This is a genomic window from Halomonas sp. SIMBA_159, assembly GCF_046536035.1.
Taxonomy (GTDB): domain Bacteria; phylum Pseudomonadota; class Gammaproteobacteria; order Pseudomonadales; family Halomonadaceae; genus Vreelandella; species Vreelandella venusta_A.
Genome location: NZ_JAWJBT010000010.1, coordinates 56,991 through 113,034 on the forward strand (window position 1 = coordinate 56,991; position 56,044 = coordinate 113,034).

The 56,044-nt window shown below is 56.4% G+C and carries 53 protein-coding genes and 1 pseudogene (2 of these 54 only partly in view); 38 read left to right on the forward strand and 16 right to left on the reverse strand.

Annotation, left to right across the window (positions count from 1 at the left end; genetic code table 11):
* The 9 genes from R0J87_RS08055 to R0J87_RS08095 all read left to right on the forward strand — a co-directional run.
* On the forward strand, window positions 1-82 hold the end of the coding sequence (locus R0J87_RS08055; protein WP_404341936.1) for an ABC transporter ATP-binding protein. It extends 704 nt beyond the left edge of the window; the window shows 82 of its 786 coding nt (coding positions 705-786); its start codon lies off the left edge, out of view; the stop codon is at window positions 80-82.
* On the forward strand, window positions 79-828 hold the full coding sequence (locus R0J87_RS08060; RefSeq protein WP_404341934.1) for an ABC transporter ATP-binding protein: 750 nt from the start codon (window positions 79-81) through the stop codon (window positions 826-828). The genes R0J87_RS08055 and R0J87_RS08060 overlap by 4 nt, the downstream gene beginning before the upstream one ends.
* 119 nt (window positions 829-947) lie before the next feature.
* Window positions 948-2,171 carry an ABC transporter substrate-binding protein gene (locus R0J87_RS08065; RefSeq protein ID WP_404341932.1) on the forward strand — a complete coding sequence of 408 codons (1,224 nt, stop codon included), beginning with the start codon at window positions 948-950 and terminating at the stop codon, window positions 2,169-2,171.
* Window positions 2,172-2,321: 150 nt separating this feature from the next.
* Entirely contained in the window at window positions 2,322-3,209 is an 888-nt protein-coding gene (locus R0J87_RS08070; protein ID WP_404341930.1) for a branched-chain amino acid ABC transporter permease, read from the forward strand.
* 2 nt (window positions 3,210-3,211) lie between these two features.
* Window positions 3,212-4,213, forward strand: a complete 1,002-nt coding sequence (locus R0J87_RS08075) for a branched-chain amino acid ABC transporter permease (RefSeq protein ID WP_498885461.1) — start codon at window positions 3,212-3,214, stop codon at window positions 4,211-4,213.
* Window positions 4,214-4,453: 240 nt separating this feature from the next.
* Window positions 4,454-5,608 (forward strand): acyl-CoA dehydrogenase family protein, encoded by a 1,155-nt coding sequence (locus R0J87_RS08080; protein ID WP_404341926.1) that lies wholly within the window; start codon window positions 4,454-4,456, stop codon window positions 5,606-5,608.
* Between the two features lie 45 nt (window positions 5,609-5,653).
* Window positions 5,654-6,769: an enoyl-CoA hydratase/isomerase family protein gene (locus R0J87_RS08085; RefSeq protein WP_498885464.1), complete on the forward strand. Its 1,116-nt coding sequence runs from the start codon at window positions 5,654-5,656 to the stop codon at window positions 6,767-6,769.
* Window positions 6,770-6,811: 42 nt separating this feature from the next.
* The gene (mmsB, locus tag R0J87_RS08090; protein WP_498885465.1) at window positions 6,812-7,708 is read left to right on the forward strand and encodes a 3-hydroxyisobutyrate dehydrogenase; all 897 of its coding nucleotides are present in this window, start codon (window positions 6,812-6,814) and stop codon (window positions 7,706-7,708) included.
* 181 nt (window positions 7,709-7,889) lie between these two features.
* Complete coding sequence (locus tag R0J87_RS08095; protein WP_498885466.1) at window positions 7,890-8,516, forward strand: glutathione S-transferase family protein; 627 nt, start codon at window positions 7,890-7,892, stop codon at window positions 8,514-8,516.
* 259 nt (window positions 8,517-8,775) lie between these two features.
* On the opposite strand, the gene R0J87_RS08100 is transcribed toward R0J87_RS08095, so the two are convergent.
* Complete coding sequence (locus R0J87_RS08100; protein WP_498885468.1) at window positions 8,776-9,696, reverse strand: ketopantoate reductase family protein; 921 nt, start codon at window positions 9,694-9,696, stop codon at window positions 8,776-8,778.
* A gap of 174 nt (window positions 9,697-9,870) precedes the next feature.
* Between R0J87_RS08100 and R0J87_RS08105 the strand changes: the two genes are divergently transcribed.
* The 4 genes from R0J87_RS08105 (at window position 9,871) to R0J87_RS08120 (ending at window position 12,906) form a co-directional block, all read left to right on the forward strand.
* Window positions 9,871-10,086 (forward strand): hypothetical protein, encoded by a 216-nt coding sequence (locus R0J87_RS08105; protein WP_498885470.1) that lies wholly within the window; start codon window positions 9,871-9,873, stop codon window positions 10,084-10,086.
* 836 nt (window positions 10,087-10,922) lie between these two features.
* Window positions 10,923-11,573, forward strand: a complete 651-nt coding sequence (locus R0J87_RS08110) for a hypothetical protein (protein ID WP_498885472.1) — start codon at window positions 10,923-10,925, stop codon at window positions 11,571-11,573.
* A 59-nt stretch (window positions 11,574-11,632) separates the two neighbouring features.
* Window positions 11,633-12,133, forward strand: coding sequence for a hypothetical protein (locus tag R0J87_RS08115; protein ID WP_498885474.1), 501 nt, complete (start codon window positions 11,633-11,635; stop codon window positions 12,131-12,133).
* An 89-nt stretch (window positions 12,134-12,222) separates the two neighbouring features.
* Window positions 12,223-12,906, forward strand: coding sequence for a DUF8453 domain-containing protein (locus R0J87_RS08120; RefSeq protein ID WP_498885476.1), 684 nt, complete (start codon window positions 12,223-12,225; stop codon window positions 12,904-12,906).
* 231 nt (window positions 12,907-13,137) lie between these two features.
* Here the strand turns inward: R0J87_RS08120 and R0J87_RS08125 are convergent, their stop codons facing one another.
* Window positions 13,138-15,006: a putative bifunctional diguanylate cyclase/phosphodiesterase gene (locus R0J87_RS08125; protein WP_498885550.1), complete on the reverse strand. Its 1,869-nt coding sequence runs from the start codon at window positions 15,004-15,006 to the stop codon at window positions 13,138-13,140.
* Between the two features lie 265 nt (window positions 15,007-15,271).
* Between R0J87_RS08125 and R0J87_RS08130 the strand changes: the two genes are divergently transcribed.
* The gene (locus tag R0J87_RS08130) at window positions 15,272-16,078 is read left to right on the forward strand and encodes a 2OG-Fe dioxygenase family protein (RefSeq protein WP_498885478.1); all 807 of its coding nucleotides are present in this window, start codon (window positions 15,272-15,274) and stop codon (window positions 16,076-16,078) included.
* Window positions 16,079-16,154: 76 nt separating this feature from the next.
* On the opposite strand, the gene R0J87_RS08135 is transcribed toward R0J87_RS08130, so the two are convergent.
* Window positions 16,155-16,682 carry an invasion associated locus B family protein gene (locus tag R0J87_RS08135; protein WP_498885479.1) on the reverse strand — a complete coding sequence of 176 codons (528 nt, stop codon included), beginning with the start codon at window positions 16,680-16,682 and terminating at the stop codon, window positions 16,155-16,157.
* A 169-nt stretch (window positions 16,683-16,851) separates the two neighbouring features.
* On the opposite strand from R0J87_RS08135, the gene R0J87_RS08140 reads away from it, so the two are divergent.
* The 9 genes and pseudogenes from R0J87_RS08140 (at window position 16,852) to R0J87_RS08180 (ending at window position 25,619) form a co-directional block, all read left to right on the forward strand.
* The gene (locus R0J87_RS08140; protein WP_498885480.1) at window positions 16,852-17,649 is read left to right on the forward strand and encodes a M48 family metallopeptidase; all 798 of its coding nucleotides are present in this window, start codon (window positions 16,852-16,854) and stop codon (window positions 17,647-17,649) included.
* A gap of 66 nt (window positions 17,650-17,715) precedes the next feature.
* The gene (locus R0J87_RS08145) at window positions 17,716-18,909 is read left to right on the forward strand and encodes a GGDEF domain-containing protein (RefSeq protein ID WP_498885481.1); all 1,194 of its coding nucleotides are present in this window, start codon (window positions 17,716-17,718) and stop codon (window positions 18,907-18,909) included.
* A 91-nt stretch (window positions 18,910-19,000) separates the two neighbouring features.
* Window positions 19,001-19,402 carry a DUF2784 domain-containing protein gene (locus R0J87_RS08150; RefSeq protein ID WP_498885551.1) on the forward strand — a complete coding sequence of 134 codons (402 nt, stop codon included), beginning with the start codon at window positions 19,001-19,003 and terminating at the stop codon, window positions 19,400-19,402.
* A gap of 73 nt (window positions 19,403-19,475) precedes the next feature.
* Window positions 19,476-20,072 (forward strand): LemA family protein, encoded by a 597-nt coding sequence (locus tag R0J87_RS08155; RefSeq protein WP_404463156.1) that lies wholly within the window; start codon window positions 19,476-19,478, stop codon window positions 20,070-20,072.
* A gap of 24 nt (window positions 20,073-20,096) precedes the next feature.
* Window positions 20,097-22,121, forward strand: a complete 2,025-nt coding sequence (locus R0J87_RS08160) for a M48 family metallopeptidase (RefSeq protein ID WP_498885483.1) — start codon at window positions 20,097-20,099, stop codon at window positions 22,119-22,121.
* 90 nt (window positions 22,122-22,211) lie between these two features.
* The gene (locus R0J87_RS08165; RefSeq protein WP_498885485.1) at window positions 22,212-23,576 is read left to right on the forward strand and encodes a CHAD domain-containing protein; all 1,365 of its coding nucleotides are present in this window, start codon (window positions 22,212-22,214) and stop codon (window positions 23,574-23,576) included.
* A gap of 1 nt (window position 23,577) precedes the next feature.
* Window positions 23,578-23,943: pseudogene (locus R0J87_RS08170) on the forward strand (M24 family metallopeptidase); the annotation flags it as partial.
* Window positions 23,944-24,007: 64 nt separating this feature from the next.
* Window positions 24,008-25,315, forward strand: a complete 1,308-nt coding sequence (locus R0J87_RS08175) for a S8 family serine peptidase (protein WP_498885486.1) — start codon at window positions 24,008-24,010, stop codon at window positions 25,313-25,315.
* A gap of 64 nt (window positions 25,316-25,379) precedes the next feature.
* Window positions 25,380-25,619, forward strand: a complete 240-nt coding sequence (locus tag R0J87_RS08180; protein ID WP_498885488.1) for a hypothetical protein — start codon at window positions 25,380-25,382, stop codon at window positions 25,617-25,619.
* 77 nt (window positions 25,620-25,696) lie between these two features.
* Here the strand turns inward: R0J87_RS08180 and R0J87_RS08185 are convergent, their stop codons facing one another.
* Window positions 25,697-26,257, reverse strand: coding sequence for a nucleotidyltransferase family protein (locus tag R0J87_RS08185; protein ID WP_498885490.1), 561 nt, complete (start codon window positions 26,255-26,257; stop codon window positions 25,697-25,699).
* Between the two features lie 186 nt (window positions 26,258-26,443).
* The gene (locus R0J87_RS08190; protein WP_498885492.1) at window positions 26,444-28,393 is read right to left on the reverse strand and encodes a DNA topoisomerase III; all 1,950 of its coding nucleotides are present in this window, start codon (window positions 28,391-28,393) and stop codon (window positions 26,444-26,446) included.
* Window positions 28,394-28,579: 186 nt separating this feature from the next.
* Between R0J87_RS08190 and R0J87_RS08195 the strand changes: the two genes are divergently transcribed.
* Window positions 28,580-29,827, forward strand: coding sequence for an ABC1 kinase family protein (locus tag R0J87_RS08195; RefSeq protein WP_498885494.1), 1,248 nt, complete (start codon window positions 28,580-28,582; stop codon window positions 29,825-29,827).
* A 113-nt stretch (window positions 29,828-29,940) separates the two neighbouring features.
* Window positions 29,941-31,761 carry an SEC-C metal-binding domain-containing protein gene (locus R0J87_RS08200; RefSeq protein WP_498885496.1) on the forward strand — a complete coding sequence of 607 codons (1,821 nt, stop codon included), beginning with the start codon at window positions 29,941-29,943 and terminating at the stop codon, window positions 31,759-31,761.
* 18 nt (window positions 31,762-31,779) lie between these two features.
* Here the strand turns inward: R0J87_RS08200 and R0J87_RS08205 are convergent, their stop codons facing one another.
* Window positions 31,780-33,150 (reverse strand): AmpG family muropeptide MFS transporter, encoded by a 1,371-nt coding sequence (locus R0J87_RS08205; RefSeq protein WP_498885498.1) that lies wholly within the window; start codon window positions 33,148-33,150, stop codon window positions 31,780-31,782.
* Window positions 33,151-33,282: 132 nt separating this feature from the next.
* Between R0J87_RS08205 and R0J87_RS08210 the strand changes: the two genes are divergently transcribed.
* The 4 genes from R0J87_RS08210 (at window position 33,283) to R0J87_RS08225 (ending at window position 35,949) form a co-directional block, all read left to right on the forward strand.
* A complete protein-coding gene (locus R0J87_RS08210; protein ID WP_498885500.1) occupies window positions 33,283-33,801 on the forward strand; it encodes an FKBP-type peptidyl-prolyl cis-trans isomerase in 519 nt (172 codons plus the stop codon).
* A gap of 145 nt (window positions 33,802-33,946) precedes the next feature.
* Window positions 33,947-34,072, forward strand: a complete 126-nt coding sequence (gene ccoM / locus R0J87_RS08215; RefSeq protein WP_311063895.1) for a cytochrome c oxidase subunit CcoM — start codon at window positions 33,947-33,949, stop codon at window positions 34,070-34,072.
* A 219-nt stretch (window positions 34,073-34,291) separates the two neighbouring features.
* Window positions 34,292-34,813, forward strand: coding sequence for a hypothetical protein (locus R0J87_RS08220; RefSeq protein ID WP_498885502.1), 522 nt, complete (start codon window positions 34,292-34,294; stop codon window positions 34,811-34,813).
* A 17-nt stretch (window positions 34,814-34,830) separates the two neighbouring features.
* Window positions 34,831-35,949, forward strand: a complete 1,119-nt coding sequence (locus R0J87_RS08225) for a GGDEF domain-containing protein (protein ID WP_498885503.1) — start codon at window positions 34,831-34,833, stop codon at window positions 35,947-35,949.
* Here R0J87_RS08225 and R0J87_RS08230 read toward each other — a convergent pair.
* The 4 genes from R0J87_RS08230 to R0J87_RS08245 are packed head-to-tail and all read right to left on the reverse strand — an operon-like array spanning window position 35,933 to window position 40,344.
* Entirely contained in the window at window positions 35,933-36,394 is a 462-nt protein-coding gene (locus R0J87_RS08230; RefSeq protein WP_498885504.1) for a group I truncated hemoglobin, read from the reverse strand. The two genes, R0J87_RS08225 and R0J87_RS08230, sit on opposite strands and share 17 nt — an antisense overlap.
* 43 nt (window positions 36,395-36,437) lie before the next feature.
* Complete coding sequence (locus tag R0J87_RS08235) at window positions 36,438-37,295, reverse strand: DUF3034 family protein (RefSeq protein WP_498885505.1); 858 nt, start codon at window positions 37,293-37,295, stop codon at window positions 36,438-36,440.
* A 17-nt stretch (window positions 37,296-37,312) separates the two neighbouring features.
* Complete coding sequence (locus R0J87_RS08240) at window positions 37,313-39,655, reverse strand: bifunctional diguanylate cyclase/phosphodiesterase (protein ID WP_498885506.1); 2,343 nt, start codon at window positions 39,653-39,655, stop codon at window positions 37,313-37,315.
* 11 nt (window positions 39,656-39,666) lie between these two features.
* Window positions 39,667-40,344 (reverse strand): cupredoxin domain-containing protein, encoded by a 678-nt coding sequence (locus R0J87_RS08245; protein WP_498885507.1) that lies wholly within the window; start codon window positions 40,342-40,344, stop codon window positions 39,667-39,669.
* Window positions 40,345-40,559: 215 nt separating this feature from the next.
* Here R0J87_RS08245 and R0J87_RS08250 point away from each other — a divergent pair, with 215 nt between their 5' ends.
* Both R0J87_RS08250 and R0J87_RS08255 read left to right on the forward strand, forming a co-directional pair.
* The gene (locus tag R0J87_RS08250; RefSeq protein ID WP_498885509.1) at window positions 40,560-40,910 is read left to right on the forward strand and encodes a hypothetical protein; all 351 of its coding nucleotides are present in this window, start codon (window positions 40,560-40,562) and stop codon (window positions 40,908-40,910) included.
* A 121-nt stretch (window positions 40,911-41,031) separates the two neighbouring features.
* A complete protein-coding gene (locus tag R0J87_RS08255; RefSeq protein ID WP_498885511.1) occupies window positions 41,032-42,123 on the forward strand; it encodes a PqqD family protein in 1,092 nt (363 codons plus the stop codon).
* On the opposite strand, the gene R0J87_RS08260 is transcribed toward R0J87_RS08255, so the two are convergent.
* A complete protein-coding gene (locus R0J87_RS08260) occupies window positions 42,120-42,632 on the reverse strand; it encodes a lytic transglycosylase domain-containing protein (protein WP_498885513.1) in 513 nt (170 codons plus the stop codon). The genes R0J87_RS08255 and R0J87_RS08260 overlap by 4 nt on opposite strands.
* Window positions 42,633-42,738: 106 nt before the next feature.
* Window positions 42,739-44,463, reverse strand: a complete 1,725-nt coding sequence (locus R0J87_RS08265) for a proline--tRNA ligase (protein WP_498885515.1) — start codon at window positions 44,461-44,463, stop codon at window positions 42,739-42,741.
* 252 nt (window positions 44,464-44,715) lie between these two features.
* Here R0J87_RS08265 and R0J87_RS08270 point away from each other — a divergent pair, with 252 nt between their 5' ends.
* Entirely contained in the window at window positions 44,716-45,150 is a 435-nt protein-coding gene (locus R0J87_RS08270; protein ID WP_498885516.1) for a hypothetical protein, read from the forward strand.
* 88 nt (window positions 45,151-45,238) lie between these two features.
* On the opposite strand, the gene R0J87_RS08275 is transcribed toward R0J87_RS08270, so the two are convergent.
* The gene (locus R0J87_RS08275; RefSeq protein ID WP_498885518.1) at window positions 45,239-46,444 is read right to left on the reverse strand and encodes a benzoate/H(+) symporter BenE family transporter; all 1,206 of its coding nucleotides are present in this window, start codon (window positions 46,442-46,444) and stop codon (window positions 45,239-45,241) included.
* A gap of 166 nt (window positions 46,445-46,610) precedes the next feature.
* On the opposite strand from R0J87_RS08275, the gene R0J87_RS08280 reads away from it, so the two are divergent.
* Window positions 46,611-47,198 carry a helix-turn-helix domain-containing protein gene (locus R0J87_RS08280; RefSeq protein ID WP_253016168.1) on the forward strand — a complete coding sequence of 196 codons (588 nt, stop codon included), beginning with the start codon at window positions 46,611-46,613 and terminating at the stop codon, window positions 47,196-47,198.
* On the opposite strand, the gene nfo is transcribed toward R0J87_RS08280, so the two are convergent.
* Both nfo and R0J87_RS08290 read right to left on the reverse strand, forming a co-directional pair.
* Window positions 47,168-48,028 carry a deoxyribonuclease IV gene (gene nfo, locus R0J87_RS08285; protein WP_498885520.1) on the reverse strand — a complete coding sequence of 287 codons (861 nt, stop codon included), beginning with the start codon at window positions 48,026-48,028 and terminating at the stop codon, window positions 47,168-47,170. The genes R0J87_RS08280 and nfo overlap by 31 nt on opposite strands.
* 76 nt (window positions 48,029-48,104) lie before the next feature.
* On the reverse strand, window positions 48,105-48,881 hold the full coding sequence (locus R0J87_RS08290) for a glycerophosphodiester phosphodiesterase family protein (protein WP_498885521.1): 777 nt from the start codon (window positions 48,879-48,881) through the stop codon (window positions 48,105-48,107).
* A gap of 177 nt (window positions 48,882-49,058) precedes the next feature.
* Here R0J87_RS08290 and R0J87_RS08295 point away from each other — a divergent pair, with 177 nt between their 5' ends.
* Entirely contained in the window at window positions 49,059-50,036 is a 978-nt protein-coding gene (locus R0J87_RS08295; protein ID WP_404341849.1) for an NADPH:quinone reductase, read from the forward strand.
* A 136-nt stretch (window positions 50,037-50,172) separates the two neighbouring features.
* On the opposite strand, the gene R0J87_RS08300 is transcribed toward R0J87_RS08295, so the two are convergent.
* Complete coding sequence (locus R0J87_RS08300; RefSeq protein WP_498885522.1) at window positions 50,173-51,066, reverse strand: MurR/RpiR family transcriptional regulator; 894 nt, start codon at window positions 51,064-51,066, stop codon at window positions 50,173-50,175.
* A 187-nt stretch (window positions 51,067-51,253) separates the two neighbouring features.
* On the opposite strand from R0J87_RS08300, the gene R0J87_RS08305 reads away from it, so the two are divergent.
* From R0J87_RS08305 to R0J87_RS08320, 4 genes are all read left to right on the forward strand, one after another.
* Window positions 51,254-52,063, forward strand: coding sequence for an enoyl-CoA hydratase/isomerase family protein (locus R0J87_RS08305; protein WP_498885524.1), 810 nt, complete (start codon window positions 51,254-51,256; stop codon window positions 52,061-52,063).
* A gap of 72 nt (window positions 52,064-52,135) precedes the next feature.
* Window positions 52,136-54,316, forward strand: coding sequence for an acetate--CoA ligase family protein (locus R0J87_RS08310; RefSeq protein WP_498885526.1), 2,181 nt, complete (start codon window positions 52,136-52,138; stop codon window positions 54,314-54,316).
* Window positions 54,313-55,116: an enoyl-CoA hydratase-related protein gene (locus tag R0J87_RS08315; RefSeq protein ID WP_498885528.1), complete on the forward strand. Its 804-nt coding sequence runs from the start codon at window positions 54,313-54,315 to the stop codon at window positions 55,114-55,116. The genes R0J87_RS08310 and R0J87_RS08315 overlap by 4 nt, the downstream gene beginning before the upstream one ends.
* A 129-nt stretch (window positions 55,117-55,245) precedes the next feature.
* Window positions 55,246-56,044 carry the 5' portion of an SLC13 family permease gene (locus R0J87_RS08320; protein ID WP_498885529.1) on the forward strand. The gene runs 1,040 nt beyond the window's last position, so 799 of the gene's 1,839 nt are visible here — the first part of the coding sequence; the start codon lies at window positions 55,246-55,248; its stop codon lies beyond the right edge, outside the window.

The window sequence follows — 56,044 nt, forward strand, 5'->3', positions numbered from 1 at the left end:
CGACTATGAGAGCGTTTCTCGCAACCCCTTAGTGCGTGAAGCCTACATGGGCAGCGAAGCAGCAGAGGAGGCTAGCGCATGAATACCGCCGAAGCCTTCGATAACCAAGATGCCCCGGAAAACCAAACCCTTGAAATGCTACGCGTGCAGGACCTACACGCCTTCTATGGCGAGTCGCACATTCTGCATGGGGTGAACTTTGACGTGAAACGCGGCGAGCTGGTGACCCTGTTGGGTCGCAACGGCGCCGGCCGCAGCACCACGCTCAAAGCGATTATGAATATGGTAGGGCGGCGCACCGGTTCGATTGTCATTAATGGCAACGAAACCCTGCGCATGAAACCCCACCACATTCCCCGGTTAGGGATTGGCTACTGCCCGGAAGAGCGCGGCATTTTCGCAAGCTTAGATGTGCATGAAAACCTGCTGCTACCGCCTACCGTGCGCTCGGGCGGTATGAGCCTGGATGAAATCTACGGCATGTTCCCCAACCTGTATGAGCGCCGTAACAGCCCAGGCACGCGGCTTTCTGGCGGCGAGCAGCAGATGCTGGCCATGGCGCGCATTCTGCGTACCGGGGCAAGGCTGCTGTTGCTGGATGAAATTACCGAAGGGCTAGCGCCGGTCATCGTGCAGAAGCTCGGTGAAGTGCTGGTACAGCTAAAAGAGCGCGGCATGACCATCGTACTGGTCGAGCAGAACTTCCGTTTTGCGGCCCCGCTGGCAGACCGCCACTTTGTGATGGATCACGGCCAGATTGTCGAAGAAATTACCGCCGCCCAGCTGCCGTCGCGGCGGGAGCATTTAAACAGCATGCTGGGGGTATAAATCACACACCATCTAAACTGTAAGCACGGCCTTAAAGAACAACAAACGCTCCACACACAAACGCTATAACCGAACGTCCGTATCATAAAAACAAAGGCCCTCAGGGCCAGGAGACGAACATGACCTTCATGAAAAAAACGCTGGCTGCCAGCATTGCTGTTGCCGCTGCTTCCAGCATGGCGATCTCAACTGCCCACGCCGAAATCAGCGATGGCGAAGTGCGTATTGGCTATTTGGCCGATATGTCTGGTACCTACCGTGACCTGGCTGGCCCCGGCGGCCAAACTGCGATGGAAATGGCGGTGGCCGATTTTGGTGGCAGCGTGAACGGCTCGCCCATCGTAGTGTTCAGCGCGGATGACCGTAACAGCGCCGACGTGGGTGCCAACACCGTGCGTGAGTGGATCGACCAGCGTAACGTCGATATGGTTGGCGGCTTAGTGGCGTCGTCTGTGTCTATCGCCGTGACCAAAGTGCTGCAAGAGAACAACGGCTTGGGCATTGTCTCCGGCTCGGCAGCCTCCAGCATTACCAACGAGCACTGCACCCCGAACCATATTCACTGGGTATACGACACTTACCCGCTGGCCAATGGTACCGCGAAAGCGGTGGTTGAGCAGGGCGGTGATAGCTGGTTTATGCTCACCGCTGACTACGCCTTCGGCCATGCGTTAGAGGCAGACGTGACCAGCGTAGTAGAAGCCAACGGTGGTGAAATTGTGGGCGGCGTGCGCCATCCGTTCCCCACCAGCGACTTCTCTTCCTACATTCTCCAGGCCCAAGGTTCTGGTGCGAAAATTGTCGGCCTCGCTAACGCCGGTGCCGATACGGTCAACGCGATTACCACCGCCAGCCAGTTTGGTCTGACCCAAAGCGGCCAGCAGTTAGCAGGCCTGCTGATCTTCCTCAATGACGTACACGCGCTGGGTTTAGAAGCCACCCAAGGGCTGCTGCTGACCACCGGCTGGTACTGGGATATGGATGAAGAGGCCCGCGCTTGGTCGGAGCGTTACTTCGAAGAAGTGGGTCGTATGCCCACCATGGTGCAAGCGGGTATCTACTCCAGCACCATGCACTACCTGAAAGCCGTTGAAGCCGCTGGCACCGACGACCCAGAAACCGTGCGTGCGAAAATGGCCGAAGAGCCGATTAACGACTTCTTCGCCCGTAACGGCAGCATTCGTGAAGATGGCCGTATGATTCACGACATGTACCTGGCCCAGGTAAAAACCCCGGAAGAGTCTACCGGTGAGTGGGATCTCTACAACATCCTCAGCACCATTCCCGCCGCAGAAGCCTACCGTCCGCTGTCTGACAGCCAGTGCTCGCTGGTGCAGAACTAATCGGCTGACATCGTTGGGCCAGGGCTGACTGGCCTGGCCCGACGCTCAAGCAAGCCGTAAGGCGTGATGAAAAGCGTTTCTACAAAATAAGCAACGCGCTGGGGCAGCCGCATTAGGGGCTGCCCGCTTAGCGGCGAGGAGAGTCATACCATGACGATGATATTCGGCGTGCCAATGGCCGTGTTCATGGGCCAGCTAACGCTTGGGCTTGTGAACGGTGCCTTTTACGCACTGCTTAGTTTGGGCCTGGCGGTCATCTTCGGCCTACTGAAGATCGTCAACTTTGCCCACGGGGCGCAGTACATGCTGGGAGCCTTCGCCGCGCTGCTAGGCTTTCGCTACCTGGGTATTAACTATTGGCTAGCACTGATTTTAGTCCCGCTGGTAGTGGGTGGTTTTGGCATGCTGATGGAGCGCTTTTTGCTGCGTCGCATTGCCCACCTCGACCACCTCTACGGGCTGCTGCTGACGTTCGGGTTGGCACTGATTTTTGAAGGCACGCTGATTAACTTCTTCGGCGTTTCCGGGGCGCGTTACGAAACCCCTGCCATTCTGCAAGGCGGCCTGAACCTGGGCTTTATGTTCCTGCCTACCTACCGCGCTTGGGTGCTGGTGGCGGCGCTGGCCATGTGCCTATTCACCTGGTTCATGATTGAGCGCACCCGCTTGGGCGCTTACCTGCGCGCCGGTACGGAAAACTCTCAATTGATGCAGGCGTTCGGTGTGAACGTACCGCTGCTGATTACCTTAACCTACGGGTTCGGGGTCGGGCTTGCTGCCTTTGCAGGCGTGCTGGCAGCGCCGCTGTACCCGGTGTCGCCCACCATGGGCTCCAGCTTGCTGATCGTGGTGTTTGCAGTGGTGGTGATTGGCGGTATGGGCTCCATTTTAGGTGCCATTTTAACCGGCCTCGGCATGGGTATTATTGAAGGGTTAACCAAGGTGTACTACCCGGAAGCCTCTAATACCGTGATCTTTTTAGTCATGATCTTGGTGCTCATGTTACGCCCCGCTGGGCTGTTCGGTAAGGAGGCATAACCATGGCAACCTCTCACACATCTGAAGCAGTGAATCTGCCGTCGGCGGTTCAAGAGCGTCAACGTCGCGCCAAATTTCGCCGCAATATGTTTTATCTCGCGCTGTTAGCTGTCGGGCTGGTCGCTCCGTTTGTGGCGTACCCGGTCTTCTTAATGAAGATTCTCTGCTTTGCACTGTTTGCCTGTGCCTTCAACCTGCTGTTGGGCTACGCTGGGCTGCTCTCGTTTGGTCATGCGGCCTTTCTGGCCACCGGTGGTTACGTGACCGGTTACCTGCTGGCAAGCTACCCAGGCTTGACGCCCGAGTTGGGTATTCTGGCCGGCACGGCGATGGCCACGCTGCTAGGCGCGCTGTTTGGGGTGCTCTCCATTCGCCGCCAGGGCATCTACTTCGCCATGGTGACGCTGGCGCTGGCACAGCTGATGTTCTTCGTGTTTGTGCAGTCTTCATTCACCGGTGGGGAAGATGGCCTGCACGGCGTGCCGCGGGGCAGCCTGTTTGGCGTGATTGATCTCAGCAGTAACTTGGCCATGTACTACTTCGTGTTTGCCGTCTTTGTATTTGGCTTTGCGGTGATTCAGCGCACGGTTCATTCACCCTTTGGACAAGTGCTGAAAGCCATTCGCGAAAACGAACCCCGCGCTATCTCGCTGGGTTACAACGTGGATGCCTACAAGCTGTTGGCCTTTGTGCTGTCAGCGGCGTTAGCAGGCTTGGCGGGCTCTACTAAAACCGTCGTGTTCCAGCTGGCTTCGCTCACCGATGCCCATTGGCACATGTCGGGTGAGGTCATCCTGATGACGCTGCTGGGTGGAGTCGGCACACTGCTGGGCCCGCTGATGGGAGCAGGGCTAGTGGTGAGCCTGCAACACCTGCTGGCGCAGTCGCCGCTGGGCAACTGGGTGAGCGTGATTCTGGGTATCATCTTTGTGGTGTGCGTACTCAGCTTCCGCAGCGGCATCATTGGCGAGCTTTCCAAAATGTACCGCAAGAACTTTAAGTGATGGATTCCCGTTAACCGCGTCTGTCCGTGGATTGGGTGCCTTCGGGCACCCTTTTTTCTGCCTGGAAAGGGGTGTTGGCCGCTTTCTACGCCAAAGGTCGTGGGGGATTTGGTTGCGCCTACCAGGCTAAAAATATAAGTTAACGTAAACGTCAACATTGCAAATAATGACAACAACTGCGTGCGACTGTGCCGCCGCCTCAAAAGGGCTCAGGCCACCCACGCGCTGTGGAGATACGCCATGAATTTCGAGCTAAGTGAAGACCAAGTCGCTTTTTCCGATATGGCCCGTGCGTTCGCCCAAAACGAGCTAGAACCTCACGCTGCCGAGTGGGACGCAGAATCTTTTTTCCCCGTCGATGTGATTCGTAAAGCAGGGGAGTTGGGCTTTTGCTCGCTCTATGCCCCGGAAAGCGTTGGCGGTTTAGGGCTTTCTCGGTTGGACGCCAGCATCATTTTTGAACAGCTCTCGATGGGCTGCACCTCGACCACCGCGTACCTCACCATTCATAACATGGTGACCTGGATGCTGGCAGATTTCGGCACACCGGAAGCCGTTGAGCAGTGGGGTGAAAAACTGGCGACCGGCGAGCTGTTGGGCTCTTACTGCCTAACCGAACCCAACTCCGGCTCCGACGCGGCCTCGCTGAAAACCTCCGCCAAACGCGATGGCGAGCACTACGTGCTGAACGGCAGCAAGATGTTTATTTCTGGCGCGGGCAGTACCGACTTCCTGGTGGTGATGGCGCGCACCGGCGGCGAAGGCCCCGGCGGCGTTTCCGCTTTTGCGGTGGATGCCAAGAGCGAGGGCATCAGCTACGGCCGCAAAGAGGACAAAATGGGCTGGAACAGCCAGCCCACCCGCATGATCACCTTTGAAGACGTGCGCGTACCCGCCAACCACCTGCTAGGCAATGAAGGCGACGGCTTTAAAATCGCCATGAAAGGGCTGGACGGCGGGCGCATCAATATTGCCACCTGCTCCATCGGCACCGCCCAGCAGGCGCTCAATAAAGCCCGCGACTATATGCTAGAGCGCAAGCAGTTCGGCAAGCGCCTGGCCGAGTTCCAAGCGCTGCAGTTCCGCCTGGCCGATATGGTGACCGAGCTGGTGGCCGCCCGCCAGCTGGTACGCATGGCCGCCACCAAGCTGGATGCGGGCCATCCGGATGCCACCACTTACTGCGCCATGGCCAAGCGGTTCGCCACTGATGTGGGCTTCAAAGTGTGCGACGAAGCGCTGCAGCTCTACGGCGGCAATGGCTACATTAAGGAGTACCCGATGGAACGCTACGTGCGCGACACCCGCGTACACCGTATTCTGGAAGGCACCAACGAGATTATGCGGCTGATTATTTCCCGCCGCGTACTGGCCGACGGTGCCGCTGAGCTATAGCCGCCAGGGCACTTATCACCGAGCCCAAGCATATAAGGACAAACCATGAGTTGTGTACTGTTTGAAGAGCACACCACCCAAGATGGCCATGTAATTGGCGAGATCACCCTGAACGCCGAGCGCTCTTTAAATGCGCTCACGCTGGAAATGATCGAAGAAATCCTGCCGCGCCTAAACCAGTGGCAAACCGACGAGCGAGTCGTGGCCGTGCTGCTGGATAGCGCAGGCGAAAAAGCCTTCTGCGCCGGTGGCGATGTGGTCAACCTCTATAAGGCCATTCAAGGTGAAGGTGCCGCCGATTTCCCCGAGCGCTTCTTCGAGAACGAGTACCGCCTGGATTACCAACTGCATACTTTCCCCAAACCGGTGATTTGCTGGGGCAGCGGCATTGTGATGGGCGGCGGCATGGGCCTGTTAAGCGGTAGCAGCCACCGCATCGTCACCGAGACCTCCCGGCTGGCTATGCCGGAAGTGACTATTGGACTGTACCCAGATGTGGGCGCGAGCTGGTTCCTTAACCGCCTGCCCGGTGGCGCAGGGCGGTTTCTCGCCATGACCGGCGGGCAAATTAACGCGCCAGATGCGGTTCATCTAGGCCTTGCCGACCGTGCCATTGCCAGCCATCACCGCGGCGCACTGGCTGAAAAGCTATTGGAGGCCAGCTGGGGCGAAGGCGAACACACCGACGCCCACGGCGTAGTGAACCGCGTGCTGCGTGAGCTAGAGCAGGATTCGCACAGCGTTTTCGCAGAGATGGAAGCGCCGGTTTATAAGTCGTCCTCACTGATTCGTGAGCTGATGGATCACGACACCGTCGAGCAGATGGTGGAAGCCGTGCTAGCGGTGAAGACCGATGACCAATGGTTCAGCAAGGCGCAAAAGACCTTGGCTCACGGCAGTCCCGTTTCTATCAAACTAATCGACGAACAGCTTAGCCGTGCCAAACACATGTCGCTGGCGGAAGTGTTCCAGTTTGAGCTTTCGCTCTCTGTGCAGTGCTGTCGCCACCGGGAGTTTCCCGAAGGGGTGCGCGCGCTGCTGGTCGATAAAGACGGCCAGCCAAGCTGGACCTACCCAGACGTGGCCTCGGTCGAGCCCTCCTTTATAGACGAGCTGCTGGCCTCCGCATGGGACACCAACCCGCTGGCAGACGTTAAATAACGCACACTGCACTCTCTACAACACGCTAATAAGGATAAAAAGATGACTACCGTTGCGTTTATTGGTTTAGGCAATATGGGCGGCCCCATGGCCGCCAACCTGGCGAAAGCTAGCTTTAACGTACGTGCCTTCGACCTTTCCGCCCAAGCGCTGGAAACCGCCAAATCCCAAGGCTGCGATATAGCTGCCACTGCCACAGAGGCCGCCACCGACGCCGACTTCATCATTTCCATGCTGCCCGCAGGTAAGCACGTGCGCGGACTGTACGTGGATGGCGATGCGCCGCTGTTTGAAGTGATTAAGCCAAGCGCTCTGGTAATCGATTGTTCCACCATTGACGCCGACACCGCCCGCCACGTGGCCGCGGCTGGCGCTGAAAAGGGCATCGGCTTTGTAGATGCGCCGGTTTCCGGTGGGGTAGGCGGTGCCCAAGCGGGCACGCTGACCTTTATCGTGGGCGGCTCGGAAGAACAGTTCGCTCAGGCGCAGCCAGTGCTGCAAGCCATGGGTAAAAACATCTTCCACGCAGGCGACCACGGCGCAGGGCAGGTAGCCAAAGTGTGCAACAACATGCTGCTCTCGATTCTGATGGCAGGCACCTGCGAAGCGATCAATATGGGCGTTAAAAACGGCCTCGATCCCGCCGTGCTGTCAGAAATCATGAAGCAAAGCTCGGGCGGTAACTGGGCGCTGAACGTCTACAACCCCTACCCAGGGGTGATGGAAAACGCCCCCGCCTCGAAAGGCTATCAGGGCGGCTTCCAGGTGGATCTGATGATCAAAGACCTAGGCCTCGCCATGGACGTGAGCCAGCAAAGTGCCGCCCCCATCCCCATGGGCTCCGCGGCTCGCTCACTGTTCGCCCTGCACAAAGCAGGCGGCAACGGCAAACTCGACTTCTCCAGCCTGCTACAGCTGTATCAGGATAAGGGTGAGTAGTGCGTGGTAAATCGTGAGGAGTAAGTCGTGAGTGGTCGGGCATAAGAGGAGAGTGTGGGGTGGGAGGCAGCTTTAGCTCGCGACCTGTTGGCTAAGCCCCTTAAACTGTAAGCGTGCCATTTACCACTGACCCCCACCCAAGGCACACTCAAAACCTATTGAACCAACAACAAGGACTGCCATGATTAAGCTTTGGGGCCGCAACAACTCCACCAACGTCAAAAAAGTGCTCTGGGCACTGGAAGAGCTGGAACTACCTTTCGAGCAGATCATGGCGGGCCTGCAGCACGGTGTAAACGACACGCCGGAATACCTCGCCATGAACCCCAACGGCCTGGTGCCGCTGCTGAAAGACGACGCTACCCAAAGCGTACTGTGGGAGTCCAATACCATTCTCCGCTACCTGGCGGCGCAGTACTGCCCCAACCACTTATGGATCGAAGAGCCCGCTAAGCGAGCGCAGATGGAAAAGTGGATGGATTGGTCCAGCAGCCTGCTAACCCCCGCCCACCGTACCATTTTGATGGGCTACGTTCGCACCCCGCCAGAACAGCGCGATAGCACACTGCTAGACCCCGCCATCGCCACCTGCGAAAAACTATTCGCCCAGCTAGACGCCGCGTTAAGCCAGCAGCCCTGGTTCTCTGGCGATGAATTCGGCCTTGCCGATATCGCCATCGCCCCGTTCACCTACAACCTGCTCAACAGCGGCCTTACTTGGCAGCCCCGCCCGCATCTACAGCGCTGGGTAGAGCAGCTTGCCGAACGCCCCGCCTACCGCAAGGTCGTGATGATTCTCGTCACCTAACAAGCCATTGAGAACTCGCCGTGTATCTTCGCCGCTGAATAGAGGCAATCATCCCGTAGCGCGGAGTAACGAGCAACACAAGACACCCGCGAAGGGCGGCAACGCCGCCCCTGGGCTGTTGTCTCCAAGCCCAATCAATGCAAAGCACCAATGGCGGCAAACGCCACCCAAACATTTACGCCCACCTCCCCGTAGCGCGGCGTAACGAGCACCGCGAGGCACCCGCGAAGGGCAGCAACGCTGCCCCTGGGCTGTTGTCTTAAAACCCGATTTCCACCTGCGCCAACTCCTGATCCAACCCCCTCAATACCTCACACCCCAACCCATTCCGCTCAGCGCTCTCAATCAGCGGCCCCAAAATTGCCCCGCGCTCGGTAAGCCGTTTCGCCTCTACATCCTGCAACATCGAGGCTTTATTGTTCGCAGTGTTCTCCACCACCTGCCACACCAACGCCAGCCAACCGGTTTCACCCTCGCCACCGTTTGGCGGCACAACGCCTTCTTTCGCTAAAATCGCTGCCACTTCCTTCACCACGACAATTACACGGCCTGAATAGGCGTCCCCACGAAGCTCACCATTACGCACGCTATGAAGCGCCACCAGTGGGTTAATCGCCGCATTCACCGCTAACTTCTGCCACAAGCGGCTGCGAATGTCGCCCACAGCTGTAGCGGTAAACCCAGCCTCACTCAATAGCGCCGCTAAGGCTTCTGCCAACCCTGTGTGCTGGTTATCCAAATCCCCAACAAACGTAGGCCCGCGGCCTGCGTGTACCACGCCATCATCCCCGGTTAAGTACGCCCCCTGAGTCGTAGTAGCGCACAGCACCGGCCCAGGCCAATTTTCGGTAATACGCGGCTGCGCATAAAAACCGTTCTGCCACAGCACCATCGGGGTAGAAGGGGGCAGCAGGCTGGCAATACTCAAAAGCGCCGCTTCGGCAGCCATGGCTTTGGTAGTGATATGCACAAACGTAGGCGGCTCAGTTGCATCCGCCACCAACTGCTCAGCGGTAAGCGAGGTTAAGTGTTGCGCACGCACTTCGCCTTCCGGTGTGGTCAGCAACTGCCGCGCAGGCAAAGCGCGGCGACCAATTACCGCCACATCAACGCGTGGGGCTAGGGAGTGCGCCAGCAAACGGCCAATGGCCCCAGGGCCAAGAATCCAGTGAGTGGTCATGGGTAAAGCGTCTTCAGCAACGAGAGTGCTGCCAAGCTTACCGCGTTCGGTGTGGGGAGGCTAAGGAGTGAAAAGGGGCGGTGTGGGACTATTTTCTAGTGACGGGGGTAAGGATAGTTTGGTAGGTTTGAAGCTAAGCTGATTTTGCTAGTTGTTACTGGATGGCAGGCTGCGATGGTTATCAACAAGCAGGAAGTGATGGGAGTGACAGCTTTCGACCCAAAGCGGCCATCCGCAGAAATTGAATATTCACAGGAGCCTTTGGCTCGCAATGCGCGTTTTTCAGGTGGCGGTTATAATACGAGTGCGCATATGCCTGGGAAAGCATGCTGTAAGCTTTTTAAAACAATGGTTTATGAAAAGGCGTTGTATGCTTACGCGCCATTTTGAAAAAATGACCATCAAGTTAACGCGCATGCTCATTTTTCTAGCGAGCCTTACGGGAAAAAATAGCATTCAACCATTTTCTATCAGTGAGTTAGGTGCCTGTTGGCAAGATAGGGCTTCCCAGAAAAACGCGCATGCGCATGAATAAAACTGTTAGTTGGCTGGGGCAATCCCGTTGAAATTGAACAGGTCCGATAAGAAAAAAATTGAATCATTCATCGCGATATGTGCGAAGGAGCAGGGAGAGTATCTTCCGATTACGCATGGTCCAGGAAGCTGGGCAACTACCTATTCAACAGATTTTGTAAATGCATCAGTCAGTATCCTTGAAATCTACAAAATGTGCGGCGTACAAAATCCGATAGAGAAGCTGTCGCAGCTCTATATGCACCATAAAATAAAGTCATGCAGAGGGTCTCTGATGACTATTGAACGAGTCGAGTATCTCTATAACAGGCACCTTGCATCGAAGCTCAAGGCTAGGAAAGAGCAGGCAAGACCGCCTAAATATCCATGCCCGTTCTGCGATAAGCCAATTTCAGATGAAGTTCAGCATGTTAGCCAATCGTATCCCGATAAGTGGCAGTCATATTCCTTGAATCAGAAAGTAATTGACTATGTACAGGATAAAATAAGATGCGAGCTATGCGGTTCCTTTCTAAACACAACTGAAGGGCATGATAAAAAATGTCTTCGAACATTGGTCGACCGCAACTAACAAGCGGCAGCATGCGGACCTAGCTACGGCGCACCAAAATGTGGTCGCTGCGCTTTTACCACATTTTGGCACGCCGCAGCTGGGCCGGTGTGCTGGGCGTTAGCATTCATAAGGAAGTGTCGTGGAAAAACTATTTGAATACATAGCAAAGGAATGGTCGGTAGTCTCGCAAGCTCCGCTTGCCTTTCTTATTCTTGCTGCAATTATATTCGGCTTAGCTTACTTGGCAGCGAAATGGAGGTTTACGGCTGTCATTGATCAGACAAGGGCATCAAACGAAACTCTCAAAGAACGCTTACACCTAAAGTCGGAGCAGGCCGAGTCTTATAAAGATAGAGCCCTAAAATACGATGAGAAAGTACAGCAAGTTGTGGATTCGGATGCTTTAGCCTTAAAGGAAAGAACATTGGAGGTTGTAAAAAACCTACGAGAGTTTATTGAGCGGCATAAACGAGAAGATGATCGCATAAGCGCGATTGAGCGTTCCGCGATGCGCTCTGCTCAAACAGAAGAAGAACGGAATGCGGCTTGGGAGCGAAACACAAACGAAACTATGCGGCTTTCAAATGAGCGCAACGCGGAATATGATCGTCGTTTTCGTGTCGATGCCATTATGCTGAGAGATGAGCTTAGGTCACGACTTCCTGACTACGAACCCTTGGAAAGACATCACGACATGATGTACGAGCATCCAACAAACTACTTCGGGTTCAATGATGTTGCAAGTGACTTAGAGCGCATGGCAAAAATGCTAACAAGTGTGTCAAATTGACGCATTTACGCTTCGCTTCAATGCGCAATTTATACAGCCGTTAGTGCTATGAGGAATGAGTGAACTTATCAGATAAAGATAAAAGCTATCGGGGGAATTCGAGCCAGTTCTTTGTCGCTGGGGAGCTTTGCCGTCGCGGCTACGCTGCTGTCGTTACACTTGGCAATACGCCGAATACGGATGTACTTTGTAGCAACAGAGATGGAACAAAATTTGTTCATATACAGGTGAAGACCTTTATCCCTGGAAACAAAACTTGCAGCGTAGGGAAGAAGGCTGAGCGAGTGTACGGATCAAATTTTTTCTGGGTTATTGGGGGAATTCCTACGCCAGACTCAGAACTACCATTTCGCTATTATATTATCCCAAGCAATGAAATGGCCAGTAACGTTGCAGCCCGTCATCGTGATTGGCTTTCAGCTCCCGGTAAAAAGGGGCAGCAAAGAAAAGACAGCTCAGTACGGGCAGTTGCGGTGGCAGAAGGGGCAGCGTCATATTTCTGGAATATTGCAGAATATGAGGGGCGCTGGGATTTAATTGAAGATGCGCTACGCAACTAACAAGGCGCATCAATTCGCGCCTGACGGTGCCGGACGGTTTTCACTTCGTTCAAACCGCCATTGTGCGCGATGTTAAAAAAGGAGTACGAATGACACTTGAAGTAAAATTAGGCCGTGTGTTGATTGGTGTCATATTCGTTTTGTCGGCTTTGGCAGCATGCTGGGCTGCCTGGGAGGCATTCACTGGTCAAATAGAGTTTGTGAACGTTTTCGCCGGATCTGCCGCGGTGATCGCCGCAGCGATTTCTGCTCTGGTAGCTTTCCGCTCAGCCGAGCTTACTGAAGAGAGGTTGAAGCCTTACCCTTATCCGTTTATTGATACGAGCAGCAGGTACAGTCTTGCCCAACTAAGAATCAGAAACGTTGGGGGCTCTGCCGCTCACGAGGTTTATCTGGATTGGAGAGGGAAGTCGATTCCGAAAGTTCATTCTCGAAATAAAGAAGGCGATATCCCACTTCTAGGCAATGGGAAAGAAAATGCTATTGCAGTGATACTGCCTTATGAATCTTTATCTCAAGCGCTGGATGCTCCCCATAAAGTATCTGAACAAGCCAAGGCTGACGGTAACGAATGGCACGGTATGGTCTGTTTCAAAGACTCTAGAGGCCAGCGTCACAAACATCCCTTCATGCTCGATGTAACGAATCTTGGACGAGGATTGTTGTACGACTCCGAAGAGCCGAAGACCATGTACGAGCTTCAAAAATTGCCAAAAGAAATCGATAAGCTGACGAAAGCGGTTAAAGAGCTGAGGTCGTCGGGACATTTTTAACTAGGCCAGGCATGCGACGGCTACTACAATTGCTGCTTCGCCTCCATTCTGTAGCCGCGCATGCTGGCTGGTGTTAAATCGCTACATCAGTGATACCTAAAAGACCGCTTTTGGCCGATAACAGCCCTCCAGCCACGACCTCAGATTCAATCCCAGCAATCAATGAAGGTCGCCCACAAGATTCCAGAAATATGCCAACGCCAAGCACTGCAAACCAAACCACAACAACCCTCAGCCCGACAACCCCCCATGACCACCCACAAAGCCACTCAACAGCCTCTCGATTTCCTGTGCAGGCATCGGGCGGAAGAAGAAGAACCCTTGGACGAGGTCGCAATGCATATCGCGAAGCAGTGACAGCTGTTCTGCGTTCTCGACGCCTTCGGCGACTACTTCCAACCCCAGCCGATGACCAATAAGGATGGCACCTTCCATGATGGCTCTGTCCTTTGGCTGCGCGGGGGCGTCGTGGATGAAGGAGCGGTCGATCTTCAGGGCGGTGACGGGAAAGTGCTTGAGGTAGCTCAGGGAGGAGTAGCCGGTCCCGAAGTCATCGAGAGCAATGTGAAAACCGCGATGATAGAGGCGCCGCAGGTCTTCAAGCACGGTCTCATCGGATTCGATCAGGACATTTTCGGTCAATTCGATGCCGATATCCCGAGGCCCAAGGCCGTGACGCTGCAGCGTATCCTCGAAGCGCTTAAGAGCATCGGGGCGCACCAATTGACGACCCGAGACATTGATGTCAACGCGGTGCTCATGAAATCCTTTAGCACGCCACTCCACCTGCTGGCGGCAAGCCTCTTCGATGACCCAGTCGCCCAGACGATGAATCAAACCGGAGCGCTCGGCCAGCGGGATAAACTCGCCAGGCGGGATTGTCGGGCCCTCGGCAGGCTCCCAGCGTATTAAGGCCTCGAGATTCTCTATTCGCCCACTGGCCGCCGAAACCTGAGGCTGGTAGTGGAGGGAGAATTCACCGTTATCCAGAGCTTCCTCGAGTCGTGCCAAGAGATAGTGCTGGCGAACCAGCTCATCATGGAGCTTCTGTTGGAAGAAACGTACAGCGCCTCGGCCCTCCAGTTTGGCACGGTTCTTGGCAACATCGGCATTACGGATCAACTCGCGTGATGATTCACCATTCTCGGGAAAGAGCGCCACCCCTAGGCAAGCCGTGACCTGACGCTCCCGACCATCAAGGACGAAAGGTCGCCGAAAGACATTCTGGACACGCCGAACAACCCGTTTGACATCGGTGGCTAAGTGGGCGCAAGGAAAGGCCAGCACGAATTCATCGCTAGAGACTCGGGATACTAGGTCAGTGGCTCGCTGGCACTCTTTCAGTCGCTGAGTCAGCTCCATGAGCAGTCGATCACCCTGATCATAGCCAAGGGCATCATTGATCTCGACGAAGTGATCGATGTCTAGGTAGATGGTGGCTAGACCATGGCTACGACGCCGACAGGAATCCAGCAGACTGTCCAGCTCGGCTTCAAACGTTTGGCGGTTAGGGAGGTGGGTGAGCCTGTCGAAACGGGTGGCGAATTCTAGGTCCCGGTGGGCGCGCTTTTGGTCAGAAAGATCAACATCCACGCAGAACATCAAGGGTGAGTCAGTATGCTCATTGAGCATCAGATGCTGGGAAAAGACCGATACCAGTTCACCGCTTTTGTGCTGGAGCTCGAGTTCATCGGCGGGAATAGTAACCCCTTCTTTAATCCAAGCAGCATGCGCTTGGATCACCTCGTCACGCATGAAGGCAGGAATGATCAGATCTTCCAGTAACTGCCCTTGCGCTTCCTCAGCGGTATAACCATAGAGACGAGTGCTACCCTCATTCCAGTACACCACTCGCCGGTCGCGGTCATACCCTTGGACCGCCACCTTAGGCAGGCTCTCTAGCAGGGTACGGAATCGCTGCTCACTCTCCAGATACCGGCGGCGTACTAACTCGACTTCTTCTCTGCTGGTTTCATCCGAATTGATGCCAGCTTTTGAAGGTGTCCTTGACGACCCTGTCACGAGCGCACCGGAAAGCTCCCTGCGGTTCTTTTTCAGGCGTTCCGTATCTGCGTGATGTCGGGAATCGCGGGCATTCATGGGAACCACCTAAAGAAAAACACTAACAAGAACTCTAGCCAAGCCAACATTGTGCACTTTTATTGTGATTATCCTACACCTAATTGTAGGTGATGACCTACCTATATACGTCATTAATGGTTTGATCTTTTTTCAACATAATCAATCTTTTTTAATACATTACTTTGACATATCCCAACAGATCTTTTCATTTTCATCCTGTTGGCCGCTGTCTTTACAACGGCCACACCGGGCAATTCCGCCCAGTTAACAGGAGAATACCCATATGAAACTCGATACTCTCAAGCACGGTTTTGACCTTACCTCCATGCCTGCGGACTCATGCGCCGATTATTGGCATCCGGGAGTAACTGAGGCGCTGAGGCATCAGAATTGGGCGAAAACTGATATTCGGGAGCAAATCGATCTGACCGCTTGGCAGGGGTTTATCGCTGACCTGTCGCGTGACCCCTATGTCAACCTTCGCTGGAAGCGGATGTCATGGCTCGCTTTGAATGATCAGGGAGACGTAGAGGAGATGGGGCAGTGCCCCATGGCCCAGGGAGGTGCCTTTAACGATGCTGAAAGCATGGCGGATCGCCTGCGGTATTATGATCCGCTGACGCAGGAGTTCTTAGCACGCCCCGATGTGAAGGCCTTCGTTCGCGCTTGGGCAAGGCTGTGGAGTATTGGTGCGCACGAACCCATTCTGATGCAGATCACCGGGGTGCGTGGGGAAGGTAACGTCGACCCACTGCAAGGGCAGGGAATTCATGCCGATGGCTGCAAGGCCCTCAGTATTCTGGTTCTCAATCGGGAAAACGTGGCGGGTGCCGAAAATCACCTCTATGCAGATAAGGCAGGCACGCAGCCCTTGGTGGATATCACTCTGAATCCGGGTGATATTCTTCATCTGCGCGATGACCGGCTATTCCATAGTGTCGATGGGATCGAACAGCTTAAAAGCGAGGCACCCTTCGAGCGGTTTATCATCATCATTAACAGCCGCTTCGTGGATGACTTCCAGAACCGGATGTTGCGTCGCTACTTCCCTGAAGCGGTCCTCAATGAGAGCTATGGACACTCTCGGTAAATTGAGCATCTAGCAACATTAACGCCCCCGGAGTGACGTTCATAGCTCCGGGGGCGTTTTGCTTCGGGGAGTGCGATCAGGGAGCGATGCGGTTACTGGCGCTGGTGAAGCCGGCCAGCGAAATGTTCAAGTCCATGCGTTCACCGCGTGGGTCAATCATGCTGAGGGTGGCAGAACTACCACTGCGGAGCTCCTGCAGCATCGACGGCTCGATGGGAGCGTCTGCACGGCAGCCTTGCTGCTGGCAGACCTGATAGGGGAACTGGATAGGTTCGCCGTTATCCACTACCAACTGTAAGCCCGCCGCTAGACGCACCCCCAGCGGTACGAAGAAGCTCATGACCGGGCCATCCATTTGGGGTGGGTATTCGACAACGACCTGCATGATAGGCTGGTCGCTACCGGGTTGAGTGGTCATTTGCATCATTGCACAGCGGTTTGCACCCTGGTTATCTTGGCAATGCACTTCCCAGTCTTGGAATGTCTCAGTGGTGACGTCATCACCGGTCGCTGCTCCCGGTTGTTGACTGAAGGCACTGGATGAAAACGCCAAGATTGATAACAGCCCCATCATGAGTAGGGTTTGAGTAAAACGGTGTGGCATTGCGTCATCTCCTGTGGGTTCGTAAATAGTGGGTGATACCACTACCTTGCCTGCTTGTGCGCTTGATATCTAGCATAGAGGTCAAATGTAGACTCAGCGCGACGAGCGCCACGCCTGCGAAGCGGCTTATACTCTGTTGCACGTTTCTTAACTTAGGCGAACCCTTCCGATGCATCGGCGATGTGTATTACCTCTTTTCCTTGTAGGACTGTTGGCCTTGTTGTCGGGCTGTGGGGAAACGCCCACTGGGCGCTCTCAACTGGCGTTGGTGCCCGGCCCGTTAATGGCGGATATGGGGGGAGACGCCTTTGATCAGCTACGTAACACCCAGCCGATCAGCCGCGATGCGCAAGCGAACCGGCTGGTGCAGTGCGTGGCAGAAAAAATAGTGGCAGGTGCGGAGGCGAGCTACCCTGGGCTCGATTTCCCCGAGCGTTGGGAGGTGGTGGTGTTTGATGAACCATCGCCTAACGCGTTTGCGCTACCGGGCGGGCGCATTGGCGTGCATAGCGGCCTGTTACAGGTAGCGGAAACCCCGGCCCAGCTTGCCGCCGTGATGGGGCATGAAGTGGCCCACGTACTGGCCGACCACGGCAATGAGCGCCTAACCCAACAGCTGGGCATTAAGGCCGTGCTGCTGGTGGTGGGGCTGCTGGGGGAAGGGGAGTTTGGCAACCAGCAGTTGATGCAGGCTTTAGGCGTGGGTGCCCAACTGGGTATTAGCCTGCCGTTCAGCCGTACCCACGAAGAAGAGGCGGATTTGATGGGCCTGGAGATCATGGCCCGTGCCGGGTTCGAACCCCAGCAGAGTGTGGCGCTGTGGCAAAACATGGCCGCTGCTGGCAGCGGCCAGCCGCCGGAATTTCTTTCCACGCACCCCGCCCATGAATCGCGCATTCGGGCACTGCAAGGGGCGCTGAAAGAGGCCGATGTGATTTACCGAACCGTGGCGCCAGCGCAGTGTTGAGCAAAGCAGCCACCTTATTTTATTGGCGTAATAAAAATAGCGGAATGACGTTGGGAGCGTGGGGCTGTGCTATTACAAAAAAAGCAGTATCAGGTGCATGGGTTAACTGGCCAATTTTGCGATGCCAACTGTGAGCAGAGGTATCGCCGGTCTATTCAAGAAAGCGTGCGAGGAGAGTTCAGCCTTGCCGTGAGCGTGGCTGCAAGCGTATTCGGCATGTTCGCAATCGCTGATTACTACCTGTTGGGTCTTACTAAGGCGTTTTACTTGCTGCTGACCATGCGTGTGGTGGTGGTCAGTATCTGCCTGTTGGTGGCGTATTTAGTGCGGCGCGGGGGCATGAGTGATGACCACCCTTGGTTACATGCTCTACCGCTTTGGTTATTCGCTACGGGTATCATTTTAATTGTGCCGCTGCGCCCTGAGAGCCTATCTACGCAAATCACCGCCGTGGTGGTAGCTACCATGGCGTTTTATCTGTTAATTCCCAATCGATTAACGGTCGTCACTGCGGCGAGCCTTTATCTGAATATTGGGTTTTTAGTAGCGGCGGTGCTGTTTGCTAAGCTGGCCCCCATACCGACGCTGTTGCTCTCGTTGCTGTTGATTATGGGGGTGGTGGTTGGTTTTTTCGCGTTGCTTCGATTAGAAATTCTGCAGCGCAAGCAGTATGCGTTGCTGCATGAGGAGCGGGAGCAAAACCTTCAACTGCACAAAGAGATTGCCCATCGTGAATCGCTGGAAGAGCAGCTACGAGTGCTCGCAGAAAGGGATGCGTTAACGAAGCTCAATAATCGCGGCCACTTTATGAACGTGGCTAAAAAGCTATTGCAGTGCTCTCAAGCCGATAATGTACCGTTCAGCCTCTTTATGATTGATGTAGATCACTTCAAGCATATTAACGATACTTGGGGGCATAGTTACGGGGATTGGGTGCTGATTAGAGTCGCCGAAGTATGCGCAGAAGTGCTTCGTCCATCCGATGTGATTGGGCGTTTTGGCGGCGAGGAGTTTGTGGTGGCCCTACCTAATACCAGCACAAACGATGCACAAAGAGTGGCTGAGCGGCTGAAACAGCGAGTGGCAGAGCTGGCGTTCACAGATGAGATGAGCGAACTAAGCTTAAGTGTCACCATTGGCGTAGCAACGACGAATGCCGAAGAGAGCAACCTTGAGGCGCTGATTAAGCGCGCAGATGACATGCTTTATGTGGGCAAACGCTCCGGGCGAGACCAGGTCGTGGTTTGCCGTGATGGTTGACGCGAAGACTGAGCTAGAAAAAACACGACGAACACACTGCCTCGACTGCCTGTCTTAAGTGTATTCCACCTACAAAGCAGGTCGCTTTGTGATGCCGTCATCCTGGTTATTGATGCTTGCCGATGCTGTGCTGATTCTTCATGTGCTGTTTGTCGCCTTCGTGGTGGCTGGCTTGGGTGCTGTTTACTTGGGGCATTGGCGGCGTTGGGCATGGGTGCATCACCGGCCGTTTCGGTTGCTTCATTTGAGCGCGATTGGCTATGTGGTGGTGCAGGCTTGGTGGGGGATGGCATGCCCGTTAACCACCTGGGAGATGGCACTACGCGCTGAGGCGGGCGTTGCTACCTACGCAGTGTCGTTTATTCAGCACTGGCTGCATCGTGTGCTGTACTTCACCGCGCCAGGGTGGGTGTTTGTCGTGGGATATACGCTGTTTGGTGGGTTAGTGCTGGCCAGTTGGTGGCTAGTGCCACCGCGTGCGCGCCAGCGTTAGTTTGCTTATGATGCTTCGGTGCTACTATTTTGAACAGTAACTAGCATCACCGTCGCTTCTAAAAGGAAAGAATATGACGATTACTTTGATTATCGTTTTCGCGGTAATTGCAGTTTTGGCCGTGTATGTAGTGGGGATTTATAACCGTTTGGTGTCGCTGCGTAACCGTTTTCAAAACAGTTTTGCGCAAATAGAAGTACAGCTTAAACGGCGTCACGATTTAATTCCTAATTTGGTAGAAACCGCCAAGGGGTATTTAAACCATGAGCGGGAAACGCTACAGGCAGTGATTGAAGCGCGGAATACAGCAGCGGCAGGTTTAAAAGCTGCGGCGGCGAATCCTGGCAGTGCCCAGGCCATTGCGCAGCTAGGCGGGGCCGAAGGTGCGCTCACTCAAGCCATGGGGCGTTTGAACGTGGTGATGGAAGCCTACCCGGATCTAAAAGCTTCGCAGAACATGCAGCAGCTTTCTGAAGAGCTCACCAGCACGGAAAACAAGGTGGCGTTTGCCCGTCAGGCCTTTAACGATGCGGTGATGCACTACAACACCTATCGCCAAAGCTTTCCGCCCATTGCGGTGGCGGGCATGTTGGGCCACGGGCAGGACGCGACGCTGCTGGCTTTTGAAGACAGCGCCCAGCTGCAAACAGCGCCTACGGTCTCGTTTTAAGCCACCGGCAGGGAATCATCGCGCATGGATTTTTTTACTGCCCAAGAGCACGCTCGTCGTCAAACAGGCCGTTTAGTGGTGTTGCTGGTATTGGCGGTGCTGGCGTTAATTGCCGTGACCACCCTAGTAGTGGCCGTGGTGCTGTATATGGCGGGGATAGGAGGCGCGCACTCCCAGCCCCAGCCGACGCTACAAGGCATGATGGCGCTGCTCTCTTGGGAGTTATTAGCAGGCGTGGCGGCGAGCGTGGTGGCCCTGGTCGGTTTGGGCGGGTTATTTAAACGGCGGCAGCTGCGCCGAGGCGGCAAGGCCGTGGCGGAGGCGTTGGGCGGGCGCGAAATCAACCTCAATACCCGAGATAGCGATGAACGCCGTATACTCAATGTGGTAGAAGAAATGGCCATCGCGTCTGGCACGCCGGTGCCTTCGGTGTATGTGCTGGAAGAGGAGGGGATAAACGCCTTTGCGGCGGGCTACCAGCCCGGCGATGCGGTGATTGGTATTACCCGTGGGGCGATTCGTCAGCTCAGCCGGGATGAGCTTCAAGGTGTGGTGGCCCACGAATTTAGCCATATTCTGCATGGCGATATGCGCTTGAATATTCGGCTGGTCAGCCTTCTGCACGGTATTTTGTTGATTGGCCTAGCAGGTGGCATGTTGCTGCGCAGCCTGCGTTTTCGGCGGGTGGGCGGTAATAAGCGCGATAATTCTGCTGCCCTGGTGATGGGCTTGGGGGCAGCCCTAATGCTGATTGGCTATGCGGGCACTTTCTTTGGCAGCCTGATGAAATCGGCGGTTAGCCGCCAGCGGGAGTACTTAGCCGATGCCGCTGCGGTGCAATACACCCGTAACCCTCAGGGCATTGGCGGTGCTTTGGTGAAGATCGGTGCCAACGAGAAAGGCTCTGCGCTGGCAGCCCCTCAGACCGCTGAGTTTAGCCACCTGTTGTTTAGCCAGGGCATCCAGCAGGGGTTTAGCCGTTTTATGGCCACGCATCCGCCGCTAAAAACACGCATTCAGCGGGTGATGCCAGGCTGGGATGGCCAATTTGTGGCCCTATCGCCTGCTCCCCGTGTATCAACCGAGCCTGATCATCCGCCTCAATCTACTCTTCGGCCTGGGGGGCGGCCAAGCGTTAGGGCAAGCCTAGAAAACGCAGGCGTTCCCCATGCTGGGAGCATGGCCACCGTCTTGAGTGCTGCCTCGGTGCAAATGGCCATCGGGGCTATGGGCCAACCTGACCAGCGCCACGTGGCCCAGGCCCAAGCCGTGCTCGGCGCTTTACCTGCAGCGCTTAAAGCCGCCGCCCATGAGCCCTACACGGCCCGAGCGCTCATCTATGCGATGCTGCTAAGCAAAAACGACGCACAGCGGCAGCATCAATTGGCGGCGCTGGAAAGCATCGCACTGCCGGATGTCTTTACCGAGCTGCACACCTTAATGGCGCAAGTAGCCCGCTTGAACGTGCAGCTGCGCCTGCCGTTAATTGAGCTTGCTCTGCCCGTCCTAACCTCGCTGACAACCGAACAGGCCCAGCACTTCAGGCTCTGCATGGAGCGCTTGATTCATAGCGATGGCCGCGTGAGCCTGTTTGAATGGACGCTGTACCAGCTGCTGCTGAGCCACTTGAGTGAACACCATGGCGGTGCCGAAAACCTGACCCTTCAAGCGTGTGAGCGAGAGTGCCAGCGGCTGTTGAGCGTATTAGCGGCGGCAGGGCTTGCGCCAGGGCTTGAGTCAGTGCAAGAGCGCGCAAGCGAGATGGCCCGCGCGCTACATGCCGCCCAGCAGGCGCTGCCGTTTGAGCTGGCCGCTGTAGATGATGCCGACGACATGCAGGCGTTAAGCCTTGCGGTAGAACGGCTGCGCCGTTTGAAACCGCTGCAAAAGTCGCTGCTGCTTCAATCCATGGCTCGCTGCATTGAGCATGATGGCCATATATGCCCCGCCGAAGCGGAGCTGTTTCGCGCCATTGCCGATATGCTGGGCTGCCCAGTGCCGCCGCTGCTAGGTGGCGGCATCGAAGAAAAGGCCGCTCTTACCGAGTAAATCAGCCTTTGATCACTGATGTTTCTGGCTCGCTAGCCAATGGGGGTGTACTAAACTTTGTGCATTCCCCTTTAGCTTGGGAGCCTTTCCATGCGGCACCTCACCCTAATGCGTCATGCCAAGGCCAAGCAGCCTAGCGGCGATATAACTGACCACCAGCGCCCGCTCAATAAACGCGGCGTGCGCCAAGCAGAAGCCATGGCCCATGTGCTGCAACGCTGGCAGGCGCTTGAAGGAAAAATGTGTGTGAGTACAGCAGTGCGCACGCGGCAAACCTTTGATGTGATTGAAGCCCAGCATTTAGAGCGGCAGTTGGACAGCCATGTACTTCTAGATGAAGCGCTTTACACCTTTGAAGGCGAAGCGCTGCTGGCGTGGCTCAAAGCGCTTCCGGATACAGCCAAACGCGTACTGGTGATTGGCCACAACCCCGCGCTGGTAGAGCTGGCACATTGGTTGAATGATGAAGCGCCGCCCTCGCTGCCCACTAGTAGTGTGTTGCACTTTACGCTGCCAGAGACCCCTTGGAGCGCGATAAAAAAAGGCAGCGCAGAACTGGCCGGTGGCCTAACCCCTGAAACCGCCAGCTACGCACTGTTTAAGGGCCGCGCTGGTGAGCTTCACCCAACCAAACGCGACACCGCAAGCCGCCTGCATGAAGCTCTGGCGTACCAGTTTGAGCGAGTGAAGGCGTTAAAGCCTGGCGTCATGGCGGGGGTGGACCCCGAATTCCTTCACCAGTACCGAGTCAGCCTGCGCCGCAGCCGAGCGATGCTGGAATCCGTGCGTTCTATCACCAACGTATCTGGGCTGAAAAAACGCTTAAAACAGCTTAAACAGCATGCCAGCGCCACAAGTGATCTCCGCGATTTGGATGTATTTTTAGAGGAGCTTAATCACACGGAGCCACCGCTTTCTGCCGGTGCCCAGCAGAGCCTGCGTCAATGGCTACAGGGTTGCCAGCAGGCGGAACATAGGGCCCTGTGCCAGCAGTTAAGTGCGCCGGGCTATCTAGAGGCGCTGGAAGAGTGGCAGCGCTGGCTGGCATCAGAAACATGTGAACAGGCGCTGGCAAAGCTCTCCCCAAAGCGCATTCAAGCGGTGCTTGATGAGCGTGTGGTACGCCACCATGAAGATAGGGCGGCGCTCTCTTTAGACTCCCCAGATGCGGCCTTTCACGAACTGCGTAAAGGCGTTAAACGCATTCGTTATCTTGCCGATTTACACCCGGCCACCTCTAAAGCGCTGTTAGCGGGCTTAAAGCGCCGTCAGCGCCTGCTGGGAGAGCATCAAGACCTTTGCGTGCGCCAAGCGTGGTTAGAAGCCTTCAGCGTAAGTAAAGAAGGCACTTCAAAAGAGCGCCAGGAGTGCGCCCAGTGGCAGGTAGCGCTAGAGGCCCAGAAGCAACCGTTGCGTAAAAAAGTGCTGGCGCTAAAGCCGCTGGCAAGTGGTTAGCCATGCCGAGCGTCACGGCTACTCGGTAGTGCGCGAATATTGTGGCCACGGCATTGGCCGTGAGATGCACGAAGAGCCCCAAGTGCTGCACTACGGTAAGCAAGGCAAAGGCCTCATGCTGAAAGAGGGAATGGTGTTCACCATTGAGCCCATGATCAATATGGGCAAAGCCAAAATCAAAACCAAGCGCGATGGTTGGACCGTTGTCACCAGCGATAAAAAACTCTCCGCCCAGTGGGAGCATACCGTTGCCGTCACGGCCACTGGCGTTGAGGTGCTGACGCTGCGCGATGAGGAGCCAATCCCCACCTTTCCCGATGATCCGAGGGCTCAACCCCTCTCTGGCGAAGCGCCTCAAGTGCGTTAAGCTGAAACGGCGGACACTCTTATGTGCCCGCCGTTTGCGTTAATGCTCAAAGAAAAGGATGTCGATGATGGCGAAAAAACCAACAGGTAAGGGCAGCACACCCGCACAGCAGCCGCGTGCTACGGTCTCTTGTGGTACCGAAAAGCTGCTGCTGGACGCCCTGGAACGCGGGGGAAGCTGCCTAGAAACAGGGCGTTTTTTGATTAGCTATCGCGATGGCCAAGTGGAAGCGGGCATCCAGGCGCTCAAGGCCCAGAACTTTCGCATGGCGGATGCCCGCGACTTCACTGACCAAGCGGTGAGTCTAGAAGACGCTGGAGACGTGGAAGCCATGGTGTTTCCCGAAATTGGTGTGGCGCTGATCGGCGGTGACGCTTTAGAGCAGCACGGGATGAGCGTGCTGGATAAGCTCGCGGCGGACAGTCCCATCGAAATTATTGAGCCGGAGTACTTTGCGTTTTCGGAGAACTCCGAGTATCTACGCGGCTTTTTACGCGCCGCAACGGTGATTGCGCGGGATTTGGGCGTTGAGCTGGATGCCGAAGAGGGGCAGGCAGAGCTTGAAGCGGCGCTTCGACCCACATGGGGTTTAAACCGTTGCAAGGTACCGCAGAGCCGCTGGAGCGGGGCGGGCATTAAAGTGGCTGTGTTGGACACCGGGATGGATCTGGGACACCCAGATTTTGCCGACAGAGAATTCGTGACCCGCTCGTTTGTAGGAGAGGCCGTGCAGGATATGAACGGGCACGGCACCCACTGTATTGGCACAGCCTGCGGGCCCCAAACCCCAGGTGATACTACGCCGCGCTACGGCATTGCTTATGAAGCGCAGATTCTAGTGGGTAAGGTGCTCACCAACTCTGGCAGCAGTACTGGAGCTGGAGTGCTGGCAGGTTTGAACTGGGCGATTGCCAACCGCTGTGAAGTGATTTCGATGTCGTTAGGGAGCCAAAGCCCGGTGCAAGCCGCTTACACCCATGCGGGGGCGGCGGCGCTGCGTAACGATTGCCTAGTGATTGCCGCAGCGGGGAATGCCGCCACACAAACGGGGGCACCGGCCAATTCACCCACGGTGATGTCGGTGGCTTCCTTAGATCCCAACTTATCGCCTTCCAACTTTTCCAATCATGGCAAAATCGACATTTCCGCCCCTGGCCGAGATGTTTTTTCATCGTGGCCCCGGCCTACGCGGCATAAATCGATTAGTGGCACCAGCATGGCCGCGCCGCACGTGGCGGGCTGTGCTGCTCTCTGGGCGCAGTCGGATGCTTCCCTACGTGGGCGTAAGCTGTGGGAGCAGCTAGTAGCGTCAGCCAAATCTTTGCCACTGCCTGACACCCAAGTGGGTGTAGGGTTGGTACAAGCCCCTTAACCATCACGCCGCGCTGGGCGTTTATATTCACATGCCCAGCGCACGCACTGTGGAGATACGTTCCATGGCAACGGTCGCTCTATGGTTGATCACGATTTCTAGCGATCAGCCCATCCATGAAATCGCCACTCGCCTCAGCGCGGAAGGGCTGACTATTCGAGAAGTGCTAGAAGAGATCGGCTGCATTACCGGTGCCGCCGACGAAGCCACCGCAGAGCGGCTAAAGCAGGTGAAAGGCGTGGTGGATATCTCCCCGGACATGCCCATGGATATCGGCCCGCCAGGGGCAAGTGAGACGTGGTGATTTTGATTTTGAGACGTTACAGGCGTTCGGAGTTGATGATGGCGAAAGCCAGTGAATAGCTCATCGCACCTTACTGCCTAAATAAAATGACGCTTAAATTTTTCGTGGTTTTCAATGTTGCTACGCACATCAGCTTCGTCCCAGATTTGCAGCTCCCAGGGGAAGTAGAAGTTGCTTCTGTTTTTAAAATAGACGTGGAGACCACGGTCCCCCTCTTTATCGCGTAGATACCAGTTTTTTAACCCCAGCTTGTCTTGCCACTCATCCAGCAGCTCCATCACCTTGTTCACGTCATCGGCAGTTAGCACGATGCGAGCACCAAAAATATCGTTTAGCCAGTTATTGACCGGATATTGATCTTCGCAATTTGAAAAACGTTCGATTTTGTCATCAATGCTCTCGCGCGTTTTTACGCGATAAAAATATTTGATGTCGATGTCTGCGGCCATCAGGTAGTCGTTAATGCTCTCATGCAGGGTGAGGCGATATTGATAAATGTGTGTGGCGGGAACCTGCTGAATAGTTCGGGAAAGGTTGAGCTTGGCAATTTTTCCGGTTTCAAAATAATCCCTAGAAAAATCCGCGTGCAGGCGATGGATTTCACTGACGAGTTGTTGGGTCTGGCTGATTTTGTCCATGCAGTGCCTCTTTACTTGAGGGCTGTGTCTCCGGTTTAGGAAAGCTGAACAGCGGATCGAGGTAGTGATCGTATCGCTTTTTGCGGACATTAAGCTCGGGGGACAGCACGGCAAAAAGTCTAAAATCTGGAAGATTTTCGACTGAATCGCTAGCCATTTTTTGGGCGATCATACTTCGGGATATGGTTATTGGCTCCCTTTTTGGGGCGTACTTCTACGGCTCCCCGTGGTTTTCTTGCTGCCGGTACTTTTACGCCGTGTAAAGCTTTTCTTCGTGGCTCCGCTGCGTTTGCCGGGGCCTCCAGCCTCGCCTTGGGCGGTTTGCAGGCTGTGGCGCAGTTTAGCCGCGTCGCTTTGGCTTAGTAGGGCGCGTAAGTCTTCCAGCAGCGCGTGTTGGAAGGCGTTGGGGTCGTCTTGCTGTTCGGAGATCGCCCGCAGGCGTTGCTCCCAGAGGGCGGTGCGTTCCGGTGTGCTAACGGCGCTGGGCAGCGCGGCGATCAGTGCACAGCCGAGCTTGGTGGCGCGTAGGGCTTTTTGCTGTCGTACTAAGTAGCCGCGCTGCACCAGGGTTTCGATAATGCCTGCGCGGGTGGCTTCGGTGCCCAGGCCGTCGGTGTCGCGCAGGGTGCGGCGCACGTTGGGGTCATCCACGTAGCGGCCAATGTTCATCATTGCTTTGATCAGGCTGGCATCGGTAAACGGCTCTGGCGGCCGGGTCTCTTTTTCCTCCACGCCTGCGGCGAGTGCTTGGCAGGTTTCGCCTTGGGTGAGCGGTGGCAGCGGCGGGGTGTCTTCGCGGGTGGTGAACAGTGGCTTCCAGCCGGGGTCGAGAATGCTTTGGCCGCGAGCGCGGAAGGCTTCGTTCAGCAGAGTGAACTCGGCTTTCACTTCAAAGGTGCGCAGCGGGCGGTAGAACTGCGCCATCACGTTGCGCACGATCAATCGAAACACATGGCCTTCGGTGGTGGAAAGCTGGCTGAAATCGACGGGCTTGCCGGTCGGTGCTAAGGCGTGGTGCGCGCCCACCTGCTTATCGTTCCAGGCTTTCGAGCGCAGGGTAAAGTCGGCCCCGTTGAGCCAACCTCGTAACGTGTCGTCATTCTGGCAAGCACCGGAGAGGCTGCGCTGGGCAAGCGCTAGGTGCTCTTCGGGCAAGTAGCGGCAGTCTGAGCGGGGGTAGGTGATCAGTTTGTGCTGCTCGTATAGCCGCTGGCAAATATCCAGCACCATCTGCGCGGAAAGCCCAAAGCGGCGGGCGGCATCTACCTGCAAGGCAGAGAGCGAGTAGGGCAGCGGTGGCGCTTGGCGCTTCTCTTGCTGGTCTAATGTGGTGAGCGTGCCACGTGCGCTGGGTAGCTGCGCGGCTAGAGCATCGGCAGGCGTGCGGTCAATCAGTCGCCCTTGCTCATCCAGGGGTTGATGCGCCTTAGGAGCCCACCAGGCGCGCAGCTGGCCTTGCGCCACCTTTAAATCTACCCAAAGCGGGTAAAACGGATGGGGTTTGAAATCACGAATGCTGTTATCCCGCCGCACAATCAGCCCAAGTACCGGGGTTTGTACACGGCCTACCGAGAGCACGCCATCGTGCCCGGCTTGGCGGCCGGTGAGCGTCCAAGCGCGGGTGAGATTAATGCCATACAGCCAGTCAGCCCGAGAGCGCGCTTGGGCCGCCTGAAACAGCGGCTGAAACTCAGTATTCGGCCGCAGGCTGGCTAGCGCTCGGCTTACCGCTGGGCGGTTGAGGTCGCTAATCAATAGCCGCTGCACCGGGCCACGGTACTTCAAATGCTCGATCACCTCTTGCACCAGCAGCTGGCCTTCTCGGTCCGGGTCGCCAGCGTGCACTACGTTGGTAGCCTGCTTGATCAGTTTGCGAATCACCGCTAACTGGCCACGGGCTTTGGAGCGCGGCGCGAGCTGCCACGTGCCGGGCACGATGGGCAGCCGGTCGAGCCGCCACTGTTTATCGGCGGGGTCGTAGGCTTCCGGTGGGGCTTGCTCGAGCAGGTGGCCTAGGCACCAAGTAACCGTGGTATCGCCGCACACAATCGCCCCTTCCTGACGTTTGCCACCGCCGGGCAGGGCATCGGCAATGGCACGGGCGAGGCTGGGTTTCTCGGCGATAATCAAACGCATACGGTGTGGCCCTGGCATAGATAGAAAACAGACGTTTATGTTAGCAGAACCTGCCCTACCGATAGAGAGAGTAGGAGTGAAAATTTATACAGGTATAAAGGGTGTCGAACTCATTCTTGATGTATAGTTTTTGTATAAAATTAGTGAATTGAGTAATCTGACACAAAACACTGGGAGGTGAGGTTCATGCGCGAGCGCGGTAGAACACGACGTTTATTTGGGCTGGGTGCCCGTACCGGTGGTGCCCTGCTGAAAACGCGGCTAGGCGGCCAAGCGGATTGGCGGGCGCTGGGTGAGGCGCTGTTTGAAGGGCTTTCTGAATTAAAAGGCCCGGCTATGAAGCTGGCTCAAATTATGTCCCAGTGGGATGACCTGCTGCCGCCGGAACTGGCCAACGAGCTGGCCCGCCTGCAACGCCAAGCCGAGCCGATGCCCTGGCCGAAAATTCGTGAGGCGCTAGTGCTGCAGTACGGTGATATCCAAACGCACTTCCGCGAGATTGAAGAGCGCCCCTTTGCCAGCGCTTCGATGGGTCAGGTGCACAAGGCGGTGACCCACGAAGGGGAAACCATAGTGCTTAAAGTGCAGTACCCAGGGCTTGCTGAGGTTTTAGAGAGCGACCTTAAACAAGTGAGGCGCATTATGGGTCTTGGCCGCTGGTTCAAGGTCCCTCAGGCACGGCTGGATGCGCTGTTTGAGGAGTTGGCAGCCGGGCTGCGTGACGAGCTGGACTACCACGCCGAGGCCCAGGCGCTGGCCCGTTACCGGGAGCGCTACCAAGATAACCCAACGCTGGTGATCCCCGAGCCGCTGTTTGAACTCTCCGGCCAGCACGTATTGGCCATGCGCTTTGTAGACGGCACCCCGCTGCGGGATTTAGAGAGCGCGGATGACGCGACTCGTCAAAAAGTGGCCGTTGCATTGGCGGACTGGATTACCGAGGAGCTATTTACCTACCGTGAGCTGCACGCTGACCCCCACGCAGGCAACTTTGCCTGCGATGAGCAGGGCCGCTTAGTGATTTACGATTTGGGCGCGGTGATTCCCGTTCCCGAGGAGCGTCTAAAGGCCATGATGCAGCTATTGGATGCCACGCTTTCCCAAGACCCAATGGCCATGGATGACGCGCTGATGAAGATGGGCGGCCGCCAGGGTCAAGGCGCTCCGCTGGCGCTGTATCGCGAATCCGCTGAGTGTATTACCCCGCTGTTCTCCCCCGGCGAGCAGGATTTTAGCGACGTGCGCGTTCACCGCCGCTTGCGGGAGCTCACCCCCAAAGTGTGGGCCGCTATGGATCGCCTTCAGCCCCCGGCAGATACGCTGCTGCTCTCTCGGGCGCTCAACGGCCACTACTGGAACTTGGTGCGCTTAAAGGCCCGTTTAGATATGCACGGCCGAACTCAGCCGCTGCTGGGCTGGGCGCGTACTGCGTAGCCAAGACCCTGCCAAGCGATGACCGCTGCGGTAGCCCCGCCAGCCATGCTAGACTATTGCGCTTTTTAATCGGTTTTACAGATTTTATAGTCTTGAAGACAGTGGAGACGGCAATGCTGGCGGTATGGGTCGATCAACTGCTGGGATTTGCCTCTGGGGCACTCTCGGCAATCAGGCAGCAGGAACACTACCCCGATTTTATGACGTGGGTACGTGACAAAGGTGCGCAGGCGTTTAACGGCGATGTGGCCACCGCACAGGCGCTAGCGCCCATTTTATGGTCGCAAACTCCGCTAGAGCGGCTGGATTTTGCTAGCGAGCCCTTGGCAACACCTGGCCGCAACGAGCCGTGCTGGTGCGATTCCGGACGTAAATATAAGCAGTGCTGCTACCGCGTTAATTTCCCGACCGACATCCCTGAACAGATGATGTGGATGCTCTCGCTACGCGAATGGAAGGGGGCCACGCTGAAGGCGGCGTTAGATAGCAAGCAGGCTCCGCCGCAAGCGCTGTTAGAAGCCGGGCTGATTGCCGCAGAGAGTGGCCAAACCGGCCGTTCCATGCAGATTCTGGAGTCGCTGTTTGATGGCAGCGACTGGTCGCGCCTACCCGAGCAGGCTGAGCCTGCTTTTGAAATCCTGCTAGATATCTATCAAGAGCGCGGCTTTACCCGCAAGCGTGCCGATTTGCTGGACGACGTGATGGAGCGCGGGCCGCTGTTTTTACGCGGTGTAGCGCTTGAGCGGCTGTGCTTGATGCATCTAGATAATGACGATCTAGATAGCGCCCGCGCGGCGTTTGTCAAAGCTCAGCAGGCGCTGCCTGATTCGCCAACGCTGGCCTACATTGAAGCCATGCTGCTGCTCCATGAAGGCCATGAGAAAGAGGCCAAAGAGCGCGCTAACTTCTGGTATCGCCGCTTGGTGCGCCAGGGGGATCTGGACGAAGACCAGCTCGAATTCCTGGCCGCTCTGGCAGATAACCCCGGCGCAACGCTAGCAGACCAGCTTTTGAGTGCTGAAGAAGATATGGCGACGCCGCTGGTCTCGCTTCAGGCGCTGCTAGCGGCGCTGCCCATTGCTCCCAAGCTTTCCATTGAGCAGGATGCTGAGACCGGCCGCCTGCACTACACCACTACCGCCCGTGAAGAGACGCTGTTTGCCGCGTGGCACGAGCAGTTCCAGGTCATGGTGGATGAAGAGGTAGCGCTGGGCTTCCGTGATGACCCTTGGGTTAACGCCATTGATTGGATGTCGGAGCTATGTGCCCACCCAGAGTGGCTTGATGCGCCGCAAGTGGTGCAAGACCTAACGCTGGCGCTCACCAGCCGCTTTGGCAGCCTGCCGTGGATGGCACCCAGCCTGCTGGAACCGTTGGCGCTGCGCCTTTCACGCTGGCTGGAACAGGCCCGTGCCGCAGGCGATGGTAGCCTTTGTTGGGACGACGCCGATAATGCCATGCTGCTGCGCACCGGCTTGGCGCTGGTAGTAGGCATGGAGCGTGGCGCTCGCCAACACTCCCGGGAGCTAGCCGAAGAGCTGCTGGCGATCGACCAAGAAGATAGCCTGGGCTTGAAAGAGCTGGTGCTGGACCAGCTGCTGCGCGATGACCGCAACGAAGAAGCGCTAGCGCTGACCGAAGAGCCGCAAAAGGATGACGGTTCGCTAGTGCTGGGGCTGCTAATGGGGCGTACGTTGGCGTTGTATCGGTTAGAGCAGCAGGAAGCTGCCGAAGCAGCACTGGCCGAGGTGATTGCCCACAACCGCCATGCGCTTGAGCTGTTATGTGGCGAGAACCCGCGGCCTTCCATGCCTCATCCTGATGGGCAGGTGGACCCGGGCTCTCGAGCAGAAGCGTGGCAGTACCGTACGCTGATGCGGGACCAGTGGCGCACCACGCCAGGGGCGCTGGATTGGTTAGCCAGCCACCGCTGAGCTGTTCGCTGACGGTTTTTAGCTGCCTGCCTCGGTAACCGGGGTAGGCACTAGCTGTTTATCCCGGCTTATCCAGATCGCCAGCAGAATGGCGGGTAAGCCTAGCAGCGTGGCTACCACAAAGAAGGTGGCGTAGCCCTGAGCGCTCACCACGATCCCGCCAAACCCGCTCAGGAATTTCCCCGGTAGCGTCATCAGCGACGAAAACAGCGCGTACTGCGTGGCGGTATACGCCCGCGAGGTCAAGCTTGAAAGAAACGCGATAAACACCGCACTGGCTAGGCCGTTAGCGAGGTTGTCGCCAATGATCGTGACTACCAGCATCGGTACCTGATTGCCGATTAGCGCAAGCACCGCAAACAGCAGGTTGGTGATCATCACCAGCCCTGCGCCAAAAATCAGCAGTGGGCCAATGCCGTAACGCGCCACCATTAGCCCGCCTAAAATCCCTCCGGTAATGCTCATCGCAATACCAAAGATATTGGTCACGTTAGCAATAGTGGCCAGCGAAAAGCCCAGGTCGATATAAAGCGGGTTGGCCATGGAGGCCATCGCTAAGTCGCTGATGCGGAACACGGCAATAAACACCAAAATGCCCATCGCCTTCACCCCATAGCGGCGAAAGAAGTCGGTAAATGGGCACACAATCGCCCCAATCACCCAGGCGCCCAAGCGGCGCAGCGTTTTGGGCTTTCCACGGCTGGCGCGCATAAAGGCACGCACTTTGGGCTCGTGGATTAATTGCACGGTTAATGAGGCGCGCTTGGGTTCTGGGCGAATCAGCACGGTGATCACGCCAATGCCTACTAGTGCGGCCATGGTCAGGTAAGCTGCGTTCCACGATATCGCCGACGCCACATAAAGCGCACCGGCCCCTGCCGCCAGCAGCCCGCCGCGATAGCCAATAATGTACGTTGAGGCCATAGCCGCCTGAACATCATCATCAGCGGATTCGATACGGTAAGCATCAATGGCGATATCTTGTGTTGCGGAGCCAAACGCCACCAATAGCGCAAAGGCGGCGACCCAGCCCAGGTTGCCGATAGGATCTACTCCCGCTAGGCCAATGAGCCCGGCGGCAATCATGCCTTGAGCTAGCAGCATCCAGCCTCTGCGCTGGCCAAAGGTGCGCGTTAACAGCGGCAGCGCGAGCCGGTCCACAATCGGGGCCCAGAAGAACTTGATGGAGTAGAGCATGCCAATCCAGGCGAAAAAGCCGATAGCCGCAACTTCAACACCGTCGCTGCGTAGCCATGCCGAGAGCGTAGAAAACACCAGTAGAAACGGCAGGCCAGCGGAAAAACCTAAAAACAGCATGGTGATCACAGGCGCTCGGCAGTAGATACCAAGCGCCGCCAGCCAGCTGCGCTGGGGCGTCGGGGTGGGCATGTAGTGGTGTACTCCAAAAAGAAAACGTCAGCGTCAAGGCCCGCTCAAAAACCGGTCAGTGTTAGACTAAGCCTAGGATTCATGGTTAGCGTTCCATGACAAAACCGACAGCTTACCGGAGAGGAGTTTTCCATGTCGATTACCGCCCATCAGGTAGTGACCCTGCACTACGTGCTTAGCGATGTGCTCAGCGATGGCAGCACCCGCGTGCTGGATGACTCCAATGCACGTCAGAAACCCCTAGAGTACCTGCACGGCCACGACAATATTTTGCCGGGCTTGGAGCGTGATCTGGAAGGTAAAGCAGCAGGCGACGAGCTGCGCGTCACGCTGGCACCAGCGGATGCTTACGGCCTGCGTAACGAAGAGCTGGTGCAAGAGGTGAGCCGCGCCTCGTTTGGCGGTGCGGATATCGAACCCGGCAGCCGTTTTCAAACCGAAGGCGAGGCTGGACCGCAGATCGTCACCGTGCTGAACATCGGCGGCGATAACGTGACGGTGGATACCAACCACCCCTTGGCGGGCCATACGCTGCGCTATCAAGTGAAGATCCTAGACGTTCGTGATGCCACTCGTGCAGAGCTTGCTAAAGGCCATCCGCTGCCACCGGGCACCGAGCACAGCAAAGTAGAAGACCGTAAAGTGCTTTAAGCCAGCTTATGCCCCCTAAAAACTGACCTGCATCAAGTTCGCGCTCGCCTTTGTCGCGGTCATTTTAAAAGCTTGATCCAGGTCAGCTTCCTCTTTTCTAGACGCAGTACGATGGCCCCATACATCACGGCGGGAGGGGAACATCATGTACTGGGACGACGCTGTTATTTTCGGCTTAGCCACTGTCGCATTAGTGATCGCTTTTATGGTCGGCTGGGTAGGCTTTGTGATTCGTGATCATCTTCGTAAGGATGAACGTAAAAAGTCTTAAGTATTCGCCAGCAGGTTGTGACAGTCGTCAGGGGAGGGGGCTTATGCAAATGTATAAGCTTCCTGTTGCCGGCCCATTGGGCCGGCTTTTTTGCGTCATTTTTATAGTGAAAAGCAGAGCGGTAAGTGTTAACAGACGTTGAAGAGCATTGGTCGTCATGCTCTGGTAAAGTGCACTGATCAACATAGTGTACTCAACCGAACTAGGAAACTGATCGCTATGAACGCTGTTCTGTCACGCTTTCGCTTGCGTCATTCTTTGCGCCATGGCGCTGGGGCGCACTTTAAAGCAGCAGTGGTGCTAGTCGTTTTACTCATTGCTTGGCTGCCGTTAGCCGCGAGTGCTCAGGCGCTTAGTCTGATTAATGGTGACACTACCCAAAAAGTGGCGCTGGGGGATTTACGAGACCGTTCGGATACCACCTTTACTCTTTTTGACCCTTATCAAGGCCGCGAGGTTGAAATGAGCGGCATGTCGTTTCGCGATTTTCTAATTGAGCATTTTGGTGCGGTGCCGCCAACCCTGCACTTTACGGCTTGGGATGACTACGAAGTGAGCCTGAGTGGCTGGGATGACCCTAACTGGTATCTGGTGACCATTGAAGACGGCGAACCGCTGACACTAAGATCGCGAGGGCCTATCCGACTGGTTGAGCGTGAGTACAGTGGGCGCGATATTGAAAATCTACGTGATTTTAACGACTGGATCTGGATGGTACGTAGCATCGAGGCGCAGTGGTGAGTCAAAAAGATCCTGATATGTTTCACGAGCCACCGGGTATTCGCCTGGGGGCTCGGCGTCTTTTTACCTGGTTATCCCTCAGCCTGATGAGTTTTGTTGGGCTAATGGTATTGATTGTGTATGAAGCGCGCTGGGTCTATCCGGAAATTCAGGCCTACTTTAGCCAAACCGGTAACCTCACGGGCCAGCAGTTAGCCACCCGTGCTCGCGGCTATGTACAGCGAGCACAAGAAGAGCTGCTAGTCGCGTCATCGCCTGAGGATATAAGCGAAGCGCGCCATTCGCTGGAATTGGCCTACGGGCTATTTGATGTCAGTATTTATCATCAAGAGTATGCATGCACAGCACCTAGTTTGGCTCTTATTGATGAGCTGGTAGGGTGGCTGGACGCTCAGTATATACATCCTTTTGATGCCGCCCACTCCTTGTTTATTCCCGTGCATTGCTTAACCAATATCGAAATGAGCCAGCTTGATCGTCGTGGGATGGCCATCAACGACTTCTCCGATAGCACTCGTCGCCATAATCAGGTGTTGACCTTCTCTAGCCTGCTTATTTTTGCGTTAGGGTTGCTGTTTTGGGTCATGCATCAGCGCCAACTGCGGCGTACCGAACGGGCCACCGCCGAAAAGCTGAGTTGGATGGCGCGTGCCATGCGTGATCCTCTGACGGGGATTGGCAACCGCAGTGCGCTGTATCAGGATGTGGTGGCTTACTCAGACCGCTCCATGGGATTGATCCTGGTCGATATCGATTTTTTCAAACAGTATAACGATGCGCTAGGCCATCCAGAGGGAGACCGTTTACTTCGCCAGTTGGCGATCCTACTGGAAGAGGCGCTGGGCGAGGAGGCTAAGCTGTACCGCTTAGGCGGTGACGAGTTTGCTGCGTTGCTGCCGTGCCCCAATGATCAAGCACTGGCCAAATTTTGTGAGACATTACAGGTGGGGCTTGAGGCGGCGCAGTGCCCGCATCCGGCTCATCCGGATAATAAAGGTGTGACGTTAAGCATTGGAGGAGTGCGCTTTGTGGCCGATGCAACATCGTTTGCATCCGCTTATGAAGCGGCCGACAAAGCGCTCTACCAAGTAAAAACCGCTGGGCGTGATGGCTGGCAGCTTACTGTAAACGCATAACGTCGTCGTACATGGGGGCCAGACGACCCAGCATATCGTTGCGTGCTGCCAGCGGTACTCCTTCCTCGACCATGGCCGCGTCCAGGTACTCCACTACGCGATTAAAATGCGCATCTGTAATGCCCATGGTTTGGTGGGCGCGGTCCATCGGTGGGCCATCGTACTGGCAGGGGCCGTCGCTGACGTCGCAGAGTTGGATCGCCAGCGATGTCGCAAACAGGTCGATGTTGCTATTGGCAAAATAGCTGACGACCTCTTCATCATCAGCAATGCGGTAAAGTAGGTTCTCTACCACGGCCTCTATAGTGGGTTGACCACCCATGCGCTCATACAGCGTGGTCGGCTGCTGGTGCTGAGCGCATCCAGTAAGCGCCAGTGTGCCAATCAATGCTCCGACCACCAGCGTGCTGCGTGAAGTGCTTTTCAATGTTTGGGAAAGTCTCATAGGGCGGTTCCTTATACGAGCCTTGTGGAAGTGGCAAGAGCGGTTAAAACGCCGCCTGTAACGAGAGGTATCCGCCACGTTGGGAGGGTAAGCCGGCAATGTCGCCTAAATCTAGCCACGCCCCGGTGAGTGAAACGTGCTTATTAAAGAAGTAAGCACTGTAGACACTTTGCCAATCTTCCTCGTCGGCGACGCTGAGGTTGTCCGGCTTTTGACGGTATTCGGTGCCTACTACCCAGTTAGGCGTGACAAAAACGCCCACGCTACCTTCCGCCATCCATGCGTGGCCGCCTTGGTCGCCGCCAAACCCTAGCAGGCCGCCTTGGTTAGCGGAGGTATTACGTAACGTGGCGTTTAGCAGTACGTTGCGGCCTAAAAAAGCGTTAAACAGCAGCTTGCTGCCGCTTAGATAAGCATCGGTACCGTTCACATCATCGGCGCCTAAGGCCGTGGGCACGCTGCCATCCACCAAACGTTTGTGCATGACGCCTGCGCTCCAAACGCCGAGCGGCTGATAGAGCACGTCGCCAAACAGGCGCACTTTCGCGCCGTAAATGTCTTGCTCTAGCTCGCCGCCGAGAGTGGAAAGCTCAAAAGTTTGGCGGGCAATGGAGAACTCCATGCGGTCATGCAAATTGAAGCTGGCGCCGGTGACGGTGAGCTGGTAATCATCGACCCACGCCCGAGTGGCTGCAGCAGTAACGCCTATCTCGTCATCGCTTGCTGTGCTGGAAAGTACTGCCCAGGGAGAAAGACCGCCCCCTGCCGCCCCTTCAATTGCGCTGACCGCGCCGGTGCCTAAGATGCGACTACCTGCCATACTGGAGGTGGCTACCAGTAGAGCACCAACGGTAGCTGCCGCGACGATGGCGCGCCGTTTTGAGGAGCCGAAGTTGCGCATAGTGTTCCCTTTTCTGATTAGTGAATGGCCACGGCTGAGAGTTGTAACGGCTTGAATTCATCCAGCCAGCCGGTAATGGCATCGGCTGGCATGGGTTTCGCAATCCAGTAGCCTTGTAGGTAGTCGCAGCGTAGTTGGCTCAATATTTCCGCACTGGCGCTGTTTTCGACCCCCTCCGCAACAATCTTCAGCCCAAGGTGGTGGCCCATCTCAATCGTCGAGCGGACAATAGTAAGGTCTTCTTGCTGCGTATCGAGTTTTAATACGAATGATTTATCAATTTTCAGCTCATCTACCGGTAGACGTTTGATCTGTGCAAGCGATGAATAGCCGGTACCGTAGTCATCCACAGCGATTTTGAGCCCCATCTGACTCAGTGCCATCAATGTCTCGGTGGCGGCTTCAACATCCTGCATCACGGCGCTTTCGGTTACTTCCAGTGCGAGCTGGTCGGGCGTCAAGTCGTAGCTCTCAAACAGCTCGCTAATATGCATCGGCAAGCCGGGGTCAATGACATCGCTGGCGGACAGGTTGATCGCCACGGAGAGATGATGGCCTTGGCGTTTCCAGTGATACAGCTGTTCACATACGTGTGCCAGCATCCAATCGGAGAGCCGTCCAATATTGCCGGAACGCTCGGCCAAGCCGATAAACTCATCCGGCGGCACAAACCCAAGGGTGGGGTGTCGCCAGCGCATCAGTGCTTCAAATTGGCAAACACTGCCCGTGGTGGTGTCCACCTTGGGTTGGTAGGCCATCCACAGCTCGCCATTGTCCACGGCTTCTTGCAGGTCACGGATAAGCATCAGCTGGCGCAGGTGCTGTTCGTCTTGGCCGTCCACATAGCGCTCGTGGCTATGGCGATGACGCCGGGCTTGATCAAGCGCGATATCCGAGCGGCGCAGCAGCAGTTGTGCATTGTCACCATGGGTGGGGTAGCTGACTTCACCCGCAGAGAGCGAAGGCATGATTAAGGATTTATCCAGGCTGATGGGTTCGCTGATCTGTTCCATCATGGCTTCGCGCCTACGGCGGTCTAGGTCGGCTTGGCCAATGACAAGCATCAGCTCGTCGCCATCCAGTCGATAGGCTTTCATAATGGGCGTAGGGAGGTCTTGCATGCGCTTGGCAAGAGTGACCAGCAGATGGTCACCGAGTTCGTAGCCAAACGTATCGTTGATATCGCGAAAGTCGTTGATGGAAAAACGCAGCAAGGTAAAAGGTTGATCTTGCTGGATAAGACGTTGAAGATCTTCAAACGCGCTGACCCGGTTGGGCAGGTTAGTGAGCAGGTCGTGACGCGACTGGTGCAGCAGCGTGGCTTCGCGCTTGGCAATATCTTCCTGCATAGAGAGCAGGGTAGTCGCCAACTGATTCGTTTCCGTGACAGAACTGCCGCTTGAAATATGTTCAATGCGTTCACCTTGACCAATGCGCTTCGCCGCTTGCGCTAGCGCAATCAGCGGTTTACTGATGCTGCGGGCGCTCCACATAGCGACGACGAGCGTCAGCAGCAGCATTAACGCGACAATACTTAACAGCTGCCACTGCAAACGACTGTAAGCGCCCAAAAGCTCATCACGAGAGAGCTGAATGAGCGCAAAGGACTGATACTCTTGGTTAGCCATCAGCGTTGAAGCATAGGAGAGGTAGTCATTATCCAGCGACAGTTTATTGCTCGTGGTATAAGCGCCCTCCATCAACTGATTGCCATTGTCGCTCATTAGGTTTATCGCCAGTTGCTCTTGGTGAGAGCTGGCGAGGTAGCTAATGTTGCCGCTGGCGTTGTAGGTCACAATGCTGATTTCAAGCCCGGTTAATGCATTGATTTCCTCAGTGACGCTTTCATTAATCAGAAACCCCATGCCTACCCAGCCAATCAAATTAGGCGCACGCACCGGTAGCAACACAAACTCGTAGGGTTCCCCGCTATCAATCACGACGCCGACGCCGCTTCCCGTTTGTTGGGCGCGTTGAAATAAGCCTGGAAACGGTATGCTGCTATTTTGCTCATGGTGGCTACTGGCAAGCACGGTACCGTTTAGGTCGCTGAGCATGACCATGTCAGCCTTGGCGCGGTCGCCGTGGTTGGCCAGAACGGAGTACAGGGTCGCCGTATCTTGGGTGGCCACCGCGCTTTTAAAACCAAAATCGTCTGCCAGAATTGCAACATTTCCTAATAACTGTTCGCCACGGATATCAAGTAACTGTTGGAAGACACGCGCACCTACTTCCAAGCGCTGGTTGCCCTTTGCTAACGCATCACTTTGGGTGGCGCGCAAAAACGCTACCCCTGTTGCCAGCTGTGAAATAATTACAACCGTTAAAAGCACTAGCGTTAAGCGCGTGCGAAAGCGCATGGTCACCTCTTTTAGTGACTGTGCGTGGCGTTTTGAAAACGCTGCTGCAGCGGCGATAGGGTGGGCGGTTGGGGCGGAATGGCGTTCAGCTCCAAAGCCACGGTCAGGTTATCGGCATCGCTAATTTCACCTTCCCACCAGACATTTTGGGTGTCGTCCATACGGCTATGCCACACTCGCATCCGGTGGCTGCCCTCTGGAAGTTGGGGAAGGGTAAGATTGCCTGCACTATTAGTAATGGCTGCATAGGGCGCATCGCTGACCACGATAAACGCCTGCATTTGATCGTGAATATTGCAGCCAAGCACAACGACGCCCGCTTGCTCAAAATGAACCGGCGGCGGGGTTTCGCTCAGGAAAAGTTCGAGGTCAAAAGTTTTCGCCGGGGAAAATGAGAAGACGTGGTGGCGCGTGGTGTCTTCGTTGGGAAAGGCAACGTAGCTGCCGGTCGGAATCGTCGTCACCTGCGGGTTAAACGCTGCATTACGCTGAACAATATTTTTCGTTTGAGTTGTCGCAGGTGTGGCAGCATCGTAATAGACCTCGACTACAGCGTTTTCTAGCGGTGTGCCGGAGGTGTCGGTCACGCTTAAAGTGGCTGCCTGGATAGGCAAACTCGCCATCATCATTAAACAGCCCAAGGGCCATAGCGGAAGGAGTAGGCGGCGGCCTTTATGCGTTATAAGCATGAGGAATTACCTAAGGAAGGACAGGGGAAATCATCATGTAGCTATTATGTGGCAAAGTCATGTTTTCGCACTAACGATATACTCACAGAAAGTGAAAAAGAGTAAATAATGGGGAAGTCTGGCGAGGGCTATGGTGTCACTGGTTTGGCGAAGCTAGAGTAGTTTTAGAAACAGTGTTCGCTAACCTGTTTGACGTAACAACCAGGAGACGTGTGATGAGTAACCCTACCGACAGCACTAAAGACCTTTTAAGCAAGCGCCGTTCGCGCCGCCAGGTACTGGCTAGTTTGGGTTTAGGTGCTGCCGCCCTTTACGTTGCGCCCACCTTATTATCAATAGGGCAGGCTGAAGCCCGCGAGCATCGTCATTCACGCCCAAGCCGCTCACGACCCAGCTATTCGCGTCCTAGCTATTCTCGACCGCACTATTCGCGCGCTCGCTACTCTCGCCCCGACTACTCTAGAGACCGGCATTATCAACACCGTTATTCCCGTCCGCAGCGTTCACGTTGGGAGCGCGATGGCGTCATTGAAATTCGCCTAAGCCGGGTACTGCCGCGCTGGTAGGGGAACGGCCATGCCGAGCCATCATCAAGATTATACGCTAGCAGGCATTGGGCCTTGCCTTCGGTTAGTCAATGCCAAGGGGTTGCTGCCTATACTGACAGCCGCTATGCCAGGCTGGCCCATGATGCCTTGTGCCACACCGGCTAAAAAGCCAGAGATTTGCGTGTGGCGGCATCCGCAGGGGTATTGGCAAGAGGTGCCCGCGTTTCCTGAAGGAGCGCTGCTGGACAGCGCGGTAGGAACCGCCTGTAGCGTTATCGCGGATGCTGCCGGGGCATATTTTTATCGTCACCCAGAGTTAGTGGGTTTGCACTGCGGATCAGTGGAAATCAATGGCCAGTTGGTGATTTTTCCAGATACATACCGGGCGGGCAAAAGCACCTTAACCGCCGCCTTTGCAGCGGCTGGGCAGCGAGTGTTTGGTGATGATGTGCTGGCGCTCAACAAGCAAGGTGAAGGGATTGCGCTGGGCGTGGCACCTCGCTTGCGGCTACCGCTTCCTGACGCGATGTCTCTGGAGTTTCGTCAGTTTGTACAAACGCACCTTGGCCCTCAGGATGCCCGCTATGGCTATCTTCGTTTGGATAATACGCAGTTAGCTAGCCACGGCCAGCGCTGCCCGCTGGGGGCGATATTACTGATTGACCGCGATGAATCGCTAAACGAGCCCCAGCTCACCCGCCTTCAGCCAGGCGATGGGTTATGGCAGCTGTTACAGCAAAATTTTGCCGAGCACGAATCTGACCAGGCGCTGATCGAGCGCTTCTTGCCACTGCTTCAGGGCTTGCCCTGTTTTCTGCTGCGCTATTGCGACGCCTTTGATGCGGCCCAGTGGCTCACGAAATGCTGGGGAAGTGGCACCCTAGAGAGCTTGGCACTGGCCAGCCAGCCCCGTTGCGATACTCCTGAAGTGATACCTGCCCTTGAGCCAACGGATGCGCGCCAGTGGCAGGCCAGTGAGGCAGCGTTTGAGTTTCCGCTAGGCGACGAGCTATTTGTGATTGCCGAGGAGGGCGGCGCGATTCATCGGCTGAATACCACCAGCCGGGCTGTGTGGGCGCTGTTGAATCACGAACCGTTGGATCTTGACTCCGTGAGTGACACGCTCACAGGCTTTTTTGCAGGCGCAAAATTTGAGCAGGTACGCCAAGACGTGGCGCAGCTACTCGCGCAGTTCTATCACGCTGGATTAATTAAAGACGTTAACGCTTAGCGCCAGTGATCTCGCCATGCTTTAAGCACTCTCTCCGGGTACCACGTCTTCCCGAGGCTGCCGTTATAGCGAGCGAGAGCTCGGGTAAAGTCACCCCGTTCGATGGCAAGGTAGTGGGCTAAAATCGTGCACCCATAGCGCAGGTTGCGGTTGGGTTCGGTAAGGTCGTCGATGGGCAGGCCAAGCTCAGCGACCCAAAACGGCATGATCTGCATGAGACCTACCGCGCCAGCGGAAGAGACCGCATCGGCATTAAAGGCGCTCTCTACCTGGATCAATGCAAGTACCAGCTCGGGCGGTAGCCCTGCCAGTCTGGCCTCTTGGTAGAGCCGTGTGAGCAGAGTGTGGCGCTGTTCAGGTGCGGATATAAAGCGGGAGAGTGGCGCATCCATACGGCTGCGCCACTCTTGTAGCTGCCACTGATAGTAGGCTGTCGATTGGCTCGCCGTTTCTAGCGTGGGACGCAGCGGAAGCTCCGCCGCGCTTGGCGTGGCGGACACAGCCATCATAAGGCTACCCACCAACATCCCTGTCACGTGCCGTGGCGACAAACGCCGCCACGGAATGCTTAGCAACACAGGAATGCTCAGCAACATACCTATCGATAACTCAGTGTTAAACCAAGCCTGCCTGCTCGCGCAGAAAATCCACAATCCGCTCGGCGGCAATCATCGTTGCTTCGCTGTCGCGACGGCCTTTGTACTCTAGCTCGCCGTTATCCAAACCACGGTCGCCAATCACTAGGCGGTGCGGTACGCCCATGAGCTCTAGATCAGCAAATTTCACGCCGGGGCGCGTGTCGCGGTCGTCCAGCAGGACGTCTAAACCAGCGGCGGTGAGCGTTTGGTACAGGCGCTCAGACTCTTCACGTACGCGCTGCGATTTGTGAGCATTCATTGGTACCAGGGCGACCTGAAACGGCGCGATGGCGTTGGGCCAAATAATGCCGGCATCATCGTGGTTCTGCTCGATGGCTGCCGCGACCACACGGGTCACGCCAATACCGTAGCAGCCCATCCACGGGTGGCTGGTTTTGCCGTTGTCGCCTAGTACGCTGGCATTCATTGCCTGAGAGTACTTTTGACCCAGCTGGAACACGTGACCGACTTCGATGCCGCGCTTGATCGAGAGCGTGCCTTGGCCATCGGGTGACGGGTCGCCTTCTACGACGTTACGTAGGTCAGCGACCTGCGGCAGGGCAGCATCACGCTCCCAGTTGATGCCGAAGTAGTGCTTGCCATCGACATTCGCACCCGCGCCGAAGTCGCTCATTAAGGCAACGCTGCGGTCAATGATGATCGGCATTTCTAAACCGACCGGGCCTAAAGAGCCCGGGCCTGCACCCACGGCGGCACGAATTTCCTCTTCGCTGGCCATGGTTAGCGGGGCTTTTACCTGAGGCAGGTTTTCCGCTTTCACTTCGTTGAGTTCGTGGTCGCCGCGAACCAGCAGCGCAATGAGGCCGCCTTCCGCCGCGTGAACCATCAGCGTTTTGACGGTTTTCTCAATGGGCAGCTTGAACTGCTCTACCAGCGTGGCGATGGTTTTGGCATCCGGTGTATCAACCAAACGCATCTCTTCGCTGGGGGCGGCGCGCTCGACGTTGCTGCCCAGCGGCGCGGGCAGCGCTTCGGCTTTCTCGATATTGGCGGCGTAATCGGACGCATTGGAGAACACGATATCGTCTTCGCCGGAGTCGGCCAGCACGTGGAATTCATGAGAGCCCGTGCCACCAATGGAGCCGTTATCGGCAATGACCGGGCGGAAGTCGAGGCCCAGGCGCGTGAAAATGCGCGAATAGGCGTCGTACATGCCTTGGTAGGTCTCTTTGAGAGAGGCTTCGTCCAGATGGAAGGAGTAGGCATCTTTCATGATGAATTCCCGCGAGCGCATCACGCCAAAACGTGGACGAATTTCATCACGGAACTTGGTTTGAATCTGGTAGAAGTTCACCGGCAGCTGCTTGTAGCTGGCGATCTCTTTGCGCACTAGATCAGTGATGACTTCTTCATGGGTGGGGCCCACGCAGTAGTCGCGGTCATGGCGATCTTTTAAACGCAGTAGCTCTGGGCCGTACTGTTCCCAGCGGCCAGACTCTTGCCACAGGTCGGCGGGTTGAACGGCGGGCATCAATACTTCTTGAGCACCGGCGCGGTTCATCTCTTCACGCACAATCGCTTCGACTTTGCGCAGGGTGCGCAGCCCCAGAGGGAGCCAGGTATACAGGCCCGAGGTGAGACGGCGGATCATCCCGGCGCGCAGCATTAACTGGTGGCTGATAACTTCAGCGTCGGCCGGGGTTTCTTTTAATGTCGCAATCAATAATTGGCTGGCGCGCATGGGCGTGAGCATTCCTTGGTTGGTAGGGGTGATGCTGGATCGTTGTGTCGAACGTAGCGCTTAATTGAGCGTTGAATCCGGCATTGTACGGCTAAGCGGGTAAGGCGGCAAAATCCAACATCAGCAGTCAAGCGTGTGCTGTTCTTGAAGTGTGCTAGAATCAAGCGGCATTTGATTCGATAGTCGCTGATTTGAACACAACAAACACGACAGCATCGGCTATCGGTACGTTAAGATTTCGAGGGAACCTCCATGCAGCAAGCAGTTTGCCGTTGGTTAACGGGGGCCGTTGTAGGTGTCTCCATTGTGGCATTAAGCGGTTGCGGTACCATGTTCTACCCGGAGCGTAAGGGGCAGTTGAGCGGTGATGTAGACCCGGTAGTGGCGATTGCCAATGGCGTGGGTCTGCTGTTTTTCATCGTTCCAGGGGTGATTGCCTACGCCGTGGATTTCTCTAATGGCACTATCTATCTTCCCAGCGCGAGTAGCGCCTCGGTAGATATTCACCACTTAGACGACGCTATGGATGTGGCTTCCTTAGAGAAGCTACTGTCAGATAAGGCCGGCCAACCGGTTAGCTTGGAGAACGAGCTGCTGGTGATTGAAGAGATGGATAGCCTGGATGAAGCGCTGGCGATGGTGCGTATGTCCGGCGTATTGGATGAAGAGCGCTTGGCTACGATGTAATTGGCCGGTGTTGTTATCAGAACGTATGCTCTGAACGCCCCTGGCAGGTCAACCTGCCAGGGGCGTTTGCCTATTGCCGCACAGCTTTTTACGTTTTTGCTTTCATGGTGGTTATTTTCAAGACCGCTAAGCCAGCCACTAGGCCCCAAAAGGCTCCCCCGATCCCCAACAGCGTAATGCCCGAACCGGTCAGCAAAAAGGTCACGATGGCCGCATCGCGCTGTTCGCTTTTTTCAAATGCGCCCGCTAAACCGCCGCCTAGAGTACCCAGTAGCGCAATACCTGCCAGTGCCATCACTAATACACTGGGTAGGGCATTGAAGATGCCGGTGACCGTGGCACCGAAGATGCCCATCGCGATATAAAAAACGCCAGCGGCCACGCCCGCGGTATAACGCTTTTTAGGATTTGGGTGGGCATCAGGGCCCATGCACACGGCGGCGCTAATAGCGGCCATATTGAGCGCGTAACCACCAAACGGTGCGAGCAGCAGCGTAGCGCCGCCTGTCCAGGCGATTAGCGGCGAGCTGTTGGGCCGGTAGCCTGCTGCCCGCAGTACCGCGACGCCAGGCAGATTTTGAGTGGCCATGGTAATCACGAACAGCGGTACGCCAATACTTAGCAACGTCATTGGGTTGAACGCGGGGGCGGTAAAAACCGGGAGCGTGGGCGTTAGCGGAATACCTTGCGTGCTAATTTGGCCTTGTAACAGGGCAATCGCCACGCCAGTGAGCAGCACCCCCGGCACTGCCAGCGTTGGCCATAAACGCCTGCCTGCCACCCAGGCGGCCAGCATGGCTAGCGGCAGCAGCCACTGACGCTCCATCACGTTAAACAGCTCTAGTCCAAAGCGCAGCAGGATACCGGCCAGCATGGCGGAGGCTATGGCGCTGGGGATGTGTCGCATCAAGCGCTCGAACAGCCCCGTGACGCCGCATAAGGTGATCAGTAGCGCTGAGAAAAGAAACGCGCCGATAGCTTCCTCGATGGGAATGCCAGGAAGGCTCGTCGCCAGGAACGCCGCTCCCGGTGTCGACCACGCCGTTAACAGCGGCATCCGGTAGCGCAGCGACAGCCCCAGCGAGGTCAGGCCCATCCCAATGCCTAGCGCCCACAGCCATGAGCTGATTTGTGCGGTGCTGGCACCGGTGGCCGCTGCGGCTTGGAAGATAATTGCCGCTGAACTGGTATAGCCAATCACGACGGCGACGAAGCCCGCAATGACCGTAGACAAACTAATATCGCGCCAAAGACTGGGCGCAGCGGAGTCGTGGCAGGTGGATGGCGCTTCCATGGGTGGCCTCTCGCAAGCGGTGATGGCAAAATGTGCGTTATAGCGCACAATCGCCACGTTACCACTGTGCGTTATAACGCACAATAGGTGGCGTTATAGTATGTAGTGGCGTATGTAGTGGCGTTTGTAATAGCGCTTGTAACCGGGCTTGTATTAGGAGAAGCGGATGGCCAGTGAGCCACACACCATTGCAGAACATATTGCGGGGACGGTGAGGCAACTGCGTAAAGAGCGCGGCTGGAGCCTGGACCGTGCCGCCGGTGAAACCGGGGTTAGCAAAGCGATGCTCGGCCAGATCGAACGGGGCGAGTCCAGCCCGACGGTCTCGACGCTCTGGAAGATTGCCAGCGGCTTTCGGGTGTCGTTTTCGACTCTGTTTGACAGTGACAAGCCCGCATTAGGGGAGCTGCACCGGGATGGCTGGGAATCGGTATGGGGCGACGACAGCGCCGGTATGCAGGCTCGGCTGCTGTTTCCTTACGACCCGCTGCTGGGTTTCGAGATGTTCATGATCGAACTCGCACCAGGGGCGATCAGTGAATCGTCGGCGCATGCTAGTGGTGTGGTGGAGCACATCGTGGTGGTGGAAGGAGAGATGGAGCTACGCATTGACGAGCGCTGGCAAACGCTGCGGGCAGGCGAGGGGCTGCGCTTTTTTGCTGACCGGCCCCACGCCATGCGCAATAACACCGCGACGCGATTACGCTTTCACGACGTGATTCACTACTTACCCGGCGCGGCCTCTGGCACTTGAGCGCGCAGCCAGTTGAGCTCCTCGGCCCAGATCTCGGGTTCGATGGTCTCTAAAATCATCGGAATGCCGTGGATGCGCTCGTCTTGCATAATGGTGCTAAAGGCATCGAGCCCAATATTGCCCTTACCCAGGCTGTGGTGGCGGTCGACGCGGCTGGCAAAGGCACTTTTGGCATCGTTCAAGTGCATGCCGCGCAAGTACTCAAAACCTACGACCTTGCCAAGCTCATCCAGGGTGGCCTGTGTTGCGTCGCGGGTGCGGAGATCGTACCCGGCAGCGAAAGCGTGGCAGGTATCGATACACACGCCCACCCGAGATTTATCCTCCACCTGATCGATAATCTCGGCCAAGTGCTCAAAACGCCAGCCGAGGTTGGTGCCTTGGCCCGCGGTGTTTTCGATCACGGCGGTCACGCCTTGTGTGTCAGACAGCGCTTCATTGATCGAGTCGGCAATACGCGCCAGGCACTCGGCTTCGCTGATCTTGTTCAGGTGGCTGCCGGGATGAAAGTTGAGCAGCGTCAGCCCTAGCTGCTTGCAGCGCTGCATCTCATCCAAAAACGCCGCGCGGGACTTGGCCAGCCCCTCGGCTTCTGGGTGGCCCAGGTTAATCAGATAGCTGTCGTGGGGCAGAATCTGCTCAGGGCCAAAGCCGTGGGTTTTACAGGCCTGCTTGAAGGCCGCAATGGCCTCGTCCGTTAGCGGCTTCCCTTTCCACTGACGCTGGTTTTTGGTGAACAGCGCGAACGCCGTTGCACCAATGTCAACAGCACGAAGAACGGCCTGATCCGCGCCGCCCGCCGCGCTAACGTGCGCACCAAGATAGTTCATCGTTCTCCTTATTACGTTGTCCCAGTGACGTTGCCCCAGTCTCATTGCCTGAATGTAAACAGTTTGTTTAAACAGTTTAAACGGGCTGGTCTGCGCGCTGGCGGTTGTCTAGGTAGCGTTTAAAGGCAGCAGGTTCATCGGTAATGGCGCTGGCAATGCCCCAGGCCCAGCGGCTATCAAACGCGCTGGGATCGTTGGCGGTGTAGCAAAGAACTTGGTAACCGTCGCGGCACATGGCGGCGGCCTGGGTCTGTTTGAGCCGCGGCCAATGAGGGTGAATACTAAACGCCTCGACTGCTTCGCACTGTTCGCGCCAGTTTTTGGGCACACTGCCAAACAGCGCGCCTAACGCCAGGGCCTCTTTGGGGGCATGTTGGCGGCAGTGGGCTAAGGCTACGGAGTCGAAGGACGAGATCACTAGGCGCTCAGGGGGGAGGGCAGCTAGAACAGCAGGCAGTACCACGTCCACCAAACGGATGGGATCACGCCCTTTGTTGACCTTAATTTCCAGGTTAACGCCCATTTCCAGCTCGTTGAGCAGGGCGAGCATAGCCTCCAGGCTGGCCATTTTTTCCCCCGCAAAGCGGTCACCAAACCAACTGCCCACATCTAACTGCTGAGCCTGCTGCCATGTCAGATTGGCGAGCTCGGCACGGCCATCTGAGCAGCGGCTAACGTCGCCATCGTGCCAGATGACCGGTGTATCATCTTTCAGTAGCTGCACGTCTAATTCCACCCAGGTCGCGCCTGCTTGATGGGCGGCACGTACGGCTGCCAGGGTGTTTTCGGGCGCGGCAGCGGAGTAGCCGCGGTGGGCGATGAGCGTGGGGACAGAAATTGCGGGATGGGTCATAGCCACTCCGTGTAGTGGTCGCCAATTGAGCGTCATGAAGCACAATGCTGCCAAGTTTAGCATGGGTTCATGACGACGACGTGTCGGCCTAGTGAGCTAATGGCTTGATTTAAGACGCCCAACGCGGTTGGATAGCGCGCAGGGTATGTCCAATAATTAACAACAGGAGTGTTATTAATGTCTAAGCGTATCCAGCTTGCTAACACCGGTGGGTCAGAGGTATTGGAGTGGGTCGATGTTGAACCTGCCGCTCCCGCTGCCGGTGAAGTGCGCATCGCAAACAAAGCGGTGGGGCTGAACTTTATCGATATCTACTTCCGTACGGGACTTTACCCTGCGCCCGCTATGCCAACAGGGCTAGGCACCGAAGGCGCGGGCATTGTGGATGCGGTCGGTGAGGGCGTCACGCATGTCAAAGTCGGTGACCGGGTGGCTTACGCCCAAGGCCCGCTGGGCGCATACGCCGAACTGCACACGCTGCCTGCGTCCAAAGTCGTCAAACTGCCGGATTTTATCGATTTCGACACCGCTGCCGCCAGCATGCTGAAAGGCTTAACGGTGCAGTATCTGCTGCGTCAAACCTATGCGCTTAAAGGCGGTGAGACCATTCTGTTCCACGCGGCGGCCGGTGGCGTTGGCTCTATTGCCTGCCAGTGGGCTAAGGCGTTGGGCGTTAAGCTGATCGGTACGGTTAGCTCTCAAGAAAAAGCCGACCTAGCCATGGCCAACGGTGCATGGGCGACCATCAACTACACCGAAGAGAACGTGGTAGAGCGTGTGCGCGAGCTGACCAACGGCGAGATGTGTGACGTGGTGTATGACTCGGTGGGTAAAGACACCTGGGAAATGTCGCTGGACTGCTTGAAGCCCCGCTCGCTGATGGTGAGTTTCGGCAACTCTTCTGGCCCTGTGGATGGCGTGAATATTGGTATTTTGAATCAAAAAGGCGCGCTGTTTGTGACTCGCCCAAGCCTGAACGGCTACGCCGACACCCGTGAGCGCCTAGAGATGATGTGCGAAGAGTTTTTCGCCATGATCGAGAGCGGCAAAATCCACATCGACGTGGCCAACCGCTACCCGCTGCAAGACGCAGGTAAGGCTCAGGATGCGCTACAGAGCCGGAAAACCACCGGTTCTACTATTTTATTGCCGTGATAATGGTACTAGAGATGATCGGAATCATCCCGTAGCGGGGGTCTTTCGCCATGGATGGCGAAAGTAGCGTCCATGGAGGGATTCACAGCCCCCCGCCTAGGGTTGTTCCGGTCTGATGACATTACTAAGCGACTGTTTAGGCAATCTCTACATACGCTCCCAACTGACGCATTCGGCTCTCAAAGCTGGTCACGTTATCGACCAGCTGGTCGGGGCCGAATGCCACGCACTCCGCCAGAATAGCTTCGCTGAGCGTAATCGCCGCTAGTATCGACGGGAAAAAGTGCGGCGTAGCGTTGGCGACGGTAAACGTCACGCTGGCCCCCGGCACAAGCGGTGAGCGCAGCGTGTCGGTAATCACAATCGCCTGCACGCCGTTGGCGCGGGTAATCTCCAGCGCCTTCACCGTCTCGGCGCAGTAGGGTTCAAAGCCAAACGCTACCACCACATCCTGCTCGTTGAACGGGGCCAACTCGGTAAGCAAGCCTCCCTCCTGGCCGCGAATGAGCGTCACTTCCGGCATCGCAATGCGCCCCACGTAGGCGAAGTGGTACGCGCAGGCGAAGGTGTCGCGAAACCCGACCACGGCGACTCGTCGCGCGGCTAAGATTCGCTCGGCGGCCTCTTTGACGCGCGTTTGGTTATCCGCCGTAAACAGCCTGCCAATATTATCGAAGGCAGCGTCGCCTACCTCCGCAAACAGCGCCGCTTCTGGGTTTCTGTGCTGCTGCTTCAACTGGCTGGCGCGGCCGGATAGCTCTACCGGCGCTGCCTGTACCGCCGATTGAAACACCTCCCGAAACGGCTCGTAGCTCTCGAACCCAAGCCGCTTGGCTAGCCTGACCAGGGTGGAGGGAGTGACGGATGCTGCCTGAGCCGTTTTGCGGATCGACTGAAACGCCATCTCTGCAGGATGTTCCAGCACATAGCTGGCGGCGCGCTTGAGCTGTGGGCTAAGCGCCGCGTAGCTCTCGGCTAGCTGCTGGTGAATGCTGTCCAGGCTGGTGGCGTGAGTGGCGTTGTCTGGCATGGCACCCTCTTTTATGAAAATAAAACATTTGTGCCAATGATAAATGTTTTTGCTACAGATGTATTGACGTCGTCCCAGCGACTACTCTATCGTTCAAAAAACACATTCGTTTCTTTTTGTTTAAAATAAAGAAACAAACGTTTCGTTAAGTTTTGACGATTGATCCGAGGAGGTTAGAAAAAGCACCATGCCTGCTGACGCTACTGCGCTGCCCAATTATGAAACGCTGCTGGTCACTCTGGATGCCCGCGTATTGACTGTGCGACTGAATCGCCCGCAGCGCCTCAACGCCGTTGTTGAGGCGCTCTACCAAGAGCTGCTGGATGTGCTGCGAATGGCACAGCAGTCTTCTCAGGTACGGGCGGTGGTGCTGACCGGTGAAGGGCGCGCGTTTTGTGTTGGTGCCGATATGAAGGCCCACGGCAGCGCTAAGCGCACCCTGTTTCAGCGCCGGGCCTATTTGCAGCTGGGCAACGACGTATGCGAAGCCATCGCCAAACTCAGTAAGCCGGTGGTAGCAGCCGTGAACGGCTATGCGCTGGGGGCTGGCGCGGAGATGGCGGTCTCCTGCGATTTTATCGTGATGGCTGACGAGGCGCAGATTGGTTTCCCAGAAACCAGTATTGGTACTTGCGTGGGCGGCGGTGTTTCAAAATTGCTGCCTCAACTGGTGGGGCTTACCCAAGCCCGGCGCTTGCTCTATTTAGGCGACAAAATTCATGGGCCAGAAGCCGCCAGGATCAGCTTGGCGCTGGCCAGCTACCCCCAAACGCAGCTGATGGCCGAAGCCCAAGTGCTTGCTGAGCGGCTTGCCAAGCAGGCACCGGTTTCCATGGCGATGTTAAAGCCGCTGGTCAACCGCAGCGCCCATACCAGCATGGAGATCCAGCTGCAGCAGGAGCTGGATGCGGTGTTTACCTGCTCCACCACCGACGACTGGCAAGAGGGGGTTGATGCCTTTGCCGAGCGGCGCACGCCGAATTTTCAGGGCCAATAATCCCGTGCTTCAACCTCGGGAATTGGGTCTGAATCCATCCGTTGCGCACTTCTTTGTCAAACAGGTTACGCCATGAACACTATCGAAGGTCATCTTCCAACTCGCAGCCCGCTGCACGACATCTTAGCCCCCACCGGCATTGCCATCGTCGGAGCCTCTGCGGACCCGACCAAGCGGGGCTATAAAGCCATGGTAGGGCTGATTAACGGCGGCTACCAGGGGAGCATCTACCCGATCAACCCAAAAGCCGATCATATTCTAGGTGTGAATGCATGGCCCTCTATTGCCGAGATGCCGGGCAGCCCCAAGCTTGCACTGCTGTGTACGCCTGCCGCCACCGTGCCTGCGCTGATTGCCGAGTGTGGCCGCCGTGGCGTGAAGGGGGCGGTGATTCTGGCCAGCGGGTTTGGCGAAACCGGTGAAGCGGGTGCGGCATTGGAGGCGCAAATGATGGAGGCCGCCCGTGCCCACGGTGTGCGTATTATCGGCCCGAATACCTCCGGCATGTTTAACCTGCACCATCAGATCAACTTACTGGCGCTGGAGAACGTCAAACCGGGCGATATCGGTATTGTTTCCCAATCCGGCAATATGCTGCTCTCCCTGGCGCTGGAGGCCCAGCACAACGGGCAGGTGGGGTTTAGCACCTACGTTGGCCCGGGCAACCAGAGTGATATCGGCTTTAACGATTACCTGTGCTACCTAGGGGAAGACGAGCATACCCGTGTGGCGACGCTCTACGTGGAAGGCTTCCGTGATGGGCAGCAGTTTCTGAAAGTGGCCCGTGACGTGACCGCAATGAAGCCGGTGGTGGTGTATAAATCCGGTGCCACTGAACAGGGCCAAAAAGCCGCCAGCTCCCATACCGGTGCGTTGGCCGGTAGTTATCAAATGACCGTCGATTTGTTGCGCCAGGCAGGCGTTAGCGTGGTTCAGTACTCCGATGAAATCCTGCCAGTGGCGGAAGGATTGGGGCGGCTCCAAAAAGCCCCCGGTAAGCGCGTGGCGGTGATTTCTGACGGCGGCGGCCAAGCCACCATTGCCGCCGATCGTTTATCGGAGGCGGGCCTGACGCTTGCCGAGCTTTCTGACGCTACCCGCTCTGCACTGCGCGAAGTGTTACTGCCTCAGGCATCTACCCTTAACCCAGTGGACGTGGCGGGCTCCTCGGATGCGAACCCCTCGCTGCTGGCCGGCTGCATCGAGCTGGTGATGGCGGATAAAGGCGTCGATAGCGTCTTCCTGGTCGGCATGTTCGGCGGGTATAGCCTGCGTTTTGCGGAGTCGCTGATGGGCGACGAGATGCGTGGCGCGGAGCGCATGGTAGAGCTTGCTCAAGCCTCTGAGAAACCGCTGGTAATTTACAGCCTCTACGCACCCATCAAACCGCCTGCGCTGCGCCGTTTACACGAAGCCGGCTTGCCGGTGTATTCCTCGATTGAGCATGCGGTGCGCGTGCTTGCTGCCTTAGGTGAGCGAGGGGAGTACCTGGCCAGCCAACAGGCGCAGGAGACGATAGCGCCCGCCGCGCCAGCGGAAACAGGTAAGGCCATGCTAAAAGCGGCTAAGGCGGAAGGGCGCGATTTACTGGAGTTTGAAGCGAAGGGGCTGTTGGCGGAACACGGTATCGCGGTGCCCGAGGAGTGGTTGGTGCATCGTGAGGACGAACTCGCCGAGATCTTCCAGCGCACGCAAGGCAAGCCGCTGGCGATGAAGGTGGTCTCGAAAGATATCCTGCATAAATCCGACGCGGGCGGGGTCAAGCTTAACCTGGTGGGTGACGCCGCACTGCGCGATGCCTTTCAGGCCATTCACTCAAACGCCCAGGCTTACGACCCGAACGCCCAGATAGAGGGCGTGCTGGTCACGCCAATGGCTGAGAAGGGCGTTGAGGTGATTATCGGCATGCTGCGCGACCCGATTTTCGGCCCGGTTCTAATGTTTGGCTTGGGTGGCATCTTCGTGGAGGTGCTCGAAGACGTGGCCTTCCGCTCGCTGCCGCTGACCCTGCGCGACGCGCAATCCATGGTCGATCAACTCAAAGCGCAGAAAGTGCTGGCGGGGGTGCGCGGGGCTGCGGGTGTCGATAAGCAGGCGCTGGTGTCACTGCTGATGCAGGTATCCCAATTGGTGGACGCCTACCCGGAGATTTGCGAGCTAGACTTGAACCCGGTGATTGCCTATCCGAAAGGCCATTCAGCCGTTAACTATGCCATCGTCGATGCCCGAATTATTGTGGAGCGCCAATCATGAGCCGAACGCTACCTGAATTAACCGACGCTACCCTAACGCTGGAAAACCGTGTGGCAACGCTCACGCTTAACCGCCACGATGTGCGCAATGCGCTTACCGGCACGGCGCTGGTGGATGATATCGTCGCCACTGCCGCATGGGTGAACCGTTGCCAGGAGGTTTCGGTGCTGGTGATTACCGGGGCGGGGAGCGCTTTCTGTGCCGGGGGTAATGTAAAAGATATGGCCGAACGCGGCGGCGATTTTGCAGGGGATGTAGCCGAAGTCGCTGAGCGCTACCGGCAAGGGATTCAGCGAATGCCCCTGGCACTTAATCAGGTAGAAGTGCCCATCATCGCCGCCGTGAACGGGGCGGCGATTGGTGCCGGGTTTGATTTGGCCAACATGGCCGACTTGCGTATTGCGTCCCGCAAGGCGAGCTTTGGTGAGACGTTTCTTAACTTAGGCATTATCCCCGGCGATGGCGGGGCGTGGTTTATGCAGCGCCAAATTGTTTACCAGCGTGCCTTTGAGCTAACCCTCTCAGGCCGAGTGATCAGCGCTGATGAAGCGCTTGCCTACGGTGTAGTGCTGGAAGTCGTGGAGCCGGAGCAGCTGATGGAAGCCGCTCTGGCCCATGCCAACCGCATGGCGGCCCAGCCGCCGAAAGCGACACGGCTCACCAAGCGGCTCATGAAAATGGCCCCGGATATGGAGCTAAAGCCGTTTCTGGATGTGTGTGCCGTGTTTCAGGGTATGTGCCACAACGAGCCGGAACATCTAGAAGCCGTCGAGCGCTTACTGTCACGTATGAAACGCTAACCCGCGCGCTATGTTTTCCTATTTTTCAGTGCGTGTACGGCTGTATAGTCATCGCCTAATGTGATGCTGAACACTCCACACTTTCCGTGTCAGGGAAGAGGAGCGACAACATAGGGAGATGGCACGCGAATGACTCTGGAAAGTTTAGGGCTGACCCCCAGCACGCTTGTGTTTATCGTGTTGGGGCTTACGCTGGTGGCCTTTATTTGGGGCCGATTTCGTTATGATTTGGTGGCTTTGGCGGCCCTGCTAGGTTCGGTAATGCTCGGGCTGGTGCCTGCGGATGAAGCCTTTGCAGGCTTTGGCCATCCTGCGGTGATTACCGTGGCAGCAGTGCTGGTGTTAAGCCGTGGCTTTGAGCGCTCCGGCGTGGTGGATGTCATCGCCAATCAGGTGCTCAAAGTGGGTGAGCGCTTAATGCTACAACTGCTCGTGCTCGTGGGTACTGTCGTTGTGCTCTCCGGCGTGATGAATAACGTAGGGGCGCTGGCGCTGCTGCTGCCGGTGGCTATGCGGCTTGCCCGTGAACACAATACCTCTCCTTCGCTGCTGTTAATGCCGTTGGCGTTTGGCTCTCTGCTGGGAGGGTTGACCACGCTGATTGGTACGCCGCCCAATATCATTATTTCTGCCTACCGGGGCAATATCACCGGTGAAAGCTTTGGCATATTTAGTTTCTCGCCGGTGGGAATAGCAGTGGCACTCGTTGGCTTGGCATTTATTGTGCTGGTGGGGTGGCGTCTAACGCCTAAACGCAGCGGTCAATCAGCGGCAGACGATATGTTCGATACCGCGAATTATCTGGTAGAACTCAACGTTACCAAAGACTCTAAAGCCAACGGCCTTACCCTGCAGCAGTTACGCGACGAGTTGGATGAGACCATTCCCGTCTTGGCAGTCGTTCGGGAAGATAATCGCCGGGCGGGCT

What these genes read in the sequence shown, in the direction of transcription:
- R0J87_RS08060 (WP_404341934.1), top strand. Translation starts at nt 79, where the DNA reads ATGAATACCGCCGAAGCCTTCGATAACCAAGATGCCCCGGAAAACCAA.
- R0J87_RS08065 (WP_404341932.1), top strand. Translation starts at nt 948, where the DNA reads ATGACCTTCATGAAAAAAACGCTGGCTGCCAGCATTGCTGTTGCCGCT.
- R0J87_RS08070 (WP_404341930.1), top strand. Translation starts at nt 2,322, where the DNA reads ATGACGATGATATTCGGCGTGCCAATGGCCGTGTTCATGGGCCAGCTA.
- R0J87_RS08075 (WP_498885461.1), top strand. Translation starts at nt 3,212, where the DNA reads ATGGCAACCTCTCACACATCTGAAGCAGTGAATCTGCCGTCGGCGGTT.
- R0J87_RS08080 (WP_404341926.1), top strand. Translation starts at nt 4,454, where the DNA reads ATGAATTTCGAGCTAAGTGAAGACCAAGTCGCTTTTTCCGATATGGCC.
- R0J87_RS08085 (WP_498885464.1), top strand. Translation starts at nt 5,654, where the DNA reads ATGAGTTGTGTACTGTTTGAAGAGCACACCACCCAAGATGGCCATGTA.
- mmsB (WP_498885465.1), top strand. Translation starts at nt 6,812, where the DNA reads ATGACTACCGTTGCGTTTATTGGTTTAGGCAATATGGGCGGCCCCATG.
- R0J87_RS08095 (WP_498885466.1), top strand. Translation starts at nt 7,890, where the DNA reads ATGATTAAGCTTTGGGGCCGCAACAACTCCACCAACGTCAAAAAAGTG.
- R0J87_RS08100 (WP_498885468.1), bottom strand. Translation starts at nt 9,696, where the DNA reads ATGACCACTCACTGGATTCTTGGCCCTGGGGCCATTGGCCGTTTGCTG.
- R0J87_RS08105 (WP_498885470.1), top strand. Translation starts at nt 9,871, where the DNA reads ATGGTTATCAACAAGCAGGAAGTGATGGGAGTGACAGCTTTCGACCCA.
- R0J87_RS08120 (WP_498885476.1), top strand. Translation starts at nt 12,223, where the DNA reads ATGACACTTGAAGTAAAATTAGGCCGTGTGTTGATTGGTGTCATATTC.
- R0J87_RS08125 (WP_498885550.1), bottom strand. Translation starts at nt 15,006, where the DNA reads ATGAATGCCCGCGATTCCCGACATCACGCAGATACGGAACGCCTGAAA.
- R0J87_RS08130 (WP_498885478.1), top strand. Translation starts at nt 15,272, where the DNA reads ATGAAACTCGATACTCTCAAGCACGGTTTTGACCTTACCTCCATGCCT.
- R0J87_RS08135 (WP_498885479.1), bottom strand. Translation starts at nt 16,682, where the DNA reads ATGCCACACCGTTTTACTCAAACCCTACTCATGATGGGGCTGTTATCA.
- R0J87_RS08140 (WP_498885480.1), top strand. Translation starts at nt 16,852, where the DNA reads ATGCATCGGCGATGTGTATTACCTCTTTTCCTTGTAGGACTGTTGGCC.
- R0J87_RS08150 (WP_498885551.1), top strand. Translation starts at nt 19,001, where the DNA reads ATGCCGTCATCCTGGTTATTGATGCTTGCCGATGCTGTGCTGATTCTT.
- R0J87_RS08155 (WP_404463156.1), top strand. Translation starts at nt 19,476, where the DNA reads ATGACGATTACTTTGATTATCGTTTTCGCGGTAATTGCAGTTTTGGCC.
- R0J87_RS08160 (WP_498885483.1), top strand. Translation starts at nt 20,097, where the DNA reads ATGGATTTTTTTACTGCCCAAGAGCACGCTCGTCGTCAAACAGGCCGT.
- R0J87_RS08165 (WP_498885485.1), top strand. Translation starts at nt 22,212, where the DNA reads ATGCGGCACCTCACCCTAATGCGTCATGCCAAGGCCAAGCAGCCTAGC.
- R0J87_RS08175 (WP_498885486.1), top strand. Translation starts at nt 24,008, where the DNA reads ATGATGGCGAAAAAACCAACAGGTAAGGGCAGCACACCCGCACAGCAG.
- R0J87_RS08180 (WP_498885488.1), top strand. Translation starts at nt 25,380, where the DNA reads ATGGCAACGGTCGCTCTATGGTTGATCACGATTTCTAGCGATCAGCCC.
- R0J87_RS08185 (WP_498885490.1), bottom strand. Translation starts at nt 26,257, where the DNA reads ATGGACAAAATCAGCCAGACCCAACAACTCGTCAGTGAAATCCATCGC.
- R0J87_RS08190 (WP_498885492.1), bottom strand. Translation starts at nt 28,393, where the DNA reads ATGCGTTTGATTATCGCCGAGAAACCCAGCCTCGCCCGTGCCATTGCC.
- R0J87_RS08195 (WP_498885494.1), top strand. Translation starts at nt 28,580, where the DNA reads ATGCGCGAGCGCGGTAGAACACGACGTTTATTTGGGCTGGGTGCCCGT.
- R0J87_RS08200 (WP_498885496.1), top strand. Translation starts at nt 29,941, where the DNA reads ATGCTGGCGGTATGGGTCGATCAACTGCTGGGATTTGCCTCTGGGGCA.
- R0J87_RS08205 (WP_498885498.1), bottom strand. Translation starts at nt 33,150, where the DNA reads ATGCCCACCCCGACGCCCCAGCGCAGCTGGCTGGCGGCGCTTGGTATC.
- R0J87_RS08210 (WP_498885500.1), top strand. Translation starts at nt 33,283, where the DNA reads ATGTCGATTACCGCCCATCAGGTAGTGACCCTGCACTACGTGCTTAGC.
- ccoM (WP_311063895.1), top strand. Translation starts at nt 33,947, where the DNA reads ATGTACTGGGACGACGCTGTTATTTTCGGCTTAGCCACTGTCGCATTA.
- R0J87_RS08220 (WP_498885502.1), top strand. Translation starts at nt 34,292, where the DNA reads ATGAACGCTGTTCTGTCACGCTTTCGCTTGCGTCATTCTTTGCGCCAT.
- R0J87_RS08225 (WP_498885503.1), top strand. Translation starts at nt 34,831, where the DNA reads ATGTTTCACGAGCCACCGGGTATTCGCCTGGGGGCTCGGCGTCTTTTT.
- R0J87_RS08230 (WP_498885504.1), bottom strand. Translation starts at nt 36,394, where the DNA reads ATGAGACTTTCCCAAACATTGAAAAGCACTTCACGCAGCACGCTGGTG.
- R0J87_RS08235 (WP_498885505.1), bottom strand. Translation starts at nt 37,295, where the DNA reads ATGCGCAACTTCGGCTCCTCAAAACGGCGCGCCATCGTCGCGGCAGCT.
- R0J87_RS08240 (WP_498885506.1), bottom strand. Translation starts at nt 39,655, where the DNA reads ATGCGCTTTCGCACGCGCTTAACGCTAGTGCTTTTAACGGTTGTAATT.
- R0J87_RS08245 (WP_498885507.1), bottom strand. Translation starts at nt 40,344, where the DNA reads ATGCTTATAACGCATAAAGGCCGCCGCCTACTCCTTCCGCTATGGCCC.
- R0J87_RS08250 (WP_498885509.1), top strand. Translation starts at nt 40,560, where the DNA reads ATGAGTAACCCTACCGACAGCACTAAAGACCTTTTAAGCAAGCGCCGT.
- R0J87_RS08255 (WP_498885511.1), top strand. Translation starts at nt 41,032, where the DNA reads ATGATGCCTTGTGCCACACCGGCTAAAAAGCCAGAGATTTGCGTGTGG.
- R0J87_RS08260 (WP_498885513.1), bottom strand. Translation starts at nt 42,632, where the DNA reads ATGATGGCTGTGTCCGCCACGCCAAGCGCGGCGGAGCTTCCGCTGCGT.
- R0J87_RS08265 (WP_498885515.1), bottom strand. Translation starts at nt 44,463, where the DNA reads ATGCGCGCCAGCCAATTATTGATTGCGACATTAAAAGAAACCCCGGCC.
- R0J87_RS08270 (WP_498885516.1), top strand. Translation starts at nt 44,716, where the DNA reads ATGCAGCAAGCAGTTTGCCGTTGGTTAACGGGGGCCGTTGTAGGTGTC.
- R0J87_RS08275 (WP_498885518.1), bottom strand. Translation starts at nt 46,444, where the DNA reads ATGGAAGCGCCATCCACCTGCCACGACTCCGCTGCGCCCAGTCTTTGG.
- R0J87_RS08280 (WP_253016168.1), top strand. Translation starts at nt 46,611, where the DNA reads ATGGCCAGTGAGCCACACACCATTGCAGAACATATTGCGGGGACGGTG.
- nfo (WP_498885520.1), bottom strand. Translation starts at nt 48,028, where the DNA reads ATGAACTATCTTGGTGCGCACGTTAGCGCGGCGGGCGGCGCGGATCAG.
- R0J87_RS08290 (WP_498885521.1), bottom strand. Translation starts at nt 48,881, where the DNA reads ATGACCCATCCCGCAATTTCTGTCCCCACGCTCATCGCCCACCGCGGC.
- R0J87_RS08295 (WP_404341849.1), top strand. Translation starts at nt 49,059, where the DNA reads ATGTCTAAGCGTATCCAGCTTGCTAACACCGGTGGGTCAGAGGTATTG.
- R0J87_RS08300 (WP_498885522.1), bottom strand. Translation starts at nt 51,066, where the DNA reads ATGCCAGACAACGCCACTCACGCCACCAGCCTGGACAGCATTCACCAG.
- R0J87_RS08305 (WP_498885524.1), top strand. Translation starts at nt 51,254, where the DNA reads ATGCCTGCTGACGCTACTGCGCTGCCCAATTATGAAACGCTGCTGGTC.
- R0J87_RS08310 (WP_498885526.1), top strand. Translation starts at nt 52,136, where the DNA reads ATGAACACTATCGAAGGTCATCTTCCAACTCGCAGCCCGCTGCACGAC.
- R0J87_RS08315 (WP_498885528.1), top strand. Translation starts at nt 54,313, where the DNA reads ATGAGCCGAACGCTACCTGAATTAACCGACGCTACCCTAACGCTGGAA.